49 protein-coding genes (1 of these 49 only partly in view) are annotated in these 57,027 nt (G+C 69.2%); 24 read left to right on the forward strand and 25 right to left on the reverse strand.

Features of this window, described 5'->3' with window-relative positions; all coding sequences use genetic code 11:
• From ASF41_RS09175 to ASF41_RS09190, 4 genes are all read right to left on the reverse strand, one after another.
• Positions 1 to 635 (reverse strand): transporter (locus ASF41_RS09175; RefSeq protein WP_244479604.1); only part of this gene is annotated, 635 nt, incomplete at both ends.
• A 1,126-nt stretch (positions 636 to 1,761) separates the two neighbouring features.
• Positions 1,762 to 3,426: an OFA family MFS transporter gene (locus ASF41_RS09180; protein WP_056492619.1), complete on the reverse strand. Its 1,665-nt coding sequence runs from the start codon at positions 3,424 to 3,426 to the stop codon at positions 1,762 to 1,764.
• 258 nt (positions 3,427 to 3,684) lie between these two features.
• Positions 3,685 to 4,704, reverse strand: coding sequence for an arsenic resistance protein (locus ASF41_RS09185; RefSeq protein ID WP_244479605.1), 1,020 nt, complete (start codon positions 4,702 to 4,704; stop codon positions 3,685 to 3,687).
• Positions 4,704 to 5,339, reverse strand: coding sequence for a DUF938 domain-containing protein (locus tag ASF41_RS09190; protein WP_056274568.1), 636 nt, complete (start codon positions 5,337 to 5,339; stop codon positions 4,704 to 4,706). The genes ASF41_RS09185 and ASF41_RS09190 overlap by 1 nt, the downstream gene beginning before the upstream one ends.
• Positions 5,340 to 5,555: 216 nt before the next feature.
• Here ASF41_RS09190 and ASF41_RS09195 point away from each other — a divergent pair, with 216 nt between their 5' ends.
• Both ASF41_RS09195 and fghA read left to right on the forward strand, forming a co-directional pair.
• Positions 5,556 to 6,692 carry an S-(hydroxymethyl)glutathione dehydrogenase/class III alcohol dehydrogenase gene (locus ASF41_RS09195; RefSeq protein WP_056213821.1) on the forward strand — a complete coding sequence of 379 codons (1,137 nt, stop codon included), beginning with the start codon at positions 5,556 to 5,558 and terminating at the stop codon, positions 6,690 to 6,692.
• A 244-nt stretch (positions 6,693 to 6,936) separates the two neighbouring features.
• Positions 6,937 to 7,770 (forward strand): S-formylglutathione hydrolase, encoded by an 834-nt coding sequence (gene fghA, locus ASF41_RS09200; RefSeq protein ID WP_056213824.1) that lies wholly within the window; start codon positions 6,937 to 6,939, stop codon positions 7,768 to 7,770.
• Between the two features lie 6 nt (positions 7,771 to 7,776).
• Here the strand turns inward: fghA and uraD are convergent, their stop codons facing one another.
• Genes uraD through ASF41_RS09220 form a run of 4 tightly spaced genes read right to left on the reverse strand, consistent with a single transcriptional unit; the run spans position 7,777 to position 10,583 of the window.
• Positions 7,777 to 8,307, reverse strand: coding sequence for a 2-oxo-4-hydroxy-4-carboxy-5-ureidoimidazoline decarboxylase (gene uraD / locus ASF41_RS09205; RefSeq protein ID WP_056213827.1), 531 nt, complete (start codon positions 8,305 to 8,307; stop codon positions 7,777 to 7,779).
• Positions 8,308 to 8,312: 5 nt separating this feature from the next.
• On the reverse strand, positions 8,313 to 8,666 hold the full coding sequence (gene uraH / locus ASF41_RS09210) for a hydroxyisourate hydrolase (protein WP_056492622.1): 354 nt from the start codon (positions 8,664 to 8,666) through the stop codon (positions 8,313 to 8,315).
• Between the two features lie 50 nt (positions 8,667 to 8,716).
• A complete protein-coding gene (uraH, locus tag ASF41_RS09215; RefSeq protein WP_056213834.1) occupies positions 8,717 to 9,208 on the reverse strand; it encodes a hydroxyisourate hydrolase in 492 nt (163 codons plus the stop codon).
• Between the two features lie 34 nt (positions 9,209 to 9,242).
• Positions 9,243 to 10,583 carry an MFS transporter gene (locus ASF41_RS09220; RefSeq protein WP_056492625.1) on the reverse strand — a complete coding sequence of 447 codons (1,341 nt, stop codon included), beginning with the start codon at positions 10,581 to 10,583 and terminating at the stop codon, positions 9,243 to 9,245.
• 256 nt (positions 10,584 to 10,839) lie between these two features.
• Here ASF41_RS09220 and ASF41_RS09225 point away from each other — a divergent pair, with 256 nt between their 5' ends.
• Entirely contained in the window at positions 10,840 to 11,769 is a 930-nt protein-coding gene (locus ASF41_RS09225; protein WP_056492628.1) for an AEC family transporter, read from the forward strand.
• A gap of 5 nt (positions 11,770 to 11,774) precedes the next feature.
• Here the strand turns inward: ASF41_RS09225 and ASF41_RS09230 are convergent, their stop codons facing one another.
• Positions 11,775 to 13,031 (reverse strand): D-amino acid dehydrogenase, encoded by a 1,257-nt coding sequence (locus tag ASF41_RS09230; RefSeq protein WP_056492631.1) that lies wholly within the window; start codon positions 13,029 to 13,031, stop codon positions 11,775 to 11,777.
• Positions 13,032 to 13,239: 208 nt separating this feature from the next.
• On the opposite strand from ASF41_RS09230, the gene ASF41_RS09235 reads away from it, so the two are divergent.
• The 5 genes from ASF41_RS09235 (at position 13,240) to ASF41_RS09255 (ending at position 16,725) form a co-directional block, all read left to right on the forward strand.
• Positions 13,240 to 13,680, forward strand: a complete 441-nt coding sequence (locus ASF41_RS09235) for an Lrp/AsnC family transcriptional regulator (RefSeq protein WP_056351430.1) — start codon at positions 13,240 to 13,242, stop codon at positions 13,678 to 13,680.
• Positions 13,681 to 13,781: 101 nt separating this feature from the next.
• Positions 13,782 to 14,438: a DUF47 domain-containing protein gene (locus tag ASF41_RS09240; protein ID WP_056213851.1), complete on the forward strand. Its 657-nt coding sequence runs from the start codon at positions 13,782 to 13,784 to the stop codon at positions 14,436 to 14,438.
• A gap of 8 nt (positions 14,439 to 14,446) precedes the next feature.
• Positions 14,447 to 15,457, forward strand: coding sequence for an inorganic phosphate transporter (locus tag ASF41_RS09245; RefSeq protein WP_056213855.1), 1,011 nt, complete (start codon positions 14,447 to 14,449; stop codon positions 15,455 to 15,457).
• Positions 15,458 to 15,505: 48 nt separating this feature from the next.
• Positions 15,506 to 16,189, forward strand: coding sequence for an MgtC/SapB family protein (locus tag ASF41_RS09250; RefSeq protein ID WP_056351427.1), 684 nt, complete (start codon positions 15,506 to 15,508; stop codon positions 16,187 to 16,189).
• 275 nt (positions 16,190 to 16,464) lie between these two features.
• Positions 16,465 to 16,725, forward strand: coding sequence for a hypothetical protein (locus ASF41_RS09255; RefSeq protein ID WP_056213862.1), 261 nt, complete (start codon positions 16,465 to 16,467; stop codon positions 16,723 to 16,725).
• A 12-nt stretch (positions 16,726 to 16,737) separates the two neighbouring features.
• On the opposite strand, the gene ASF41_RS09260 is transcribed toward ASF41_RS09255, so the two are convergent.
• Together ASF41_RS09260 and ASF41_RS09265 are read right to left on the reverse strand one after the other, a co-directional pair.
• The gene (locus tag ASF41_RS09260) at positions 16,738 to 17,196 is read right to left on the reverse strand and encodes a hypothetical protein (protein WP_056351423.1); all 459 of its coding nucleotides are present in this window, start codon (positions 17,194 to 17,196) and stop codon (positions 16,738 to 16,740) included.
• Between the two features lie 81 nt (positions 17,197 to 17,277).
• Complete coding sequence (locus ASF41_RS09265; protein ID WP_056351420.1) at positions 17,278 to 17,562, reverse strand: hypothetical protein; 285 nt, start codon at positions 17,560 to 17,562, stop codon at positions 17,278 to 17,280.
• A gap of 271 nt (positions 17,563 to 17,833) precedes the next feature.
• Here ASF41_RS09265 and paoA point away from each other — a divergent pair, with 271 nt between their 5' ends.
• From paoA to paoC, 3 genes are read left to right on the forward strand one after another with little or no spacing between them, the layout of a single operon-like run.
• A complete protein-coding gene (gene paoA, locus ASF41_RS09270) occupies positions 17,834 to 18,433 on the forward strand; it encodes an aldehyde dehydrogenase iron-sulfur subunit PaoA (RefSeq protein WP_056492634.1) in 600 nt (199 codons plus the stop codon).
• Complete coding sequence (locus ASF41_RS09275; protein ID WP_056274547.1) at positions 18,430 to 19,380, forward strand: xanthine dehydrogenase family protein subunit M; 951 nt, start codon at positions 18,430 to 18,432, stop codon at positions 19,378 to 19,380. Before paoA ends, ASF41_RS09275 begins: the two co-directional genes overlap by 4 nt.
• 3 nt (positions 19,381 to 19,383) lie before the next feature.
• Positions 19,384 to 21,603 (forward strand): aldehyde oxidoreductase molybdenum-binding subunit PaoC, encoded by a 2,220-nt coding sequence (gene paoC / locus ASF41_RS09280; RefSeq protein ID WP_056492637.1) that lies wholly within the window; start codon positions 19,384 to 19,386, stop codon positions 21,601 to 21,603.
• 97 nt (positions 21,604 to 21,700) lie between these two features.
• On the opposite strand, the gene ASF41_RS09285 is transcribed toward paoC, so the two are convergent.
• From ASF41_RS09285 to ASF41_RS09325, 9 genes are all read right to left on the reverse strand, one after another.
• Complete coding sequence (locus tag ASF41_RS09285; RefSeq protein ID WP_056492640.1) at positions 21,701 to 23,848, reverse strand: sodium-translocating pyrophosphatase; 2,148 nt, start codon at positions 23,846 to 23,848, stop codon at positions 21,701 to 21,703.
• 338 nt (positions 23,849 to 24,186) lie between these two features.
• On the reverse strand, positions 24,187 to 25,176 hold the full coding sequence (gene thiL, locus ASF41_RS09290; RefSeq protein WP_056492643.1) for a thiamine-phosphate kinase: 990 nt from the start codon (positions 25,174 to 25,176) through the stop codon (positions 24,187 to 24,189).
• 5 nt (positions 25,177 to 25,181) lie between these two features.
• Entirely contained in the window at positions 25,182 to 25,658 is a 477-nt protein-coding gene (gene nusB / locus ASF41_RS09295; RefSeq protein ID WP_056214016.1) for a transcription antitermination factor NusB, read from the reverse strand.
• Positions 25,659 to 25,681: 23 nt separating this feature from the next.
• Positions 25,682 to 26,188, reverse strand: a complete 507-nt coding sequence (gene ribH, locus ASF41_RS09300; RefSeq protein WP_056213889.1) for a 6,7-dimethyl-8-ribityllumazine synthase — start codon at positions 26,186 to 26,188, stop codon at positions 25,682 to 25,684.
• A gap of 208 nt (positions 26,189 to 26,396) precedes the next feature.
• Positions 26,397 to 27,041: a riboflavin synthase gene (locus ASF41_RS09305; RefSeq protein WP_056351400.1), complete on the reverse strand. Its 645-nt coding sequence runs from the start codon at positions 27,039 to 27,041 to the stop codon at positions 26,397 to 26,399.
• A 1-nt stretch (position 27,042) separates the two neighbouring features.
• Positions 27,043 to 28,185, reverse strand: coding sequence for a bifunctional diaminohydroxyphosphoribosylaminopyrimidine deaminase/5-amino-6-(5-phosphoribosylamino)uracil reductase RibD (gene ribD / locus ASF41_RS09310; protein WP_056492645.1), 1,143 nt, complete (start codon positions 28,183 to 28,185; stop codon positions 27,043 to 27,045).
• An 11-nt stretch (positions 28,186 to 28,196) separates the two neighbouring features.
• A complete protein-coding gene (nrdR, locus tag ASF41_RS09315) occupies positions 28,197 to 28,781 on the reverse strand; it encodes a transcriptional regulator NrdR (protein ID WP_244479606.1) in 585 nt (194 codons plus the stop codon).
• Between the two features lie 140 nt (positions 28,782 to 28,921).
• Complete coding sequence (glyA, locus tag ASF41_RS09320) at positions 28,922 to 30,226, reverse strand: serine hydroxymethyltransferase (protein WP_056274539.1); 1,305 nt, start codon at positions 30,224 to 30,226, stop codon at positions 28,922 to 28,924.
• Between the two features lie 273 nt (positions 30,227 to 30,499).
• Entirely contained in the window at positions 30,500 to 31,798 is a 1,299-nt protein-coding gene (locus tag ASF41_RS09325; RefSeq protein ID WP_056351394.1) for a murein L,D-transpeptidase, read from the reverse strand.
• Between the two features lie 332 nt (positions 31,799 to 32,130).
• On the opposite strand from ASF41_RS09325, the gene ASF41_RS09330 reads away from it, so the two are divergent.
• The 4 genes from ASF41_RS09330 (at position 32,131) to ASF41_RS09345 (ending at position 36,913) form a co-directional block, all read left to right on the forward strand.
• Positions 32,131 to 32,454, forward strand: coding sequence for a hypothetical protein (locus ASF41_RS09330; RefSeq protein WP_056492648.1), 324 nt, complete (start codon positions 32,131 to 32,133; stop codon positions 32,452 to 32,454).
• 42 nt (positions 32,455 to 32,496) lie between these two features.
• Positions 32,497 to 33,486 (forward strand): DUF1775 domain-containing protein, encoded by a 990-nt coding sequence (locus tag ASF41_RS09335; RefSeq protein WP_056492651.1) that lies wholly within the window; start codon positions 32,497 to 32,499, stop codon positions 33,484 to 33,486.
• A 220-nt stretch (positions 33,487 to 33,706) separates the two neighbouring features.
• Complete coding sequence (locus tag ASF41_RS09340; RefSeq protein ID WP_082504222.1) at positions 33,707 to 35,869, forward strand: TonB-dependent receptor; 2,163 nt, start codon at positions 33,707 to 33,709, stop codon at positions 35,867 to 35,869.
• 63 nt (positions 35,870 to 35,932) lie between these two features.
• Positions 35,933 to 36,913: an alginate O-acetyltransferase AlgX-related protein gene (locus ASF41_RS09345; RefSeq protein ID WP_082504223.1), complete on the forward strand. Its 981-nt coding sequence runs from the start codon at positions 35,933 to 35,935 to the stop codon at positions 36,911 to 36,913.
• Between the two features lie 72 nt (positions 36,914 to 36,985).
• Here ASF41_RS09345 and ASF41_RS09350 read toward each other — a convergent pair whose 3' ends face one another.
• Both ASF41_RS09350 and ASF41_RS09355 read right to left on the reverse strand, forming a co-directional pair.
• Positions 36,986 to 39,418, reverse strand: a complete 2,433-nt coding sequence (locus ASF41_RS09350; RefSeq protein ID WP_056492654.1) for a penicillin-binding protein 1A — start codon at positions 39,416 to 39,418, stop codon at positions 36,986 to 36,988.
• Positions 39,419 to 39,653: 235 nt separating this feature from the next.
• Positions 39,654 to 40,937: an N-acetylmuramoyl-L-alanine amidase gene (locus ASF41_RS09355; RefSeq protein WP_056492658.1), complete on the reverse strand. Its 1,284-nt coding sequence runs from the start codon at positions 40,935 to 40,937 to the stop codon at positions 39,654 to 39,656.
• A 794-nt stretch (positions 40,938 to 41,731) separates the two neighbouring features.
• Here ASF41_RS09355 and ASF41_RS09365 point away from each other — a divergent pair.
• Entirely contained in the window at positions 41,732 to 44,824 is a 3,093-nt protein-coding gene (locus ASF41_RS09365; protein ID WP_056492661.1) for a ribonuclease E/G, read from the forward strand.
• Positions 44,825 to 44,882: 58 nt separating this feature from the next.
• Here the strand turns inward: ASF41_RS09365 and ASF41_RS09370 are convergent, their stop codons facing one another.
• Positions 44,883 to 46,061: a pyridoxal phosphate-dependent aminotransferase gene (locus ASF41_RS09370; RefSeq protein ID WP_056493022.1), complete on the reverse strand. Its 1,179-nt coding sequence runs from the start codon at positions 46,059 to 46,061 to the stop codon at positions 44,883 to 44,885.
• Between the two features lie 164 nt (positions 46,062 to 46,225).
• Between ASF41_RS09370 and ASF41_RS09375 the strand changes: the two genes are divergently transcribed.
• The 6 genes from ASF41_RS09375 (at position 46,226) to aat (ending at position 50,975) form a co-directional block, all read left to right on the forward strand.
• Positions 46,226 to 47,014 (forward strand): DsbA family protein, encoded by a 789-nt coding sequence (locus ASF41_RS09375; RefSeq protein WP_056274531.1) that lies wholly within the window; start codon positions 46,226 to 46,228, stop codon positions 47,012 to 47,014.
• A gap of 126 nt (positions 47,015 to 47,140) precedes the next feature.
• Positions 47,141 to 47,626: an acetyl-CoA carboxylase biotin carboxyl carrier protein gene (gene accB / locus ASF41_RS09380; RefSeq protein ID WP_056214026.1), complete on the forward strand. Its 486-nt coding sequence runs from the start codon at positions 47,141 to 47,143 to the stop codon at positions 47,624 to 47,626.
• Between the two features lie 14 nt (positions 47,627 to 47,640).
• A complete protein-coding gene (gene accC / locus ASF41_RS09385; protein ID WP_056492664.1) occupies positions 47,641 to 49,005 on the forward strand; it encodes an acetyl-CoA carboxylase biotin carboxylase subunit in 1,365 nt (454 codons plus the stop codon).
• 100 nt (positions 49,006 to 49,105) lie between these two features.
• The gene (locus ASF41_RS09390; protein WP_056492667.1) at positions 49,106 to 49,414 is read left to right on the forward strand and encodes a hypothetical protein; all 309 of its coding nucleotides are present in this window, start codon (positions 49,106 to 49,108) and stop codon (positions 49,412 to 49,414) included.
• 436 nt (positions 49,415 to 49,850) lie between these two features.
• Positions 49,851 to 50,183, forward strand: coding sequence for a hypothetical protein (locus ASF41_RS09395; protein WP_056492671.1), 333 nt, complete (start codon positions 49,851 to 49,853; stop codon positions 50,181 to 50,183).
• 123 nt (positions 50,184 to 50,306) lie between these two features.
• Positions 50,307 to 50,975: a leucyl/phenylalanyl-tRNA--protein transferase gene (gene aat / locus ASF41_RS09400; protein WP_056492674.1), complete on the forward strand. Its 669-nt coding sequence runs from the start codon at positions 50,307 to 50,309 to the stop codon at positions 50,973 to 50,975.
• A gap of 16 nt (positions 50,976 to 50,991) precedes the next feature.
• On the opposite strand, the gene ASF41_RS09405 is transcribed toward aat, so the two are convergent.
• A complete protein-coding gene (locus ASF41_RS09405; RefSeq protein ID WP_244472658.1) occupies positions 50,992 to 51,633 on the reverse strand; it encodes a DUF2155 domain-containing protein in 642 nt (213 codons plus the stop codon).
• A 140-nt stretch (positions 51,634 to 51,773) separates the two neighbouring features.
• A complete protein-coding gene (locus tag ASF41_RS09410; protein WP_056492677.1) occupies positions 51,774 to 52,190 on the reverse strand; it encodes an NADH:ubiquinone oxidoreductase subunit NDUFA12 in 417 nt (138 codons plus the stop codon).
• A gap of 496 nt (positions 52,191 to 52,686) precedes the next feature.
• On the opposite strand from ASF41_RS09410, the gene ASF41_RS09415 reads away from it, so the two are divergent.
• Positions 52,687 to 56,433, forward strand: a complete 3,747-nt coding sequence (locus ASF41_RS09415) for a vitamin B12-dependent ribonucleotide reductase (RefSeq protein ID WP_056492680.1) — start codon at positions 52,687 to 52,689, stop codon at positions 56,431 to 56,433.
• Between the two features lie 75 nt (positions 56,434 to 56,508).
• Positions 56,509 to 57,027, forward strand: partial view of an SDR family NAD(P)-dependent oxidoreductase gene (locus tag ASF41_RS09420; protein ID WP_056492683.1) — the 5' portion only. Its footprint extends 207 nt past the window's final position; 519 of the gene's 726 nt are visible here — the first part of the coding sequence; the start codon lies at positions 56,509 to 56,511; its stop codon lies off the right edge, out of view.

Consider the following 57,027-nt stretch of genomic DNA (forward strand, 5'->3'; position numbering starts at 1 on the left):
CCGTAATTGCGCTCGACCACGTCCTGGGTGACGTAGGCCTGCAGGTTCACCGGGCCGAAATTGTACCCGACGAGGCCGCCCACCGCGATCTGGCCCTGGCGGCGATAGCCGGGGAAGCGGGTCGGCAGGTCGGTGGAGGCGAAGGCCACGGGACCGACCTCCCATTTGCCGAACTTCTTCGTCGCGGTGAGATCGAGGTTGAGATAGTCGGGATAGACCCCGCCCTGCGGCGAGATCGGGTCGAGGAAGATCCCGTAGAGCAGGTTGGCCGTGAGGTTCAGGCCGTCCCCGGTGTAGCTGGCGGCGAAGCGGTGGCTCAGGGAGGCGTTCTGGGTCAGGAAGCGGGTCTCGATCGGCAGGTAGCCGCCGAAGAGGTAGCTGACGCCGAAATTGTTGCCGAGGTTCCAGGCAAGCTGGCCGGCCAGCAGCGGCTGGCCGATGCCGCTCTGGTAGGGCGTRCCGCGGGGGCTCGASGCSACGACGGGCTGGATCGCGATGAGGTTCAGGCGCGCGCCGAACAGGGTCCAGGGCGTCGCCCAGACGAAGGCCGGCAGGTTGACGTTCGATTCCGAGTCGAGCGGGCGCGTGTCGCGCACCCCGAAGCTGGACGTGTTGACGAAGTAGAGACCCACCGGNCAGACGAAGGCCGGCAGGTTGACGTTCGATTCCGAGTCGAGCGGGCGCGTGTCGCGCACCCCGAAGCTGGACGTGTTGACGAAGTAGAGACCCACCGGAAGCTGGGCGCCGGCCGCGGCACCGATGGTTTGGCCCGGCTGGGCCGCGGACCCCGCCATCGCGGGGGCGCCGGCGAGGGCCAGCAGGGCGACGGCAGCCGACAGGCGGCGCGCCAGCGATCGGAGGGCGCGCAGGGTCGTCCGAACGGCGGGTGCCGCGCCCATTGTCCCGGTCGGCGGACCCTCGCACCTGCGGACGGCTCCGGAGTTTTCGTAGGTCTCGTTTTCGGTGCGAAATCTGAATGGCGTTCGGATCACGGCTGACTCCCGATGCTGGTCGCGATGCGGGACGGCACCCGAGAACGGTGCAGCGACAACGCGGCGCGCCCTATCTAGACAACCGAGAGGTGTGTCTTCTACACCGAAAAAGCCTGTGCTTGTATTATCCCGGTGGGTGTGGCTTTAAAACACAGCTTAGAGCCATCCTATGCTGGAAAAGCGGAAATCTGAAAAGGTTACAGGACAAGATTCAATGAGTTAGATTGTCGAATTAGAAATGTATTTGAGAATAAAAATCATGAGTATCTCCGTATTTCGTCAGAAACGGTGATGGGCAGTGGTTTGTCGCAAAACAGAAGGAAAGTTTGCACGAAAATAGTCATTGTCGAGGTCAGAGAACAGCACGACAGGAATTATGGTGCTATTCCTTCGGGCGGCGATCCGGATCAATGCCGTCGCCAGCGCCGCCGGCCTCGTGGAGGGCTTTGCTCCGAGCGCCGCGGCACTGATCTATGTCTGCGCATCGTCGTCTCGCTTCCGACGACGAGACCGGGGAGGCTCCGATGGACGCGGCCTCGTCCGCTGCAGGCCCGATCCGCCGAGGTGTCGTCCGGACCAATCTGCCGCTGGCCGACGAGTCCGCCGCGTCGGAGCCGGCGGAGGGCATCGAGTGGGCGGACGACGCCGACTTCCCCGCCGGCCGGGCTGCGCCTTCGGACAAGGGTCTCACGTCGGGGGGCGGCGGATCACCCGACCGGTCGCCGGGTCGGGACCTTCGGCGTTTCGCCGGGGGTGGCCGGTGCGGCCCTTACCCGAACAGGATCATCGCCTTCGAGACCGTGCTCCAGATCCCCCAGGCGATCGGGACGCCGACGGCGATCCAGGCGAGGATCGCGAGGGGCGTGACGCCGCCCCGGCCGATGCCGCGAGCGCTCGTCCGCCCCGCTGCCGTGGCGTTCCCGCCCTTCGCGCTGGCGGCGAGCGCGGCGTCGCTCATGAACCAGCGCGCCGCCAGCGGCCGGACCAGGAGGTTGGCGACGAAGCCGGCTGCCAGGAAGGCCGCCAGGATGTACATCGTCCGGGTGTAGAGCGCCGCCCCCTGGATGCCGGCATCGACCTGCGCCTGCCGGATCGCCGTCACCACGAAGGGACCGACCACGCCGGCCGTCGACCAGGCGGTGAGGAGCCGCCCGTGGATGGCACCGACGAACTGCGTGCCGAAGATGTCGGCGAGGTAGGCGGGAATCGTGGCGAAGCCGCCGCCGTACATCGACAGGATCACGCAGAAGAACGTCACGAACAGCGCTTTCGAGCCGATCGACGCCGCCCAGGGTGCGCCCGCGTAGAGCAGGCATCCGAGGGCGAAGAAGGTGGCGTAGGTCACCTTGCGGCCGATCTTGTCCGACATGGACGCCCAGAAGAAGCGTCCGAGGATGTTGAACAGCGACAGGAGGCCGACGAAGCCGGCCGCGACCGCCGCGATCTGGGCCTTCTGGCCGGCATCGAGCTGGCCGAAGCCGACACCCGGCTGGCCGATCAGCGCGCCGCCGAAGATCTCCTGCAGCATCGGCGACGCGAGGGCGAGCACGCCGATGCCAGCGGAGACGTTGAGGCAGAGCACCGCCCAGAGCAGCCAGAACTGCGGGGTCTTGTGGGCCCGGTCCAGGTGGACGTGACCCGAGGTGATCATCGCGCTCTTGGCCGTCGGCGCGGTCCAGCCTTCCGGCTGCCAGCCGGCCGGGGGCACGCGGTAGCCGAAGGCGCCGCAGAGCATCGCCGCGCCGTAGAGCCCGCCCATCACCGCCAGCGTCTGCCAGACGCCAGCGGAATCCGGGGTCTTGAAGGTGTTGATGAGCAGGGTGGCCAGCGGCGAGCCGATCATGGCGCCGCCGCCGAAGCCCATGATGGCCATGCCGGTGGCCATGCCCCGGCGGTCGGGGAACCACTTCACCAGGGTCGAGACCGGCGAGATGTAGCCGAGGCCGAGGCCGATGCCGCCGACGAGGCCCATGCCGAGCCAGATCAGCCAGAGCTGATGCACGTAGACGCCGAGGGCGCCGATCAGGAACCCGCCGCCCCAGCACAGGGCCGCTGCGAGGCCGGCCTTGCGGGGGCCGGCCCGCTCCAGCCAGCCGCCGAACACCGCCGCCGACAGCCCGAGCATCACGATGCCGATGGAGAAGACGATGACGAGGTCGCTGACGCGCCAGTCGCAGGTGGTGGTGACCAGGGCGGTGGCGATGCTCATGTCCGGGCAGGCCGCCGGCGCGTGCTGGCCGACGCTCAGCGCCCTCGACAGGGGGAGCCAGAACACCGACAAACCGTAGGACATGCCGATGCAGAGATGGATGGCCAGGGCCGCCGGCGGGACCAGCCATCGGTTGAAGCCGGGCTTGGCGACGATCGCTTCGCGGGACAGCCACCCGGGCGTGCGTGCGTCCGACAAGGACGCGTCTGAAACGCGAACGTCCATTCCAGGCATTGCTCCCGAAGATACACCGCGATGCAGCGGTTTCTTTGGATTAAAGCATGTCGGGAAACGTGGTGCGATGGTGTTCGCGGCAGGCGCCGAACGATTTGCTTACCCTGTCAGGTGTTCGATCCCGATTTCGACGGCCGATCGCAGATCCGGTTTCGATCGCCCCTGGCCGTGACCCTGGGTGAGTCCCGTCCGCGATCCCAGGGCCGTCGCCGCGCGCCGCCCGTTCCGAACAGCGCGGCGAAGGGGTTTTTAGGGCGCGGACGCGGATCGGATCGACGGACGTCCGAGCCGCGGGATCATCCGGACGTAGGCCAGCTCGCTCATGAGTTCGATCAGCGTCTGCGTGACGATGACGGCCGGCAGCAGGGGCACCCCGCCCGGAACCGCGAAGGCCAGGGGCAGGACGACGAGCGAGTTCCGGGTCGCGGCGCTGAAGGCCAGGGTCCGCCCGGTGGGCGCGTCGAGCCGGAAAACGCGCCCGGCTCCCCAGCCGATGAGCGGAGCCGATGCGGCGAAGGCCAGGTAGACCGGGACCGTCCGTGCGGCCGCGTCCCGGCTCGCGCCGAGCTGCGGCAGGACCGCCGCGACCACGACGAAGAGGACGAGGGCCGTCGCGGGGACCGGCAGCACACTAAGCCCGGCCGCGGCCCGTCGCCCGAGGCGGCTCCGTCCGCTCCAGACCTGGACGGCACCGGCCGCGGCCAAGGGCAGCGCGATGAGCCAGACGAAGGCGTGGAGGAAGGGGCCGACCTGCACGAACCGTCCCGCGTCCGCGCCGAGAAAGAGCGTCAGGTAGATCGGCAACAGCGCCATCTGGGCGAGGAGAAGGGCCGGGGTCGAGGCCAGCAGGACCCGGGCATCGGCGCCCCCGAGATGGGCAAAGGTCACCACGTAGTCGATGCACGGCGTGAGCAGCACCATCAGCACGCCGAGACGCAGCATCGGGTCGGCGGGAAGGAAGAGGGTGAGCCCGGCGACCAACAGGGGGATCGCGAGGAAATTGACGACCATCAACGCCGCCAGGAAGCGGCCGCGGGTGAAGGCGTGAGCCAGCGCCCGCAGGGGCACCTGCAGGAAGGTGACGAACAGCATCAGCGCCAGGGCCGGGTTGATCCCTCCTTCCAACGCCGCCGTTCCCGGCACGGTCAGGGCCGTGACGGCCCCTGCGGCGGCGGCCGCAAGGGAGAGTTCGATCTGGCGGCCTTCGAGGGCGTCGCGCAGGGTTTCGATGCGGTCCCGCGGGTGCGGGGCCTGGGACTCTGCGGGCATCAGGCCGAGGCCGCCGACGCAGGGCGACGGAAGACCAGCGCCAGGTTGTTCGCCGGCAGGCCGATGCGGGCTTCGTGCCGCAGGCCGCGCCGCGCGGCCGTGTCCGCGACGGTCTCGAGATCGCGGACGCCCCAGCGCGGATCCCGCGCACGCAGGTCCTGGTCGAAGGCGGCGTTGCTCTCGGCGGTGTGGCGGCCACCCTCGCGAAAGGCGCCGTAGAGGAACAGGACGCCGCCCGGGGCAAGCGTGCGGGCGGCTCCATCCATCAGCCCTTCCGTGGCCGACCACGGCGCGATATGGACCATGTTGATGCACAGGATGGCGTCGGCGCGCGCGATCGGCCAGGCGGCCGCGGCGGCGTCGAGATCGAGGGGAGGCCGCAGGTTGGCGAGACCTGCGGCCTCCGCATGCGCCGCGATGCTGCGGCGATAGGCCGGCTCGGGGTCGCTGGGCTGCCACGAGAGCGCCGGCAGGGCGGCGGCGAAATGGACCGCGTGCTCGCCCGATCCACTGGCGATCTCGAGGATCGTGCCGGTCTCGGGCAGGACGTCCCGCAGGACGGCGAGGATCGCCGCACGATTGCGCGCCGCCGCCGGCGCGATGAGCGCCTCACGCCCCCTATCCCAATCCTTCATCGTCCCTCCGTTCCGGCCGCGTCGCGGCGACCGTCATTCCAAATTCGCAACCCTGGCGCAAACGACGGAGCACGCCTGTTGCATCTCGACGCCGGAGGCATCAAACACCATTCAGATTTTCGGGCCGTTCGCCTTGCCACCTTTCGGGTGCCGCGAGACGAAGCGCCGGCATCCATCGCCGCCGTCCGTGATCATCACAGCTCTAAGGACACTGCTATGAAGACGCGCGCCGCGGTCGCGTGGGAGGCCAAGAAGCCTCTCACGATCGAGACCATCGACATCGAGGGACCCAAGGCCGGCGAGGTTCTCGTCGAGCTGATGGCCACCGGCATCTGCCACACCGACGCCTACACCCTGTCGGGCCTCGATTCCGAGGGCAAGTTCCCGGCGATCCTCGGCCACGAGGGCGCGGGCATCGTCCGCGAGGTCGGCGCCGGCGTCACCGCGCTGAAGCCCGGCGACCACGTTATCCCGCTCTACACCCCGGAATGCCGCAACTGTAAGTCCTGCCTGTCGCAGCGCACCAACCTGTGCACCGCGATCCGCTCCACGCAGGGCCAGGGCGTGATGCCCGACGGCACCAGCCGCTTCTCCTGCGTCTCCACCGGCGGCAGCCCGGGCGGGTCCAACACCCTGTTCCACTACATGGGCTGCTCGACCTTCTCGAACTTCACGGTCCTGCCGGCGATCGCGCTGGCCAAGATCCGCGAAGACGCCCCCTTCGACAAGATCTGCTACATCGGCTGCGGCGTCACCACCGGCATCGGCGCGGTGATCTACACCGCCAAGGTCTGGCCCGGCGCCAACGTCGTGGTGTTCGGCCTCGGCGGCATCGGCCTCAACGTGCTCCAGGCCGCCCGGATGGTCGGGGCCGACAAGATCATCGGCGTCGACATCAATCCGGACAAGCAGGAGATGGCCCGCAAGTTCGGGATGACCCACTTCATCAACCCGAAGGAGGTCGGCAACGATCACGTGGTCCAGGCGATCCTCGACGTGACCGGCGGCGGCGCTGATTTCTCCTTCGACTGCACCGGCAACGTCAACGTGATGCGCCAGGCCCTCGAGTGCTGCCACCGCGGCTGGGGCGAGTCGATCGTCATCGGCGTGGCCGAGGCCGGCAAGGAGATCGCGACCCGTCCATTCCAGCTCGTCACCGGCCGCGTCTGGAAGGGCTCGGCCTTCGGCGGCGCCCGCGGCCGCACCGACGTGCCGAAGATCGTCGACTGGTACATGGAGGGCAAGATCAACATCGACGACCTGATCACCCACACCATGCCGCTCGAGGACATCAACCACGGCTTCGACCTCATGCACGAGGGCAAGTCGATCCGGTCGGTGGTGGTTTACTGATCCGATCGGGACAGATCGTGTCCGGTCCCTCCCCCCTTCGCGGGGGAGGGTGCCTGCGGAGCAGGCGGGAGAGGGGGCGACCTCTCCGGGACCGGTGCTCCCCTCACCCGACCCGCTGACGCGGGCCGCCCTCTCCCGCAGAGGCAGAGGGACGGGCGCGGACCGACCATTCTATCAGGGGCCCGACATCGCACCCTTTCCCAGCCCCGGAACGGGACTCTGAGCCCTAAGCAGGAGAGTACACATGGAAACCCTCTCGAAGGCCCGCGCCCACGGCGGCACGCAGGGCGTCTACAAGCACGATGCCCGGACCACGGGCTGCCCGATGACCTTCGCGGTGTTCGTGCCGCCGCAGGCCGAGGCCGGCCCGGTGCCGGTGCTGTGGTACCTCTCGGGCCTGACCTGCACGCACGCCAACGTCATGGACAAGGGCGAGTACCGCAAGGCGGCGGCCGAGCACGGCGTCATCATCGTGGCGCCCGACACCAGCCCGCGCGGCCCCGGCATTCCCGACGAAGAGGGCAACTGGCAGTTCGGCTCCGGCGCCGGCTTCTACCTCGACGCCACCCAGGCGCCCTACGCCGCGAACTACCGGATGTGGAGCTACGTGACCGAGGAACTGCCCGCCCTCATCGCTCAGGAGTTCCCGGCCGACATGTCCCGCCAGGGCATCTTCGGCCATTCCATGGGCGGCCACGGTGCACTGACCATCGCCCTCACCTATCCCGACCGCTTCAAGTCCTGCTCGGCCTTCGCGCCGATCGCCCAGCCCTCCACGGCCGGCTGGTCGAAGCCTGCCTTCGAAAAGTATCTCGGCACCGACACCGCCGCGTGGCGCGCCCACGACGCCACGGCGCTGATCGAGGACGGCAAGCGCTTCCCGGAGTTCCTGGTCGACCAGGGCACCGCCGACAGCTTCCTCGACGACGGCCTGCGTCCCTGGCTCCTGGAAGAGGCCTGCAAGACCGCCGGCATTCCCCTGACCCTCAACATGCGCGAGGGGTACGACCACTCGTACTACTTCATCTCCACCTTCATGGCCGACCACATCGCCTGGGCCGCCGCCCGCCTGAAGTGAACTGCCTCACCCGGATGCGGCGACGAGGCGGTCGAGCCGCATCCGGGTGATCAGTGCGATCTCGTCGAGGGCGGCCTGCTCTTCCTCCGCGGGGGTGCGCTGCAGGCGCTCCGCGAAGATCGCCAGGATCTCGGCCCGCGCCCGGCCGCGGACCGCGATGATGAAGGGAAAGCCGAAGCGGCGGCGATAGGCGGCGTTCAGGCGGTCGAAGGCTTCCGCGTCGGCGGCGGGCATGTGGTCGAGCCCGGCGCTGCCCTGCTCGCTCGCCGAATCCGCCGTCATGCTGCGGGCCCGCGCCTCGGGCCCGGCGAGCTCCGGATGGCCGTTCAGGAAGGCGATGCGGGTTTCGGTCGGTGCGGCGCGCACGGCCCGCATCATGGCCGCGTGCAGGTCGTCGAGGCTGGCGAAGGGCCCGTGCGCGTGGGCGCGCTCCGCGACCCAGGCCGCATGCTCGAACACCCCTCCGAACCGGACGACGAAGCCGGCCCCATCGAGCCGGTTGATGGCGGCGAGATCGGGCTTTCCGGAATCGACCATCGCCGTCAGCTGCCCCGGTAGGTGGCGCAGGTGCCCGGCGCGCACAGCATCGGCACGTGGTAGCGCTGCCCGGCATCGAAGACCGCGAAGCGCACCACCGGATTGTCGACGAAGATGTCGGCCTCGGTCACGCCGGGCTTGGTCTTCAGGTAGGCGTCGATGTGGAATTCCAGCTGGTACTGACCGACCTTGGCCTCGGCGGCTGGCAGGATCGGTGCGTCGGTGCGCCCGTCGGCATTGGTGACGACGCTCTTCACGAGGCGCCATGCGTCGCCCTCCCTCACGGAGAAGTCGATGCGCACCCCCGGCGCCGGGCGGCCGCGATCCGCGTCGAGGACGTGTGTGGTGATGCCGGCCATGTCGATCGGGCTCCGGAAGGAAATCTCGCTGAAGGGGTGCCGCGGGCGCGTCAGCTGCCGCGATAGTAGGAGTAGCCCCAGGGGGTGAACAGCACCGGCAGGTGGTAGCGCTGCCCCGCATCGCGGATCACGAAGCGCACCGGAACGAGGCTGAGGAAATTCGGCTGCGGCAGCGCTACGCCGGCCTTGGCGAAATACGCCTCGAAATGCATCAGCAACTCGTACTGGCCGACCTTCAGGGCTTCGTCGACCAGGAGCGGTTCGGCCGGACGGCCATTGGCGGCGGTGGTCACGGTCTTGAGCGTCCGATAGGCGTCGCCCTCCCTGATCGCCAGGTCGCAGACCATGCCGGCGCCGGGCGTGCCGTGGAAGTTGTCGATGGCGTGCAGGGTCAGGCGCGGGCCGAGGCCGGCCTGGGAGTTCGGCGCCGTCGCCAGGGCCCTCGGCGGGGCGGGCGCGGCCTGCGCCAGAGCGCCGGTGGCGGCGACGGCGCCGAGACCAGCGCCGACGAGGCTTCGGCGCGTGAGGGCCGGTCGATCCATGGCGTGTCCTTCTCGACGGGTGCGGGGTTCGGGTTCAGGCAGGTTCGTGGGCGGCGCGTGCCGCGGCCCGCCGGACCAGGGCTCCGGGTTCCGGCGGGACGAAGGCGAGGATGAGGAGGAGCGTCGCGACCTCGAAGCCCGCGACGATCCAGAGGCCGGTGGCGGCAGAGCCGGTCTGCTCGCGCAGGGCGCCCATCACCGCCGGCGCGCCGAACCCGGCGAGGTTCGCCACCGCGTTGATCAGCGCGATGCCGGCCGCCGCGGCCGAACCGGCGAGGAACCGGCCTGGGATCTGCCAGAAGACCGGAATGGCGCTCATGGTGCCGACGATCGCCACCGTGAGGGCGAGGATCGACAGCGCCGGGCTGATCGGGACGAGCCACCCGAGGAGGGCGATCGCCACGGCGCCGATCAGCGCCGGGAGGCCGCAATGGAGGCGCGCCTCGCCGGAGCGGTCGGAGTGGCGGCCATTGAGGATCATCCCGGCTGCGCCGCAGAGATAGGCGCCGGACATGATCCAGCCGATGGTGAACGGGTCGGTGTAGCCCGCCTCGCGGACCACGCTCGGCCCGAAGAAGGTCAGGGCCGAGTTGGCGGTGATGATGCAGAAGAAGATCGCGATGCATTGCCAGACCCGGACATCCCGCAACGAGGCCAGGATGCGATGCTCCCGCGGGCCGAGGGCCGCCGCGTCGCGGGCGAGGTCGGCCGCGACCAGGGCGCGCTGCTCCGGGGTCAGCCAGCCGGCCTTCTCCGGCCGGTCGGTCAAATAGAACAGCGTGACGAGGCCGGCCAGGATCGACGGGATGCCTTCGAGGAGGAAGACCCACTGCCAGCCTGACCAGCCGTTCACGCCGTCGAGTCCGGTCATGATCGTGCCGGCCAGCGGTCCGCCGATCACCCCCGCGATGGCGGAGGCCGACATGAACAGCCCGAAGACCTTTGCGCGCCGCTCGGTGGGGTACCAGTAGGTCAGGAACAGGATCACGCCCGGATAGAAGCCCGCTTCGAACACCCCCAGGAGGAAACGCAGGACGTAGAACAGGCCGGGGGTGGTGACGAACATCATCGCCACGCAGCAGAGACCCCACAGCAGGGTGATGCGCGCGATGGTCTTGCGGGCGCCGATATGCTCGAGGAGGAGGTTGCTCGGGACCTCGCAGAGGAAGTAGCCGATAAAAAAGATCCCGGCGCCGATGCCGTAGACGGTCTCGCTGAACTTCAGGTCGGCGAGCATCTGCAGTTTGGCAAAGCCGATGTTCACCCGGTCGATCCAGGAGAGGACCCAGAGGAACATCAGGAACGGCAGCAGCCGCCAGGTGATCCGGCGATAGGTCTCGTCGAGTCCGGCCGGCGAGGGCTGTTCGAGCGCCATCAGACAATCCGCAGTCCCGGCGATTCGAGCCGGGACGATGCATCAAAATGATGCAAATCGAGGGCCATGGCGACGGGTGTGGCAGGCCCGTTCCCCGCGATGCCTGGGGATGGCCATGCCCCGCGCCCCTAGGAACGCACCCGCCCCGGTACTCTTCCGCAACCCACCTCACGTACAGCTGGCCGTCGTCTCCCCCCGAGTTGCGATCCATGCGCTTATCTATCACCGCCGGTTCCAGCGTCCTCCGGCCCGCCGCGTGAGCGCGACGGTCATCCTCGCCCTGGTGCCGATCGCGCTGCTGATCGGCCTCGGCGTGCTGCTGCGCCGCAACGGCCTCGTGGCCGAGTCGTTCTGGGCCCAGGCCGAGCGCCTCGGCTACTACGTGCTGCTGCCGGCGCTGTTCATCCACGGACTGGCCACCGCGCGCCTGGACGGCGTGCCCGTCCTCGCCCTGGCGGGCGTCCTCGTGGCCTCGACCCTCGCGGTGGCGCTCATGCTGCTCGCGATCCGGCCGCGGCTCGACCTCGACGGAGCGGCCTTCACCTCGGTGTTTCAGGGCGGAGTGCGCTTCAACAATTATGTCGGGGTCTCGGCGGCGGCGGGGTTGTTCGGCCTGCAGGGAATCGCCCTGGCGGCGGTCGCCAACGCGGCCATCGTGCCCACGGTGAACATCCTGTGCGTCCTGGTCTTCGCGCGCTTCGGCTCGGGCGGGCGGCTGGCGCCGCGGGCGATCCTCCGCCAGCTCCTTCTCAATCCCCTGGTGATCGCCTGCGGCATCGGGATCGCCCTGCAGGCGACGGGCTTCGGGCTGCCGCCGGGACTGGAGCCCACCCTGAAGGCCCTGGGGCAGGCCTCCCTCCCGCTCGGTCTCCTCTGCGTCGGCGCCGCCCTCGATCCCCGTAGCGTCCGGACCTGGCTGCGTCCGGTCGTCATCGCGTCGGTCGCCAAATTCGTGCTGATGCCGACGGTGACGATCCTGGCCTGCCTCGCCGCCGGCCTGCACGGGCCGGCCGCCGCCACCGCCCTGCTGTTCCAGTCGCTGCCGACGGCGTCCTCGTCCTACATCATGGCCCGGCAGCTCGGGGGCGACGCGCCGCTGATGGCCGGCATCCTCGCCCTGCAGACGGTGCTCGCCGGGCTCGCCATCCCCCTGGTGATGCTCATCCTGGAGGGGTTCACCGCCTGACGGCGTCAGGCGGCATAGCGGGCGAGCGCCAGGTCGGCATGGTCGATGTCGGGCGCGCGGCCGGACATCAGGTCGGCCAGCATCCGCCCGGAGCCGCAGGCCATCGTCCAGCCCAGGGTGCCGTGGCCGGTGTTGGTGTAGAGGTTGGCATAGCGCGTGGCACCGACGATCGGCGTGCCGTCCGGCGTCATCGGGCGCAGGCCGGTCCAGAACGTGGCGGCCGCGAGGTCGCCCCCGTTGGGGAACAGGTCCCGGACGCAGCGCTCCAGGGTCGCCCGGCGCGGGGCCCGGAGGACATCGCTGAAGCCCGCGAGTTCGGCCGTGCCGCCCACGCGGATCCGGTCCCCGAGGCGCGTGAGCGCGACCTTGAAGGTCTCGTCCATGACGGTGGAGACCGGCGCCTGGTCGGGGTCGGTGACCGGCAGGGTGAGCGAGTATCCCTTGACGGGATAGATCGGCAGCCGAAGCCCGAGGGGACGGAGGAGGCCCGGGGTGAAGGAGCCCATCGCGGCGACGTAGGCATCGGCCCGCAGGGTCTCGGAGCCGCAGACCACGCCCGTCACCGCGTCGCCCGCGGTCTCGAGGCCGTCGATGCGCGTCCCGTAGCGGAAACGGACGCCCATCCGCGCGCACAGCTCCGCCAGGCGCTGCGTGAACAGGTGGGCATCGCCCGTCTCGTCGCCGCTCAGGTGAAGGCCCCCGACGATCTTGTCGCGGACGCCGGCCAGCGCGGGCTCGGCCGCGATGCATCCGGCCGGGTCCAGCACCGTGTAGGCGACCCCATAGGTATCGAGGACGCGGGTGTCGTCGCCGACATGGTCGAGCTGCTTTCGCGTGCGGAAGAGCTGGAGGGTGCCGCGGGTCCGGTGGTCGTAGGTGATACCGGTCTCGGTGCGCAGGTCGCGCAGGACGTCCCGGCTGTACTCGGCGAGACGAACCATGCGGCCCTTGTTGCGGATATACGCGTCCTCGGTGCAGTTCGCGAGCATGCGCGCGAGCCAGCCATAGAAGCGCGGCTCGACGGTCGGCCACAGCACCAGGGGCCGGTGGCGCATCATCAGCCACTTCATCGCCTTGATGGGAATGCCCGGGGCCGCCCAGGGGGCCGAGTAGCCCGGCGAGACCTGGCCCGCATTGGCGAAGCTCGTCTCCAGGCCGGCGGCGGGCTGGCGGTCGATCACCGTGACGGCATGACCGGCCTTGGCGAGGTAATAGGCCGTGGTGACGCCGACCACGCCGCTTCCGAGAACCAGGACCCGCATCGCACGTCTCCCCTGAGGCCCGGAATCCCAAGCACAGGCGGGGCCATGCCGCTCCCGGCCCCGAGCGCTCCGGTCTCGTCGGACTAGAGACACTCGATCCTGCGAGCGGTGCAGCGAAGATGGTGCAGGTTCCGCCTCTTAAAGGGTGTCCGACGCACGATCCTGCGATACGATGCACGATCGTTGCACATGCTGGCCGAGGACAGTGATGCCGCCCGACGAGATCGATCGCGCGATCATCCGGGTCCTCCGCGAGGATGCGCGGATCCCGAACGCCGCCCTGGCGCAGCGCGTCGGCCTCTCGGCCTCCGCCTGCCTGCGGCGCTTGCGGATGCTGGAGCGCAACGGCACGATCCGCGGCTACACCGTGCTCCTCGACGGGCCCGGCTCCGCCGGCTTGGTGGTGATGACCCGGATCGCCCTGGAGCGGCAGACCGAGGATTGCCTCAACCGGTTCGAGGCGGCCGTGCGGCGCTGCCCCGACATCCAGGATTGCTACCTGATGACGGGCGATTCCGATTATCTCCTGAAGATCCGCGTCGCCGACATGGCGGAGTACGAGCGGCTGCACCGGTCGGTACTCTCGAAGCTGCCCGGAGTCGCCCGTATCCAGTCGAGCTTCACCATCCGCAGCGTCATCGGCCGATGATTGCCTGGGCGGCGCACCAGGGCAAAGCTCGCGAAGGCCCTGGTCTCCTGCGCGCAAAAACCCTAGTTGGCTAATCAAGCGGGGTGGGTCCGGAGTCGGGGATGCTGGGTTGGTTCAAGGCGTTGATGCCGCGCGAGGATCGGTTCTTCGACCTCTTCGAGCGGCACTCGCGCACCCTGGTGGCCGGCGCCGAAGCGCTGCAGGGCGTGCTTCAGGGCGGGGACGCCGTTCCGCGCTACTGCCAGCAGGTGGTGGAGCGCGAGCATGAGGCGGACGCGATCACCGCCGAAGTCCTCCTCGCCGTGCGCCGGAGCTTCATCACGCCCTTCGACCGAGGCGACATCAAGGACCTGATCCAGTCGATGGACGACGCCATCGACCAGATGAACAAGACGGTGAAGACGATCGCCCTCTACGAGGTTCGCCGCTTCGAACCGCTGATGCAGGAAATGGGCGGCACCGTGATCGAGGCGGCGCGGCTCACCGCCGAGACGATCCCCCTCCTCACGGCCGTCGGAACCCATGCGGGGCGCATCAACACCCTGACCGAGCAGATCACCCGGGTCGAGGGACGCTCGGACGAGCTGCAGGAGCGCGGCCTCAAGGCGCTCTACGAGGCCCACCGCAAGGATGGCGGCGACGGCGACACGATGGCCTACCTCATCGGCGCGGAGATCTACGGCCACCTCGAGGACGTGGTCGACCGCTTCGAGGACGTCGCCAACGAGATCAGCGGCATCGTGATCGAGAACGTGTAGGCGACCCGATGACCGAGGCCACCGCGCTCGCCCTGCCCGCCCTCGCCGGCCTGATCGCCGTCGCGCTGTTCTTCGACTTCCTCAACGGCCTGCACGATGCGGCCAACTCCATCGCCACCATCGTGTCGACGCGGGTGCTGCGGCCCCAATACGCGGTGCTCTGGGCGGCGTTCTTCAACTTCATTGCCTTTCTGTTCTTCGGCCTGCACGTGGCCCAGACCCTCGGGACCGGAATCGTCGATGCGGGGATCATCGATCCCCGGGTGATCTTCAGCGCGCTGATGGGCGCCATCACCTGGAACATCGTCACCTGGGTCTTCGGCATCCCGTCGAGCAGCTCGCACGCCCTCGTGGGCGGCCTCATCGGAGCGGGCGTCGCCAAGGCCGGGTTCAGCGCGGTGGTCTGGAGCGGGCTGACGAAGACTGCCGCCGCCATCGTCCTCTCGCCGCTCCTGGGCTTTCTGCTCGCGCTCCTCCTGGTGCTGATGGTCTCCTGGCTCTGCGTGCGGGCGACGCCGTTCGCGGTCGACCGGCGCTTCCGCGCCCTGCAGTTCGTCTCGGCCTCGCTCTACTCCCTGGGCCACGGCGGCAACGACGCGCAGAAGACCATGGGGATCATCGCGGTGCTGCTCTACTCGCAGGGTCACCTGGGCGCCTCCTTTCACGTTCCCCTCTGGGTGGTGATCTCCTGCCAGTCCGCCATGGCGCTGGGCACGCTGCTCGGCGGCTGGCGCATCGTGCACACGATGGGCTCCAGGATCACGCGTCTGAACCCGATGCAGGGGTTCTGCGCCGAGACGGGCGGCGCGATCACCCTGTTCGCCGCGACCTGGCTCGGCGTACCGGTCTCGACCACCCACACCATCACGGGCGCGATCATCGGCGTCGGGGCTGCACGGCGGACCTCGGCGGTTCGCTGGGGCGTCGCCGGCAACATCGTGGTCGCCTGGGTGCTGACCCTGCCGGCCGCCGCCCTGATCGCCGCGGCCTGCTACGCCGTGACGGCTTTCATCGGCTGAGGTCCGCTCCGGTCGGCGCGCGACATCGGACTGGGAGGAGACCCGGGAATGCTAGGCAACGTCGAGATCGTCTGGCGCCTGCTCCTGGCCGCGGTCCTGAGCGGGCTGATCGGCATCGAGCGCGAGCGCCTGCTCTGGGCCGCGGGCCTGCGAACGCACATGCTGGTCGGCGTCGGCGCCTGCCTGATCATGATCGTCTCGGCCTTCGGCTTTGCCGATGTGCTGGGGACCCGGAACGTCGCCCTCGATCCCTCCCGCATGGCCGCCCAGGTCGTCTCCGGCATCGGGTTTCTCGGGGCGGGAACGATTCTCCTGCGGGGCGAGGTGGTGAAGGGGCTCACCACCGCGGCGAGCCTCTGGGCCGTCGCGGCCGTCGGCCTCGCGGTCGGCGGCGGCCTCTATGTGGCGGGCATCGCCACCACGGCGATCCTGCTGGGGATCCTCGCCGGGATGAAACCCTTGCAGGAGCGCTACCACGACCGGATGCACATCCGGCCCCTCCGCGTAATGGCCAAGCCCGGCTGCATCAGCCTGGAGGTGGTGCAGGCCGTGTCCGGTGTGCGCCCCTCCCGTGTCCGGCAATTCGTGACTCGGCGCGGGTCCGCGCCTGAATTCGACGAGACGCTGATCACCTTCGTGCGGCTGTCGCGCCGCTCCGTGGAAGACATCGCACAGAAACTTCGGAGGCATCCCGGGGTGATCACGGTCGATGATCTTCCCGAATCTGGCTGAGCATGCATGATGAACGGCGAAATTCGCGGCACGACCGCGCTGGGATGTCGGGGTGGGACAGGATTGCGCGCCGAAGCTCGTAAAACGCGTTCTTCGCGATCGGATCCCGTGCCGCCAGGCGGGCGTTTGGAAACACGCACGCGCGTCGCCCTCTCCCCGGTCCGGGACGTCGTCGGGACCATGAAACGACGGAGGGAGGACGAGATCGCGATCTTCGCAAGCGAGAGGGCCTGCGCCGTTCCGGCCGTCGGTCTCCAACGGATGCCGGTCCGTCCTTGAGCCGTCGTCGTCCGTCCTCCGAGGCTGCTCCCGCCGACAAGGGCAAGCGGGCCAAGAGCCAGGTCTTTCTCGTCGCGGTGAAGCAGCGCCGAGAGGCGTTGCGCGTCTACGCGGTGCTGACATCCGCCCAGGACGAGGCTCTGGCCATCGTGGCGGCCGCGAGCGCGGAGGGCGCGGCGGTGGAGGCGGCGGGGCGCCTCTCGAAGAAACTGGCGCGGCCCCTCAAGCTGAAGCCCGAGGTCCCGCACCCCATCTGACCGAAGGCGTCCCTAGCGGGGCCGGCAGATCGTGCGATCCGTGTAGAGCACCACGTCGCCCTGTTTCGGATTGTTCACGGTGAACGGCGCGAGGCTGTCCCGGGGAAGAAACCCGCGTCCGAGTTCGCGGTCGAAGAAGTCGTGGCCGATCTCCATGTAGCAGCGATCGAGGACGGCGGTGTATCGCAGCGACGCCTGCACCGCGGCACCTCCGGTCCCGTCATTGCCGCGGCTCCCGTACGCATCGCAGTACCCGGACAGCTCGAGGCTGCCGGGGCCCGAGAGCCGGATCGCGCGCGCGGTGCCGGGTCTCACCAGGAAGGACGGGCCGCCCTCCTGCGCGCCCACCAGCGTCAAGGGCGAGCGATTATAGACGTGCCGGATGCAGTCGGCGCCGGCAGCACCCGCGCTCGCGACCAGCGCCAGGACGGGCAGAGCCACCCGGCCGAACCAGCGAAATCCCTTTTGCATCGCGCACCTTTTGCCAAGACGACCGGCTTCGACGACCGGATTCGAGGACTGACGACCGGATCGGAAGATCTGTTGAAACAGCTAGGGCATCGGGACGCCCGCGGCGAGGCCGTCGCGCGCCATCGGCACCGGCGACCGCGTGCGGATGCCGGCGAGGGTTTCCAGGGTGTTCAAGCGGCCGATGCGATCCTCGAGTTTTTCGGTGCCGCTGACCGGGACGATGGGAGCGCGGACCTGTGCGGTGACTTGCGCGGTGCGCGTGGGCTTCTCCTTCGTGCCGGGTGGAGCGTTGGTCCTGGGTTCGACGGTGCGGCCTTCGACCAGGGTGTCGGGCGATGCGACCCCGTGAGGTGCTCGGCCGCACACGAAGGCGCGAGGTTTCGCAGTCTGGAGAAATTCCAGGGACCGACGCGCCGAGTTCTGCGTTCTCGCTGGACACACTTCGCAGAAGGTAGGCGCACGTCTGGACGGAGCCCGCGCGGTTGCGTGTCACGCCCGGGACCAAGATCGCCCGATCGGGCGGTCTCCCGGCCCGCGACGTTACCGGGCGCCCGTCCGCTGGCAGCCTCCTCCCGCCACAGGTTCAGAGAACGCCATGCCAAGTTTCGGAGAGAACGAATTGAGTCGACGTGACGTCATGGCCGGCGCGACGGCCTGTGCGGCCCTGGCCGCGGTCCCCGCGCGGGCCGAGGGTCGGCCTGACTCCGCTGGTCCGGATCAGCCGGTGCTGGCAAAGGTGTCGCTGACGGTGAACGGCCAGCGCCGCGAACTCGATCTCGACACCCGCACCAGCCTGCTCGACGCCGCGCGCGAGCACCTGCACCTGACCGGCTCGAAGAAGGGCTGCGACCACGGCCAGTGCGGCGCCTGTACGATGATCGTCGACGGCCGGCGCATCAATTCCTGCCTGACCCTGGCGGTGATGCACCAGGGGTCGGAGATCACCACCATCGAGGGGCTCGGCCAGCCCGACGCCCTGCACCCGATGCAGGCCGCCTTCATCAAGCATGACGGCTACCAGTGCGGCTACTGCACGCCGGGCCAGATCTGCTCCGGCGTCGCGGTGCTCGCCGAGATCAAGGCCGGCATCCCCAGCCACGTCACGGCGGATCTGAATGCGCCGATGCAGGTCACGGACGCCGAGATCCGCGAGCGCATGAGCGGCAATATCTGCCGCTGCGGCGCCTATTCCAACATCGTCGAGGCGATGACCGAGGTCGCCGGGAGGCCCGCATGAAGTCTTTCACCTACGAGCGCCCGAATTCGCCCGCGGAAGCCGCCGCCGCCGTGTCCCGCAATCCGAACGCCAAGTTCATTGCCGGTGGCACGAACCTCCTCGATCTGATGAAGCTGCAGATCGAGACCCCGACCCACCTCGTGGACGTCAACGGCCTCGGGCTCGACAAGATCGAGGCGACGCCGGAGGGCGGTCTGCGCGTCGGAGCTCTCGTGCGCAACACCGACCTCGCGGCCGATGCCCGCGTGCGCAAGGATTACGCCGTGCTCTCGCGGGCCCTGCTCGCCGGTGCCTCCGGACAGCTGCGCAACAAGGCGACCACCGCCGGCAATCTCCTGCAGCGCACCCGCTGTCCGTACTTCTACGATACCGCGCAGGCCTGCAATAAGCGTCAGCCAGGCTCCGGCTGCTCGGCCCTCGACGGCGTCTCGCGCCAGCTCGCCGTGATCGGTGCCAGCGAGGCCTGCATCGCCACGCATCCGGGCGACATGGCGGTCGCCATGCGGGTGCTCGACGCCGCGGTCGAGACCGTCGACGCCAAGGGGACCAAGCGGAAGATCCCGATGGCCGAATTCCACCGCCTGCCGGGTGACCGGCCGGAGGTCGACACCACGCTCGCGCCCGGCGAGCTCATCACGGCGGTGACGCTGCCGAAGCCGCTGGGTGGCGCGCACATCTACCGCAAGGTCCGGGATCGCGCGTCCTACGCCTACGCCCTGGTCTCGGTGGCGGCGGTGGTTCAGCCGGACGGCAGCGGCCGGGCGGCCTTCGGCGGCGTGGCGCACAAGCCCTGGCGGGTGGAAGCGGCGGAGGGCGAGATGGCCCGGGGCGCCAAGGCGGTGACCGCGCAGGCCTTCGCCGGCGCCAAGCCGACCCACGACAATGCCTACAAGCTGACGCTGGCCGAGCGCACGCTCAGCGCGGCGCTGAACGAAGCGAGGGCCTGAGCCATGAAGTTCGACACCCCCGCGGGCCAGAACCCGATCGACCAGCTCAAAGTCGTCGGCAAGGCCACCGACCGCATCGACGGCAAGTTCAAGACCACCGGGACGGCGCCCTATGCCTATGAGCGCCACGACGTGGTGGCGAATCAGGCCTACGGCTACGTGCTCGGCGCCGGCATCGCCAAGGGCCGCATCCGCGCCATCGACACGGCGGCCGCCAAGGCGTCGCCCGGCGTCGTCGCCATCGTCACCACCCTGGACATGCCGGCTCTCGGCCTCGGCCGGATGAACGCCGCCAACCTCTTCGGCGGTCCTCAGGTCCAGCACTACCACCAGGCCATCGCGGTCGTGGTGGCCGAGACCTTCGAGCAGGCCCGAGCCGCGGCGTTCCTCGTCAAGGTCGACTATGCCCGCGAGGCCGGCCAGTTCGACCTCGCGGCCGTGGCCTCGTCCGCCAAGCCGGTTCCCGGCGACAGCGGCGAGGGCAGCGGCGGCGGCGGCGAGGATCGAACCGGCGACTTCGAGGGCGCCTTCGCCTCGGCGCCCGTCCAGTTCGACGAGACCTACACGACCCCCGACGAGAGCCACGCGATGATGGAGCCGCACGCGACCATCGCCGCCTGGGAGGGCGACAAGCTCACCCTCTGGACCTCCAACCAGATGATCGCCTGGACCAAGGGCAGCATCGCCAAGATCCTCGACATCCCGGAGGCGTCGATCCGCGTCGACTCGCCCTATATCGGCGGCGGCTTCGGGGGAAAGCTGTTCGTGCGCTCCGACGCCGTGGTGGCGGCGCTGGCCGCCAAGGCCGCCGGCCGACCGGTCAAGGTCGCGCTGACCCGGCCGCTGGTCGCCAACAACACGACCCACCGGCCGGCCACGATCCAGCGCATCCGCATCGGTGCGACACCGGACGGGACGATCACCGCCATTGCGCACGAGAGCACCTCCGGCAACCTGCCCAAGGGCAAGCCCGAAACCGCCGTGGACCAGACCAAGCTGCTCTATGCCGGGGCCAATCGCCTGACGGCCATGAAGCTTGCCCATCTCGACCTGCCCGAAGGCAATTCGATGCGGGCGCCGGGCGAGGCGCCGGGCCTGATGGCCCTCGAGATCGCCATGGACGAGATGGCCGAGAAACTGGGCATGGACCCGGTCGCCTTCCGCGTCCGCAACGACACCCAGGTCGATCCGGGCCATCCGGAGCGCCCGTTCTCCCACCGCAACCTCGTGGGCTGCCTGAAGCTCGGCGCGGAGACGTTCAACTGGTCGGCCCGCAACCCGAAGCCCGGCCAGGTTCGCGACGGGCGCTGGCTCGTCGGTATCGGCATGGCGGCGGGCTTCCGCAACAACCTCCTGATGAAGTCGGGCGCCCGCGTCCGCCTCGGGCGCGACGGCATCGTCACGGTCGAGACCGACATGACCGATATCGGGACCGGCTCCTACACCATCATCGCGCAGACCGCCGCCGAGATGATGGGCGTGGGCCTCGACAAGGTGGTGGTGCGCCTCGGCGATTCGTCCTACCCGGTCTCAGCCGGCTCGGGTGGCCAGTTCGGTGCGAACAACTCGACCGCCGGTGTCTACGCGGCCTGCGTCCAGCTCCGCGAGGCGGTGGCGCAGCGGCTCGGCTTCAACTCGGCCGATGCGGTGTTCGCAGACGGGCAGGTCCGCTCCGGCAACCGCACCGAGACCCTGGCCAAGGCGTCTAGCGAGGGTGAACTGGTGGCGGAGGATTCGATCGAGTACGGCGACCTCGCCAAGAAGCAGCAGCAATCGACCTTCGCGGGCCACTTCGTCGAGGTCGGCGTCGACGTCGACACCGCGGAGATCCGGGTGCGGCGCATGCTGGCGGTCTGTGCCGCCGGGCGCATCCTCAACCCGAAATCGGCCCGCAGCCAGGTCATCGGCGGCATGACGATGGGCGTCGGCGGGGCGCTGATGGAGGAACTCGCGGTCGACACCAAGCGCGGCTTCTTCGTGAACCACGATCTCGCCGGCTACGAGGTGCCGGTGCACGCGGACATTCCGCACCAGGAGGTGATCTTCCTCGACGAGGTCGATCCGCAATCTTCGCCGATGAAGGCGAAGGGTGTGGGCGAACTCGGCATCTGCGGTGTGGGCGCGGCGGTGGCCAACGCGGTCTACAACGCCACCGGCGTGCGGGTGCGGAGCTACCCGATCACCCTCGACAAGCTCCTCGGGCAGATGCCGGACGCTGCTTGAGACCGATTGCGCGAAGGCCGCGGCAGGGATCCTGTCGCGGCCCGCAGGACGTCGCGCGACCCCCGATGGCCTTCAGGCCGCCGGGGGTCGTTCGCATTCAGCTGTGTGCCAGCACCGCCAGCAGCAGCAGGGCGATGATGTTCGTGATCTTGATCGCCGGATTCACGGCAGGGCCGGCTGTGTCCTTGTAGGGATCGCCGACGGTGTCGCCGGTCACGGCCGCCTTGTGGGCCTCCGAGCCCTTGCCGCCGTGGTGCCCGTCCTCGATGTACTTCTTGGCGTTATCCCAGGCACCGCCGCCCGAGGTCATCGAGATCGCGACGTAAAGCCCCGTGATGATCACGCCGAGGAGCATCGCTCCCACCGTGGCGAAGGCCTGGCTCTTTCCGCCGATCGGCTGGATCACGAAGAACAGCACGATCGGCGACAGCACCGGCAGCAGCGAGGGAACGATCATCTCCTTGATCGCCGCCCGGGTGAGCATGTCGACGGCGCGGCCGTAATCCGGCCGGTCGGTCCCCTGCATGATGCCGGGCTTCTCACGGAACTGCCGACGCACCTCCTCCACCACGGCGCCGGCCGCGCGGCCCACCGCGGTCATCGCCATGCCGCCGAACAGGAACGGGATCAGGCCGCCCAGCAGCAGACCGACGACCACGTAGGGGTTGGAGAGCGAGAAATCGACGGTCACGCCCTGGAAGAAGCGGTACTGGGTCGGGCTCGCATGGGCGATGAAGTAGTTCAGGTCGGAGGTGTAGGCGGCGAACAGCACCAGGGCGCCGAGGCCGGCCGAGCCGATGGCGTAGCCCTTGGTCACCGCCTTGGTGGTGTTGCCGACCGCGTCGAGGGCATCGGTGGACTTGCGCACGTCCGGCGGCAGGCCGGCCATCTCGGCGATGCCGCCGGCATTGTCGGTGACCGGCCCGAAGGCATCGAGGGCCACGATGAAGCCGGCGAGCGCCAGCATGGCGGTGACCGCGATGGCGATGCCGAACAGCCCGGCCAGCGAGTAGGTGCTGATGATGCCCGCGACGATGACGAGCGCGGGCAGAGCGGTGGATTCGAGCGAGATCGCCAGGCCCTGGATCACGTTGGTGCCGTGGCCCGTCACGGACGCGTCCGCGATGGACTTCACCGGCCGGAAGTTGGTGCCGGTGTAGTACTCGGTGATGACGACGATCAGCGCCGTGATGATGAGGCCGATCACCGCGCAGCCGAGAAGGCCCCCGGAGGTGAAGGTCACGCCCGCGTTGGTGGTGAAGGCCGTGCCGAAGCCGCCGAACAGGGCGTAGTTCACGCCCGCGATGGCGACGATCGAGAGGGCTCCGGCGGTGATCAGGCCCTTGTAAAGCGCGCCCATGATCGACTGGTTGGCCCCGAGCCGCACCGCGTAGGTGCCGGCGATCGAGGTCAGGATGCAGGCCGAGCCGATGGCCAGGGGATAGAGCAGCATCGCCTCGAGGACGTTGCGCCCCCCGACCTCGGTCTGGCCGGAGAAGAAGATCGCCGCGAGCACCATGGTGGCGACCACGGTCACCGCGTAGGTCTCGAACAGGTCGGCCGCCATGCCGGCGCAGTCGCCGACGTTGTCGCCGACATTGTCCGCGATGGTGGCAGGGTTGCGCGGATCGTCCTCCGGAATCCCGGCCTCGACCTTGCCGACGAGGTCGCCGCCGACATCCGCGCCCTTGGTGAAGATGCCGCCGCCGAGACGGGCGAAGATCGAGATCAGCGAGGCGCCGAAGCCCAGGGCCACCAGGGCGTCGATGACGTCGCGGCTGGCCGGCGACAGGCCGGCGATGCGGGTGAGGTAGCCGTAGTAGAGCGCCACGCCGAGGAGCGCGAGGCCGGCCACGAACATGCCGGTGACGGCCCCCGATTTGAAGGCGACGTCGAGGCCGCCGCCGAGCGACGTGGAGGCCGCCTGCGCGGTGCGGACGTTGGCGCGCACCGAGACGTTCATGCCGATGAAGCCGGCCGCCCCCGACAGCACGGCGCCGATCAGGAAGCCGATACCCACCTTCAACCCGAGGAAATATGTGAGGGCGACGAACAGCACGAGCCCGACGATCGCGATCGTGGCGTATTGGCGCCGGAGATAGGCCTGCGCCCCCTCGGCGATCGCCCCCGCGATCTCCTGCATGCGCTGGGTGCCGGCGTCGCGCTTCATCACGTCGTTGATCGTGAGGATGCCATAGGCGACGGCGCACAGCCCGCCCAGGATGATAAGCAACAAAGCTGTCATTCGACCGTCCTTGATTGGCGATGCCCGTGCGGGTCTGTCGTGGCGTTGCTGGACTTCGTGGCCGTGATTTCCGGGTGTGCGCAGCGTTTCTGGCGTGCGAAGGTCATCGTTCGCGCGAGCGTCTCTGCCGCGCGCCGCGTTTCTGTTGTTGTGCATCTCCTCCGAAGGAATGCCTGCTCTGAGTGCCAAACTTCACCGGCGCTGGCAAATGCTGCCGAGCTTTTTCAGCCGCGAATATTTTTGCATCGCAAAACAGGTCGGGCTCGGTGGAAGTGTTCGCGCGGGCGCGAGCCTGATCTCAGCGTTCGGGGACGGCGCCGCGCGAAGCGGCCGGCGTCTCAGAAGTGGCTGAAGGACCCTGTCCCCAGCACCCGCGACGTGCCGTCGGCCTCCCGGAAGGAGGGCGACGCGGAACCGGCCGCGACCGTGCCGATGCAGGTCAGGGGCGTGCCGGTGGCGCTTGCCGCCGCCAGGCAGGCGTTCAGGTTCGCGGGGGCCACGGCGCAGAGGATCTCGTAATCGTCGCCGCCCGTCGCGATCGGGGTCAGGAGGGCCGGCTCCTGGGCCAAGGCTCTCGCGGCGGCGGGCGAGAGCGGGAGCCGGGCGAGATCGATCTCCGCGGAGCGCCCCTCCCCTTTCAGCATCTTGGCCAGATCCCCGGCGAGGCCGTCCGAGACGTCCATCGCGGCCCGGGCGTAGCGGCGCAGGACCGGAGCGAGGCCGATGCGCGGGCGGGGATGCCAGTAGCGATCGATGAGGGCGTCGCGATCCGCCGCGTCCAGCGCGCCCGCCCAGCCCGGCCCGTTGGGGCGGCGCAGGAGCAAGCCCAGGGCCGCATCCCCGATCGTGCCGCTGACGCAGATCCGGTCGCCGACCTGCGCGGTCCCACGCCGGACGATTCCCCCCGCCGGGACTTCGCCGATCGCGGTGACGCCGATCAGCGCCGGGCCGGCGGCCCGCACGGTATCGCCGCCGAGGAGGTCGAGGCCGAACTCCGAGAGACCATCGGCGAGGCCGGCCGCGAAGCCAGCGAGCCAGTCCTCGGTCCAGTCATCGGGCAGCGCGAGCGTCAGCAGGATTCCGCGCGGGCGGGCGCCCTTGGCGGCGAGGTCCGAGACGTTCACGCCGAGGGCCTTGCGGGCGATCGAACCCGGTGGATCGTCGGGAAAATAATGCACCCCGGCCACGATGGCGTCGGCCGTGAGAACGAGGTCGCAGCCGGGACTGGGCGACAGGGTGGCGGCGTCGTCGCGCAGGCCATCCGCTCCGGGTCCCGCCAGGGGCGCGAAGTAGCGCGCGATCAGCCCGTCCTCGTCGGGCCGGGCCACCGGGGTCAGGCCCGGCCGGAGGCCGGCAGGCCGGCGAATTCGTTGCCGCGCACGTCCCGGGCCACCTTGTCGAGGACGCCGTTGACCATGCCGGGCTCGTCGCCGCCGAAGAAGCTATGGGCGACATCGACGTATTCGGAGATGACGACCCGCGCCGGTACGTCGCGGCGGGACATGAGCTCGTAGGCGCCCGCCCGCAGGATGGCGCGCAGCACCGCCTCGATGCGCTTGAGGGGCCAGCCCGAGGCCAGTGCCCCGTCGAGGATCGGATCGATGGCCCGCTGCTCTTCGACGACGCCGCGCAGGAGGTCGCGGAAGAAGGCGATCTCCGCGGCCGGATGCTCGATGCCGTCGACCTCGCGCCCGATCCAGAAGGTCTCGAACTCGGTGAGCGCCTCGATCACGCCCTTGCCCGAGATTTCCATGTCGTAGAGCGCCTGCACGACGGACAGGCGTGCGCCGCTGCGTTCGGCGGTCTTCATCCCGGAGTCGTTGGCCATGATCCTCAATCCTCTCCGACCGACGCCGCCGATGCGTCGCGCTTCAGCGACAGCACCGCGAGCGCGGCCTCGGCGGCACCGCCGCCCTTGTTCAGTTCGGCGACCCGGGCACGGGCCTGGGCCTGGGCTTCCGTCTCCACCGTGAGGATGCCGTTACCCAGCGGCAGGCGCAGGGTGACGGACAGGTCCATCAGGGCCCGCGCGCTCTCGCCCGCGACGATGTCGTAATGCCCGGTCTCGCCGCGGATGACGCAACCGAGCGCCACCACGGCATCGTAGGGCTGGCCGGCACGGGCCGCGGCCTCGACCAGGATCGCGATGGCGGCCGGGATCTCCAGGGCGCCGGGCACGGTCACCACCGTGGCCACCGCTTCGGCCGCGGCAAGGGCGCCTTCCGCGCCGGCCAGGAGCTCGTCGGCGAGATCCTCGTAGTAGCGGGCTTCGACCACGAGGACGCGCGCGCCCTTGACGTTGGCGGGAGCGGTGCGGGAAGCGTAGGCGAGCGATACCATCGAGAGGCTTTCATGGGACACGGTCGGCGGACGGCACAGCAGCCGGGACCGGGCGCGCTTGCCGCGACCCTCGGGGATCCGTCGGTGCGCAAGACTCGACCGGCCGGACCTGTCCTGCGCCCGCAGGCGCGAGCGATAGACCCTAGGCGCCGTGGCGACAAGCGCGAGCCCCGCCAATCCGGGACGGCGGGTGCTGGTCCGCGCGCGCTCAGGCCCCTGCGGCGGCGCGGCTCTCGGACAGGCGGGCGGCGTAGCGGGCGATGAGGTCGACCTCGAGGTTGAGCCGATCCCCGGCCCGCCGCTCGCCCCAGGTGGTCACCGCCAGGGTGTGCGGGATGAGCAGCACCGAGAACAGGTCGCCGTCCACCGTGTTCACGGTCAGCGAAGTGCCGTCGAGGCAGACCGAGCCCTTCTCGGCGATGAAGCGTGCGAGCTGGGCCGGGGCGCGCAGGGTGAAGCGGTCCGAGGGGGCCCATTGCGGATCCCCCGCGCCGCCCGTGACGGGGTCTCGGGCCACGAGTTCGGCCAGGCCGTCCACGTGGCCGGTGACGAGATGGCCGCCGAGCTCGTCGCCGATCTTCAGGGAGCGCTCGAGATTCAGGCGCCGGCCCTCGCGCCACGTGCTCACATGGGTGCGGGCCAGCGTCTCGGCCGCGGCATCGACGGCGAAGATGCAGCCGTCCTCCGCCGGCTCGATCGCGACCGCCGTGAGGCAAGGGCCCGAGCAGGCGATGGAGGCACCCAGCGCGATGGTGGCGGGATCGTAGTGCGAGCGGATGCGAATGCGGCGCAGGCGGTCGTCGCCGGCGACCGACACGACCTCTCCGACATCCGTGACGAGACCGGTGAACATCTCAGGCGCTCCGCTCGTAGGTGACGGCCCGGTCGGGACCGAGAATCCGGGTTTCGACGACCCGGAGGTGGTGTTCGTCGAGCCGCTTCCGAAGCACAGGGCCGATGGCCGGCAGGCCACCGGTGTCGCCGAGTCGTCCTGGGCCGGTGATGAGCGTGAAGACGTCGACGAGGTCGGCGCCCGCCAGGGCATCGGCGAGGTGCGGGCCGCCTTCGCAGCAGAGGCGCGTCACGCCCCGCTCGGCCAGGGCCCGCAAGGCGGCGTGCAGGTCGACCCGTCCCGCGCCGTCGGCATCGACGCCGATCACCTCCACACCGAAGGAGGCCAGCATGCGCTTGGCGTGCACCGGAGCCCGGCGGGTGCTGAGGATCAGGGTCGGAACGTCGCGGGCGCTGCGCACCAGGGTGGTGGAGGGCAGCAGGCGAAGGTTCGAATCGAGCACGACGCGCAGGGGCGAACGGTCGGACAGCCCCGGCATCCGGACCGTGAGGGACGGATCGTCGGCGCGCGCGGTGCCGATGCCGACGAGGATCGCATCCGCGTGCGCTCGCCAGAGATGGACCGCTCCGTCGGCGATGGGGCCGGTGATCCGCAGGCGCTCGGCGGGTGCACCGGCGAAACCATCCTGGGTCTGGGCGAGCTTGAGGTGCAGGCTCGGCCGCCCCCGCGTCACACGGGTGACGTGGCCGCGATGATCGCGGGCGGCCTCCTCCGCCAGGAGGCCCGTGGTCACCGCGATCCCGGCGGCGGCGAGGAGATTATGGCCGCGCCCGGCGACCCGCGGATCGGGGTCCTCCAGGGCCGTGACGACGCGGGCGATGCCGGCTGCGACGATGGCGTCGGTGCAGGGTGGGGTCCGTCCGTGATGGGAGCACGGCTCCAGGCTGACGTAGAGCGTGGCGCCGCGGGCCGCCTCCCCCGCCATGGCGAGAGCGATCGGCTCCGCGTGCGGGCGGCCGCCGGGGGCGGTCACGCCCTGGCCGACGATCCGCTCCGCACCGGGCGGACCCGCCACCACCACCGCGCCGACGGAGGGGTTCGGCCAGGTGCATCCGAGGTTGCGATGCCCGAGGGCGAGGGCGAGACGCATGTAGCGGCGGTCGGTCTCGCCCGGGCCCGCGGTCTCTGTTCCAGCGGTCTCCATTCCGGCGCTCCTCACGCCCGGGACTTCGGCTGGCGCTTCGGCCGGAGGGGCGTGACCGTCGCGGAGAGATCCGGAAGCCGGTCCCCGGTCGCGGTTCCGCCCACCCCGCGCGGCTCCTCCGAGCCCGTATCGGCCGGGAGGGCAGCCGGATCGGAGAGGGTCCCGAGCAACGCCTTGAAGTCGCTGGCCTCGCGGAAATTCTTGTAGACCGAGGCGAAGCGCACGTAGGCGACGTCGTCGAGCCCCTTCAGGCCCTCCATCACGAGTTCGCCGATGGCCTCGCTGCCGATCTCGGCCTCGCCGCTGCTCTCGAGCTGACGCGTGATGCCGCTGACGAGGCGTTCGATGCGCTCGGGGTCCACCGGGCGCTTGCGCAGGGCGACCCCGATCGAGCGCTGGAGCTTGTCGCGGTCGAAGGGCACGCGCTTGCCCGAGCGCTTGAGCACGGTGAGTTCGCGCAACTGCACCCGTTCGAAGGTGGTGAAGCGACCGCCGCAATCCGGGCAGACCCGGCGCCGGCGGATCGCCGCCGCGTCGTCGCTCGGGCGCGAATCCTTCACCTGGGTGTCGGGACCGCCGCAATAGGGACACCGCATCGGACGGACACCTGGGAGGGAGGAGCGCTGAGGGGAAGGCGCGCCGGAAACGACAACGGCCGCGGACCCGAGGGTCCGCGGCCGTTGCATGGCATGGTGAGGGGCGCCGGTTCAAGCGCCCGCTGGCGGGGCGTTGCGCCTCAGCCGTAGATCGGGAAGCGGTCGGTGAGGGCGTGCACCCGCTGCTTTACGCTCGCCTCGACCGCGGCATCGCCCTCGTCACCCTTGGCCACCAAGCCATCGAGGACTTCGACGATGAGGCCGCCGATCTGCTTGAACTCGGCGACGCCGAAGCCGCGCGAGGTGCCGGCCGGGGTGCCAAGGCGGATGCCCGAGGTGATGGTGGGCTTCTGCGTGTCGAACGGCACGCCGTTCTTGTTGCAGGTGATGTCGGCGCGGCTGAGGGCCGCTTCCGCCGCCTTGCCGGTGAGGCCCTTGCTGGTGAGGTCGACCAGCATGAGGTGGTTGTCGGTGCCGCCCGAGGTGATGTTGTAGCCGCTCGACATCAGGGTGTCGGCCAGCGCCTTGGCGTTCTCGATCACCTGCTTGGCGTAGATCTTGAACTCGGGCTTCAGGGCCTCGCCGAAGGCCACGGCCTTGCCGGCGATGACGTGCATGAGCGGGCCGCCCTGGATGCCGGGGAAGATCGCCGAATTGAACTTCTTGGCCAGCGCCTCGTCGTTCGTCAGGATCATGCCGCCGCGCGGGCCGCGCAGGGTCTTGTGGGTCGTCGTGGTGACGACGTGGGCGTGCGGGAAGGGCGACGGATGCACGCCGGCCGCGATCAGGCCCGCGAAATGCGCCGCGTCCACGAAGAAATAGGCGCCGACGGCATCGGCGATCTCACGGAACTTGGCGAAGTCCCAGTGGCGCGGATAGCCCGAGCCGCCGGCGATGATCACCTTGGGCTTGTGCTCGTGGGCGAGGGCCTCGACCTGCTCCATGTCGATGCGCTGGTCGTCGCGGCGCACGGTGTAGGAGACGGGCTTGAACCACTTGCCCGAGACGTTCGGGGGGGCGCCGTGGGTGAGGTGGCCGCCGGCCGCGAGGTCGAGGCCGAGGAAGGTGTCGCCCGGCTGCATCAGGGCCAGGAACACGCCCTGGTTCGCCTGGCTGCCGGAGTTCGGCTGCACGTTGGCGAAGCCGCAGTTGAACAGACGCTTGGCGCGATCGATGGCCAGGTTCTCGGCGATGTCGACGAACTGGCAGCCGCCATAGTAGCGGCGGCCCGGATAGCCCTCGGCGTACTTGTTCGTCAGCACCGAGCCCTGCGCTTCGAGAACCGCGCGCGAGACGATGTTCTCGGAGGCGATCAGCTCAATCTCGTGCTGCTGGCGGCCGAGTTCCTGGGCCACCGCCTGCGCGATCTCCGGATCCGCGTCCGCGAGGGGAGCAGCGAAGAAGGTGTTGGAGAAGTGCTTGTCGGCAGCAGTACCGGCGCTCATGGAAAGCCTCGATTGTTGAACGGGCGGACGCACCCGTAATCCGCTGGCGTTGGGCGGGCGGGCGTTCGAAGGCTGGATTACTACACGCGACCGGTTCCAAGGCCAAGCACAGGCATTTTTTTGCGTGGGATCAAAAAAATTCAGCTCAGAGCGCGTCGCTCAGAGTCGAGACGGCAACAACCCGTGTCGTGGCGTCGCATCCACCATGCAAAAGGCCCGCGCCTTGGGGCGCGGGCCACGACAATCGTGCGGTTTGATCGCCGGTGAGCGGGCTCAGTTCTCCTCGTCGCCCGGCTCGAAGCTCTGAACCGGCTCGGCGCTGGCGACCGGGGTCGGGGCCGAGAGGGTCGAGGGCACGTTCACGCCGTCACGCTTGTAGATGTCGTCGCGGAACTGGACGAGGCCGTCCGGGGTCGACCAAGCCGTGATGTAGGTCCAGTAGACCGGAACCGGGGTCGACAGCGTGGCGTCGACCCGCTTGCCGCTCTCGATGGCCTGCTCGACCTGCTCGCGGCCCCAGCCGGGCGTGTCCTTGAGAAGCCAGGTGATGTACTCGCGCACGTTCTGCACGCGGACGCAGCCCGAGGAGATGAAGCGGAAATCGTCGCCGTAGACGCCCTTCGAGTTCGTGTCGTGCATGAACACGCCGTAGGGGTTCGGAATGTTGATGCGCACGATGCCCATCGAGTTGAAGTCGGCCCCCGAATCCTGGCGGTAGCGGTAGCGGGTGCCTTCGTCCGAGTTCCAGTTCACCGAAGCCGGGGAGATTTCGTTTTCGCCGGCGAAGATACGGATCTTGTTCTCGGTGAGGTAGGTCGGATCCTTCTGCATCTTGGGGATCAGGTCCTTCTTCACGATGGAAGCCGGGACCGTCCAGAACGGGTTGAAATTGATCTGCGTCGCCTTGGTGTTCATGATCGGCGACTGGCGGTCGATCTTGCCGACGCCGGCGGCGTGAAGGGTCACGACCTGGCCGTTCTCCACCGTCTGCACCAGGGCGGCGGGGATGTTGGTGATGACGAACCGATTGCCGAGGTTGCCGGCATAGGAGCGCAGGCGCACCACGTTGATCTCGAGCTGGTGCAGACGGACATCGGCCGGCACGTTCATGGCCGCCTGGGTGGTCTGGCTCATGGCGCCGGTCTGGCTCAGGCCATGCCGCGCCTGGAAACGCTTCACGCCGGCCGCGACGTAGGAATCGTACACGCCCGAGCCGCCGGAGGCCGGGTCGAGATCGCCCGTGACGATCAGGCGCTGGCGCAGGGCGGCCACGGCCGGCCCCTTGGCGCCGACGCGCAGGCGATCGGCGCCGGAGACCGGCTTCCATCCGCCGCGATTGACGATGTCCCGGTAGCGCTCGATCATCTGCTCCGTGGCCGCCACGGTCTGCGGCGACAGGATCGGCGTCGAGGAGCGCTGCACCTGCATGGCGGCGGGCGAGGCGTAGTCCTGCGCCCATTCGGCCTGGGCGAAGCCGCCGGCCTCACGCGCCGTCGCCGACTGGCCGATGACGGCCGCCGATGCGAGCAGCGCGAAGCCGAGCGCGCGGGTGTGGAAAGCCTGATTCAGCATCGGACGTGAACTCTGATCTGATTTACGAAGCGACATGCGGCGTCGTCGGTCCCGGCAGCGCGCGCCGAGGTCTCGCAACACCCCCTGTCACGACCGTGTCGGGGTACGGTTAAGAACTCATGGGGACCCGGCCACATTGTGGCACGGCGCGGCTTATCCCCGCGATCCCCGGACACGTTCTCTCGACTGCGGCCCGTGTGCCACAGCACGGTGTCTCACCGTGCGATCGGCATGGCGAAACGAGGACCGATGGCGTAAGTCGAAGGACGATGACGCTTCCGGCGAACCAGGCTGGCCACGGAAGGTGGGCCCCGCTGCGTGCGATCACTGCGGTGGTCGCCCTCTACGCGTTCGTTCTCCATGCCGTCCTCAGCGGTCTCGTGCTCCTGCCGGACTCCTCCGCGCACGGCATCCTCTGCCTCGGGCAGATCGACGAGGCCGGCCCCGCTGCACCCGATTCGACCCACGCCCATCATCAGCCCTGTTGCACCGTGGCCGGGCCGATGCTGCACGCGGCGATGCCGGAGGTGTCGGCTCGCACCATCGTCTGGCCGGCGCCCGCGACGAGCCGGGTGACCTGGCGACGCGAGGCGTCCGTTTCCGCTCGTGGACCGCCGGGCACGATCCCCCATCCCAGAGGTCCGCCCGCCGTCTGATCCGATCGCCGATTCCCGATCCCATCAGACACGGACCATCCGATGAACCGCATCCCCCGGGCCGAGCTCTTCGCAGGCCTTCTCCTCTCGCTGTCCGCTACCGCCGCCCTCGCCCACGCCACCCTGGAGCGCAAGGAGGCGAGCCCGAATGCCGCCTACCGCGGCGTCGTGCAGATCACCCATGGCTGCGACGGCCAGCCCACCAACCGCGTCAGCGTCACCATCCCCGAGGGCGTGATCGGTGCCAAACCGATGCCGAAGCCCGGCTGGACCGTGACGACCGAGAAGGGCGCCTATGCCCGCGCCTATCCGTACTATCACGGGGACATTCGCGAGGGGGTGAGGACCATCACCTGGACCGGGGGTAGCCTGCCCGACGATCAGGTCGACGAATTCACCTTCCTGGCGCGGATCAGCGACGCCTTCGCGCCCGGCAGCACGGTCTACTTCCCCGTCGAGCAGGATTGCGCCGCGGGGCAGTACCGCTGGGGCGAGATCCCGGCCGCGGGGCAGGAGGCCCATGCCCTGAAATCCCCCGCCCCCGGCGTCCGCATCGTGGCCGCCGCCTCCGGCCCGGCCCGCGCCGCGGCGTCGAGCGTCAAGGCCGGCGACCTGAGCATCGAGACCCCCTGGATGCGCGCGACGCCCGGTGGCGCCAAGGTGGCGGGCGGCTACGTCCGCGTCACCAACACCGGCAGCCAGGCCGACCGCCTCGTCGGTGCTTCGATCCCCCTGGCGGGACGCACGTCGATCCACTCCATGACCATGGAGGGCGGCGTGATGAAGATGGCCCCGGTCGAGGGTGGCCTGGTGATCAAGCCGGGCGAGACGGTGGAGCTGAAGCCCGGCGGGCTGCACCTCATGTTCGAGGATCTCGCGAGTGGACCCAAGGCCGGCGAGACGGTCGAGGGCACGCTGCGCTTCGAGCGCGCCGGCACCGTGCCCGTCACCTTCAGCGTCGCGCCCATCGGCGCGATGAGGCCGGGTGCGCCAGCCGCCGCCGCGACGGCACCGGGCCACCACGAGCACTGACGCCGCGCGTCCCCGGATCCCGGGGACCGATGGCCGGCCGGATCCTACCGTGACCGGCCGGCTCGACGCCTGGCGGTGTTTGTCTTCCAACTGGCCCGACCCATCGCTCCGCCGCGCGCATCCCCGCGCGGCGTCCGCCACCTCGCCCCTCTCCCACCGGGATCATGCCGGCCCCTTCGCGCCGTCGCGAAGCGCGGGCCCATGGTCCGGAGCCCGTCCCATGTCCGCGCCTCGGAATGTCTCCCCTCCCCGAAATGAGTCCGCCCCGCTCTCCCCCTGCCCCAAGGCCGCTGCCCTCGCCCTCCTGGGCGGCGCCTCGCTCCTGACCCTCGTCATCGCCGCGACGCCGTCCTGCGCCGAGGAAACGGCTGCCGCGACGTTGTCCGAGCTCAGCATCGAGGGCGCCGCGGCCGGCTCCCTAACGGTGCCGAGCGTCGCGGCCCAGCGCGCTGCGGTGAACGCCACCGTCGGTTCCGTCGCCTTCGTCGACGCCAAGGACTTCCAGGACCGCTACGCCAATACCCTGCGCGACACGCTGAAGGACGTGCCCGGTGTCTACGTGCAGGAACGCTACGGCCAGGAACTCCGCCTGTCGGTGCGCGGCTCGGGCATCTCGCGTGGCTTCCACCTGCGCGGGCTCGAACTGCTGCAGGACGGCATTCCGCTGAACCTCGCCGACGGCAGCGGCGACTTCTACCAGGTCGATCCCCTGGGGCTGCGCTCGATCGAGGTCTACAAGGGCGGCAACGCCCTCACCTTCGGAGCGACGACCCTCGGCGGGGCCATCAACGTCGTCACCCCCACCGCCCAGACGGCCTTCGCGCCCAACATCCTGCGCATCGACGGCGGCGCCTTCACCACGATCCGGGAGAACGTTCAGGTCTCGCGCATCTCCGGCCCGGTCGATTTTCTCGTCAACGGCACGATCACCAATTCCGACGGCTACCGGGACCACGAGACCCAGCGGACGCAGAACTTCAACGCCAATCTCGGCTACCAGCTCGCGCCGGGCGTCGAGACGCGCTTCTATGCCGGAGTCTACCTGACCGACCAGAAGCTCCCCGGCACGCTGAGCCTCTTCAATGCCCTGAACAATCCGACGCTCGCCAATCCATCGGCGATCGCCGGCAACCAGTCTCGCAAGGTCGAGACCGAGCGGATCGCCAACCGCACCTCGTTCCTGCTCGATGTCGGCAAGCTCGACATCGACACCTGGGCGATCCACAAGTCGCTCTACCACCCGATTTTCCAGGTCATCGATCAGGACGGCTTGACCTACGGGATCGCCCCGCACTGGGCCGGGACCTTCCAGGTCGCCGGCTATCGCAACGACCTGATCCTCGGCCTGCGCGCCTTCGCGGGCCAGAATTCGGCCCTCCAGTTCGTCAACGTCGCCGGCCAGCGCGGCGCGCAGACGCTGCGCGCGGTGCAGAGCGCCTCGAACTACGAAGCCTATGGCGAGAACCGCTTCTGGTTCCTGCCGGACGTGGCCCTGATGGCCGGCGCCAAGGCGTTTTCCTCCAACCGGACCTACAGCAACAACGGCGGCTTCTCCGGCGCCAACGCGTTCCCCGCCTCGGCCAACGAGACCTATGCGGGTATCAATCCCAAGGTCGGCCTCCTCTGGCAGCCGCTGCCCGACCTGCAGGTCTTCGGCGACATCACCGGGTCGCGTGACGTGCCGGATTTCTCCGACCTCGTGCAGCAGAATACGCTGAACACCACGTTCGTGCCGCTGCGGGCGCAGCGCGCCGTGACCTACGAGGCCGGCACGCGCGGGCGGATCGATCGACTGTCCTGGGACGTCACCCTCTATCACTCGGAGATCCGCGACGAGCTCATCAACTTCTCGATCAACCCGGGCCTCAACATTCCGGCCGCGACCTTCAACGCGCCCCGGACCCGCCACCAGGGCGTCGAGGCCGCAATCGCCCTCGATCTTGCCCGCGACCTGATCGGCACCGGCGACGCGGTCGTGGTTTCGCAGATCTGGACCCACAACGACTTCCACTTCCTCGCCGACCCGGTCTTCGGCGACAACCAGATCGCCGGCATTCCGCGCGATGTGCTGCGCACGGTCCTGACCTATCGCAACCGCGAGGGTTTCCACGTCAGTCCCTCCGTCGACTGGGTGCCCCAGGGTGCCTTCGCCGACCATGCCAACGGCCTGAAGGTGCCGGGCTACGCCCTCCTCAACGTCCAGGCCGGGTACGCCTTCCAGAACGGCGTCTCGGTCTTCGTCGATGCCCGAAACCTGACCGATGCCCGCTACGTGTCGGACATCTCCGTCGTCACCGATGCCCGGACCGTCGCGGGCGGCCCGGTGGCCTTTTACCCGGGCGTCGGCCGCAGCATCTTCGGCGGCATCCGCGCCGGTTTCTGATCGGGCGGGAGCGGGCCGCCGGGTGAGGGTGCGCCTTTCGCGGCCGCCCGCTAGAAGCGCGCCATGAATGAGGGTTTCACCATCGCGCGCGCCCCCGGTGTTCCGGCGCCGGACCATCACCCGGACGTGCATGTCGGCCGGGATGGCTGGCTGTTCCTGATCGGCGGCACCAATTCCGTGCTGAGGCAGTATCGCGATCCGGGGATGCCACGCGCCATCCTCTGGCGCTGGCGCCGCATCCTGGAAGCGCGGGTGCGGCGCTGCGCGGGCCTCGGCATCCGCTACGCCCACGTGGTGGCGCCGGAGAAGCTCACGGTCTATCCGCAGGCGTCCGATGCGCTCGCCTTCGACCCCGAGCGCGCGCCGGTCCTGCGCCTGGAGCGCTGGCTCCGCCTCTCGCCGGCCCGGCGCCACTGGATCGATCTCGTACGGCCGTTTCGCGCGCGTGCCGCCGAGGCGCCGCTCTATTGCCGGACGGACAGCCACTGGACCTTCGCCGGATATCTCCTCGCCTATGGCGAGATCTGCCGCCATCTCGGTCTTGCTCCGCGCCAGGATATCCTCCGGCGCCGCATCGGCTCACCCGCACCCTATGCCGGCGATCTCGGCCTGAAGTTCGATCCGATCCGCAGGGAGACGGTGGAGTCCTGCCTGTTCGAGACCTCGGCGCGGCGCATCCACGCCAACAGGCTCGTCACGGCCTTCGAGGCGGAGGGCCGGGGTCAGGCGGCGCATATCGGCGCCCACGTGGTCTACCGGAACGACTCGCGCGAGGCCGACCCGCGCCGGTTGGTCCTGTTCGCCGATTCCTACGGCCACCACACGTCGACCCCCCATACGGGGAGCCTGACGCCGCTCCTCGCCGACACCTTCCGTGAGGTTCACGTCCTGTGGTCGACGAGCATCGACTGGGGCTACGTCGCCCGGGTGAAGCCGGATTTCGTGGTGTCGGAGATCGCCGAGCGCTTCATGATCGAGCTGCCCCAGACCGGCTTCAACATCGAGAAGCTCGCGGATCTCGCCTTGGCGCGTAGGGCAGGCTGAAACGACGAACGCCCCGGAGATGTCTCCGGGGCGCGATGTCGATCGATGGCGGTCCGCGATGGGTGTGCGGGCCTAGTAGAGCCCGCCGGCCTGGGCGGCGCGATCTGCGTCCGGCGGAACCGCGGCCGGGGCGCTGGAGGATTGTGCCGGCGCGGCAACATAGGCGTCGGGCGGGGCGGTGCCGGGCTTGAAGGCCTCGAGGATGGTACCACCACCCTCGCCCGAGCCGGCGCGCATGCCGGAGGCGGCCGAGACGCGGATCAGCTTGATGCCCGGGGGCACGCGGAACGGCGTCGGCGGCTTGTCCTTGAGCGCCTGCTTCAGGAAATCGAGGGCGATGGGGGCGGCGAGACCGCCGCCGGTGGCCCGGTCGCCCAGGGAGCGCGGCTTGTCGAAGCCGAGATAGACGCCCACCGCGAGGTCCGGCGAGAAGCCGACGAACCAGGCGTCCTTGGCATCGTTGGTCGTCCCGGTCTTGCCGGCCAGGGGCTTGCCGACCTGCTTCAGGATGGTGGCGGTGCCGCGCTGGACGACGCCTTCCATGATCGAGACCATCTGGTAGGCGGTCAGCGGGTCGAGGACCTGCTCGGAATCGTCCACGAGCTTGGGCTCGTCCTGGCCCGACCACTTGTCCGCGTCGCAGCCGAGGCACTTGCGGTTGTCGTGCTTGTAGATGGTCTCGCCGACGCGATCCTGGATGCGGTCGATCAGGGTCGGGCGGATGCGCCGGCCGCCATTGGCCAGCATCGAGTAGGCGGTGACCATGCGCATCACCGTGGTCTCGCCGGCGCCGAGCGACATCGGCAGCACCGGGAGCATGTCGTCGTAGACGCCGAAGCGGCGGGCATATTCCGCGATCAGCGGCATGCCGACGTCCTTGGCGAGCCGCACCGTCATCAGGTTCTTCGAATGCTCGATGCCGTAGCGCAGGGTGTGCGGACCGCCGGACTTGCCGTCGTAGTTCGAGGGCGTCCAGGCCTCCTGGCCGGGGCCCGCCTCGATGGTGATCGGCGAATCCTGCACGATGGAGGACGGCGTGTAGCCGTTGTCCAGGGCCGCCGAGTAGACGATCGGCTTGAAGGAGGAGCCGGGCTGGCGCATCGCCTGTGTGGCCCGGTTGAACTGGCTCTCATCGTAGGAGAAGCCGCCGACCATCGCATGCACGCGACCGGTATAGGGGTCCATCGCCACGATGGCGCCCGAGACCTCGGGCCGCTGGCGCAGGCGGTACTGGTTGCGGCTCGTATCCGTCGCCTCGACGTAGACGACGTCGCCGGCGTTGAGCGCCGCGGCGGGCGAGCGCCCGGTCCAGCGGGTGCCCTCGGCGGTGATGGTGCCGGTCTCGCGCTCCTTTGACACCTGGCCGGAGGCTTCACGGCGCGGCTGCAGGCCGATCTGGGCCGAGCCGCCGGTGGTGTTCAGGACCACGGCGAGGCGCCACGGCGCGACGTCGCCGAGACCGGGCACTTCGGCCACGGCGAGGCCCCAGTCGCGGCCGACGAGGTCGACCTTGGCCTGCGCGCCGCGCCAGCCGTGCGACTGGTCGTAGCGAACAAGACCGTCCACCAGGGCCTTGCGGGCCCAGGACTGCATCTTCGGGTCCAGGGTGGCGCGCACGGAGAGGCCGCCTTCGTAGAGCTTCTTCTCGCCGTAGCGCTCGGCAATCTCGCGCCGGACCTCTTCGGTGAAGTAGTTGGCGTTGGCGGCGTTGGCGAAGGCGACGCGCGGATTGACGCCGAGGGGCATCTTGCGGGCCGCTTCGGCCTCTTCCTTGGTGATGTACCCGTTCTGGGCCATCAGGCCGATGATCTCGTTGCGCCGATCAAGCGCCTTCTGGGTCTGGCGGTAGGGGTGGTAGTTGTTCGGCCCCTTCGGCAGGGCGGCGAGGTAGGCCGCTTCGTTGATCGTGAGTTCGTGAACCGACTTGCCGAAGTAATCGAGTGCCGCTGCGGCGACGCCGTGCAGGTTGCGCCCGGGCACGATCGTGCCGAGGAAGATCTCGTTCAGGTAGAGCTCGAGGATCTTGTCCTTCGAGTAGGCGGCCTCGATCCGGAAGGCGATCAGCGCCTCCTTGGCCTTGCGCTCGAAGGTCTGCTCCGGGGACAGGAGGAAGTTCTTGGCGACCTGCTGGGTGATCGTCGAGGCGCCCTGCTTCTTGCCGCTCTTGAAGTTCGTCAGCGCGGCGCGCACGAGACCCTCGGGGTCGACGCCGCCATGCTTGTAGAAGTTCTTGTCCTCGGCCGAGAGGAAGGCCGCGACGACGATCTTGGGCATCGCCTGGATCGGGAGGTAGAGCCGCCGCTCACTGGCGTACTCGGCCAGCAGCGAGCCGTCCGCCGCATGGACGCGGCTCATCACCGGCGGCTCGTAATTGGCGAGCGCGGCGTGATCCGGCAGGTCCTGGCTGAATTTCCAGTAGAAGAACGCGGCCGCCGCGGCGGCGATCACGAAGACCATCGCGCCGACGCTGAACAGGAAGCCGAAGAAACGAAGGATGAAGCGCATCCGGGTCCCGTCCGTCGATGATCCATCGCCGCCGGCCGGCCGCGAGAGCACCCGCCACGATGGCGCGTACCTCCTCGGACCGTGTCCCATTCCGAAATGCAAGAGTCCCGCCGCGTGAAATGCGGTCGAGCCCACGCTGTCGGCGGCGTTCGCTCAAGCGCGCCGCGATCAATCCGACCGAGACCATCGGCATCGGTGTGACCGGAGCGCTGTGAGCCCCGGTTTCACACGCATTCTATGGTGAAACTGGGGCGATTGCGGCCGAGCGACGGGGCGGCTGCGGACGGGTCAGCGACGTCCGGCTGCCGAAGAACGCATCGATCGCCTTGGCCATGCCGCCGGTCACCTCGGCGCGCCAACCCTCCGACTGCAGCAGGTCGAGGTCGTGCTTGCTGGACAGGTAGCCGAGTTCCACCAGCACCGAGGGGACATCGGGCGAGCGCAGAACCTGGAAGCCGGCCTCGCGGTGCGGCTTGGCGCTCATCTCCATGACCGGCCCGAGATGAATCATCAGCCTCTTGGCGAACCCCGACGAGAAGGTGCGGGTCTCGCGCAGGGTCAGTTCCTGGAGGATGTCGGCGACATGGCCGGGACCCTCGTTCGATTCGGTGCCGGCGGCCGCGTCGGCGCGGTTCTCGCGCTCGGCGAGCTTGGCCGATTCGGCGTCGGTGGCCTTCTCGGAGCCGGTGTAGATGGTGGCGCCGCGCACCTGCGGGGCCGACGAGATCGAATCCGCATGGATCGAGACGAAGAGGTCGGCTTTCGCCTCGCGGGCGAGGCGGACGCGCTCGGAGAGGGGCACGAAGACGTCGCGGTCCCGCGTCATCCGCACCCGGTACCGGCCGCCGGCTTCGAGCTGGGACACCAGGGCCTGGGCGAAGCCGAACACGATGTCCTTCTCGAAGGCGCCGGTGGCCGCGATGGCGCCGGGATCGGTCCCGCCGTGGCCGGCATCGACCATGATCAGAGGGCGGGCGTCCGTCGATTCCGGGATGGTCGCGACCTTGCGCTGGGCCGGTGCCGGATCGCTCGCCACCGAAGCGCGTCGGAAGCCCTCGCGATCGCTGCGCTGGAACTCGATGCTGAGCAGCACGGCGCCGTCGCGCGAGCGCGTCACGGTCTCGATCCGCCCCACCGTCGCCGGTTGGGCGAGGTCGACGACGATGCGCGACCGTCCCGGCGCGAAGAGCCCGTAGCGGAAGGAGGCCACCACCCCGTCGCGCTTCCGGCCCGTCTCCGGCCCGAGCTGGAAGTTCACTTCCGCCAGATCGATCACCGCCCGATCCGGACGCTCCATCACGAAGGCCTTCGCCTCGATGGCCTTCGAAAGGGTCAGGGTCAGCTTCGTGGTACCGTTGCTCGTGGCGAGGTCCGCCGCGATGGCGACGGCCGCCGGCGAGGCGGTCCCATGCGCCTTGTCGGTGTCCTGTGCCCGTGCACCGGTCCCGGCGAACGGGCTCGCTCCGGCGCAGGCCAGGGCGAGGAGGACGGAGCGGAGAAGGCGGGCGCGTCTCGGCATCGTTCCGGCAATCATCCCCGTGAGGACGGGCACGCCCCGGAGGAGCGGGCTCGCGAGCGGGCTATGGCGTAAGCCAGCCACTACGGGATACCGACGGGATGGTTAACCGTTCCTCAAGGGGCGCGTTCCACTTCGGCGCCCCTTGTGTCCCGGAGGCGACAGCCCCCGCCACGACGCGGGCCGCGGCGATCCCCCTACCGAGGTTCGGCACGGCGATGTCAGGTCAGAGCGGCAGATCAAAGATTAAGGACCTTGCCAAAACGTCGCGACGCTCTGTAATGATACGGTCCCCTTCCCGGTGCCGTGCGGTTTGCTCCGCGGCCCGCGGGCGCGGTTCGGCATTGCGTCGAATCGCCTTCGCAGTCGGTTCCCCGCGTCAGACATGGCGGCACAGCAAGGCCGGGTGGGAGTCGGTTCATTCGGTGGCCTTTTCGGCCGCCGCACCGTTCTGCACATGCCGGCCTGTCCTCGGATGGGCCCATACAGTCTTCGCGAGGTCAGGGAGAGAATGAGCGGACACACAGCATCGGTTGCCGTTGCTCGTGTTCAACGCCTGCGCGTTTCGCGTGGCGCCGCCTTCTCGTCGCCCCTGGCCAGGATCAACCCCACGCGCGCCGAGATCCGGCGCCCAGCGGCGGTTGGCGGCAATCCCTTCCCCACAGCTTCCGCGACCCCCTTCCCCGGGTCGTCACGGGCACCGATCCGCCGGGCCGTCGCGCCCGGACCGGTCGGCGCCTCATCGGGACCGCGCGGTTCGAGGAGAACGACGTCGACCGCCATGTCGAAAGTTCGTCATGGCCAACAACAACAAGATGCTCATCGACGCGATGCACCCGGAGGAGACCCGGGTCGTCACGGTTCACGGGTCTAGGGTCGAGGAATTCGACTTCGAGGCCGCCAACAGGCGCCAGCTTCGCGGCAATATCTACCTCGCCAAGGTGACGCGCGTGGAGCCCTCGCTCCAGGCCGCCTTCATCGAGTACGGCGGCAACCGCCACGGCTTCCTCGCTTTCAGCGAGATCCACCCGGACTACTACCAGATCCCCCTCGCGGACCGGCAGGCCCTGCTCGAGGACGAGGCCCGCGAAGCCGAGGAGCACCGGGAGCGCGAGGAGCGCAAGCCCCGCCGCCGCTCGCGCGGTCGTCGCGACGGCACCTCCGCCAAGAAGGCCCGTACGTCCGAGACGGTGACGTCGGAGGACGTCGGCGCACCGATTGCCGGCGAGGCCAACGGCAACCCGATCTCCTTCGACGAGACCTCCTTCGACGAGACCTCCGTCGACGAGACTTCGGCCAGCGATCCGGCGATCGGCGTCGCCGACGCGCTGCTCGAGGGCGGCCTCGGCGACGCGCCGCCGCCGATCCTGCCCGGCAGCGATGAATCCGCCGACCTGCCGCAAGCGGCCCTTGCCAGCGGCGAGAGCTCCGAGGGCGACGAGCCGGCGGCGTCGGACGTCCCGTTCTCCGACGACGCAGGGTCTGCTGGTGCCACCGCCGAGGCGCCGGTCGAGCCGGCGGCCGAGTTGGCGCTCGAAGCCGCACCCATGGGCGAGGCCGACTCAGACATCGCGGCGCCCGCCGCCGGGACCACGTCCGAGGAGGAGCCCGACGAGGACGATGCGGACGAGAGCGACGAGGATTCGGAGGACGACGATTCGGACGACGAGTCCGAGGATGACGACGACGATTCCGATGAGGACGACGACGAGGACGACGAGGAAAGCGAGGGCGAGGACGGCGAGCGCCGGCAGAAGATCGCTCAGGTCGGCGGCGATGCCCTGGCCGAGATCCCCGAGCGCCCGCGCACCTATCGTCGCCACTACAAGATCCAGGAGGTCATCAAGCGCCGCCAGATCATCCTGGTGCAGGTCGTCAAGGAAGAGCGCGGCACCAAGGGCGCGGCGCTGACCACCTACCTGTCCCTAGCCGGGCGCTACTCGGTGCTCATGCCGAATACCGGACGTGGCGGTGGCATCTCCCGCAAGATCACCTCGGCCGCCGACCGCAAGCGCCTCAAGGAAGTCGCCCAGGACCTGGAGGTGCCGGAAGGGATGGGCGTCATCCTGCGCACGGCCGGCGCCTCGCGCACCAAGCCTGAGATCAAGCGCGACTTCGAGTACCTGATGCGCCTGTGGGAGAGCGTCCGCGAGCTGACGCTGTCGTCCTCCGCTCCGGCGCTGGTCTACGAGGAAGGCTCACTCATCAAGCGCGCCATTCGCGACCTCTATAACAAGGACATCGACGACATCCTGGTGGCGGGCGACGAGGCCTATCGGGAGGCGCGCGACTTCATGCGCATGCTGATGCCCGGTCAGTCGAAGGTCGTGCAGCCCTACCGGGACGCGACGCCGATCTTCGCGCGCTACGGGGTCGAGCAGCAGCTCGACGCGATGTTCTCCACCCACGTCACCCTGAAGTCGGGCGGCTACCTCGTCATCAACCCGACGGAAGCCCTCGTCTCCATCGACGTGAACTCGGGTCGCTCCACCCGCGAGCACGACATCGAGGACACCGCCCTGCGCACCAACCTGGAGGCGGCCGAGGAGGTCGCCCGCCAGCTGCGCCTGCGCGATCTTGCCGGCCTCGTCGTGATCGACTTCATCGACATGGAGGAGAAGCGCAACAACCGCGCCGTGGAGAAGAAGCTCAACGAGTGCTTGAAGAACGATCGCGCCCGCATCCAGGTCGGCCGGATTTCGCCCTTCGGCCTCCTGGAGATGAGCCGCCAGCGCATCCGCACCGGGATGCTGGAGAGCTCGTCCCTGCCCTGCACCCATTGCGGCGGCTCGGGCTACGTCCGGGCGACCTCGTCGGTGGCGCTGCAGATCCTGCGGGCAATCGAGGAATCGCTCCTCAAGAGCACGACGCACAACCTCGTCCTGCGCACCCGCACCGAGGTGGCGCTCTACATCCTGAACCAGAAGCGGGCGCACCTGCGCGAGCTGGAGGTCCGTTTCGGCGTCTCCCTCACCATCGCGGCCGATGAGCGCCTCGCCGCCACCTCCGCCTTCCAGCTCGAACGTGGCGAGCCGGCGGTCCGTGCCGAGGGGCCGGTGACCGGTGTGCGTGCCGTGGCGATCAGCTCCGCCCTCGAGCCCGAGGAGGATTTCGATCCGGAGATCGAGGAGGAGGTCTCCGACGCCGAGACCGAGGAGACCGAGGCCGGCGCCCCGGCCGAAGAGACCCGTGAGAAGGCCGCCGACGGTGGCGAGGGCCGCGGTGGACGTCGCCGCCGTCGCCGTCGGCGGGGCGGTCGCACCGAAGCGGGCGAGCAGATCGGTGGCGAGTCGGCCTCCGAGGGCGACGAGGATGGCGAGGGCGAGGAGTCCGAGGACATCGCCGCGCAGGCCGAGGCCGACGAGACGGTCGCGTCGGCCGAGACGCCTGCGTCCGGCGAGGATGATGGCAGCGGCCGCCGTCGCCGCCGGGGTCGCCGCGGCGGCCGCGGGCGCGACCGTGACGGTCGCGGGCGCGATGGCGAAACCGTCGGCCAGGAAGCCGGGCGCGACGAGTCCGAAACTCAGGACTCCGCTCACCGGACCGGTGACGAGCAGGCCTTCGGCGATCGGCCGGTCGCTTCGGTGGAGGGCGATGAAGGTGCAACCGACGCGCCGTCCGCTTTCCTGGGCGGCGAGGAGCCGGTGAGCGCCGCGGCGGTGTCCGAGGCGGTGGCACCCGTGGCCTCCGAGACGGCCGCGCCGGTCGCCCTGGAAGCGCCAGTGGCGGTCGAGCCGGAGGCCGAAGCGGCCCAGACGACGGAGCCGGTGCTTGCGTCCAAGCCGGCGCCCGAGCCGGTGGCGGTGGTGCTCACGCCCCCGTCCGATCCGGATCGTCCGAAGCGGGCCGGCTGGTGGTCCCGGACCAAGGCGGCCCTGACCGGCGAGTGATCGTCCGTCATTAGCCAGAACGAGCGGGGTGGGCGTCGAGCCCGCCCCGTTTTGCGTTTCAGCGAAGCCAAGCCTTGAGGCGCCGCACCGCATCGACGCAATCGGCGTGCGAGCCCGCGAACGAGAAGCGGACGTGGTGGCCGCCATCCTGGCCGTCGAAATCGAGTCCCGGAGTCGCGGCGACCCCTGCCTCGTCGAGCATTCGCTGGCAGAATGCCACCGAATCGTCGGTGAGGTTCGAGACGTCGGCGTAGAGGTAGAAGGCCCCGTCGGCCGGGTGCGTCCGTCCCAGGCCAAGGCCCGGGAAGGCGTCGAGGAGAAGGGCGCGGTTGACGGCGTAGACCGCGCGCACCGCCTCGACCTCGCCCACGGCGTCGAAGGCCGCCAGCGCCGCGACCTGCGAGAGATAGGGCGCCGAGATGTAGAGGTTCTGCGCCAGCCGCTCGACGGGCCGGGCGAGCCAGTCCGGCACCACCATCCAGCCGATGCGCCAGCCCGTCATGCACCAGGTCTTCGAGAACGAGTTGATGACGATCGCTTCGTCGTCGTAGCGCAGGGCCGTCTCGGTCGGCACGCCGTAGGCGAGCCCGTGATAGATCTCGTCGGAGATGAAGCGCAGCCCCAGCGCCCGGGCCGTGGCACAGAGGTCGGCGAGGCGCGCCGGCTCGATCACGGTGCCGGAGGGGTTGGCCGGGCTCATCACGAGGATGCCGGACAGGGTCTCTCGTTCGTGTAGCGCCTTGAGGGCGGCGCCGGTGGGGGCGAAACGGTCCGCTTCCTGCAGCACCAGGGGGGCCGGGACGAGGTCGAGGGCGTTGAGGAGGCTGCGATAGGCCGGGTAGCCCGGTTGCGGAACCGCGATGCGGGCGCCGGCATCGAACAGGCCGAGGAAGGCGAGCACGAAACCGGCCGAAGAGCCGGTCGTCACGACGATCCGGCTCGGTGGGACCGCGACCCCGTAGGTTTCGGCGTAGTGGCGTGCGATGCGCTCGCGCAGGGCCGGGAGGCCGAGCGCCTGGGTGTAGGGCAGTGCGCCGGTCGCGAGAGCCGCCTGTGCAGCCGCGATCACCGCGCGCGGGGCCGGTGCCGAGGGCTGCCCAACCTCCATGTGCACGACGGCCTCCCCGCGCGCCTCGCGGGCGGCGGCGGCCGACATCACGTCCATGGCGAGGAACGGGGCGACGCGGGCCGCGCGTTCGGAGGGCAGGTTCGAAGAGAGGATCAGGGGCTGGCTCATCGGCTCCGTCATAGCGGCTGCGCCGCGCGAGGGCCAAACCTGGCATTCGGTGATTGACCGCCCGCCGCGAAAACGCCTAACCCGGCCGCTAACCGCATGTCGCATCGACGACACGACCCCCGATGGCCGGCCTACGTCTGACCGGTCCCGCCCCGCGAGGACGTATGCCCCTCTTCCGCTCCCTGCTCTCCGCCACGATCCTGGCCGGCACCCTCGGCGCCGCGGTGGCTCAGACCACCCCGAGCCAGCCCGCCCCGGCCGCCGCCTTCACGGATGCGCAGCGCCAGGCGATCGAGGGGATCATCAAGGATTACCTCGTCAAGAATCCCGAGGTGTTGCAGGAGGCGATCGCCGAGGGCGAGCGCCGGCAGCAGGAGACCCAGAAGCTGGCCCAGTCGGCGGCCCTGAAGGAATCCCGCGAGGCTCTGGTCAACTCGCCCCACGGCGTCGTGGCGGGCAATCCCACGGGTGACGTCACGCTGGTCGAGTTTTTCGACTACAATTGCGGGTATTGCCGCAAGGCGCTCTCGGACATCCAGGCCCTGATCAAGGGGGACCCGAAGCTGCGCGTCGTCCTGAAGGACTTCCCCGTGCTCGGCGCCGAATCCCTGGAGGCCAGCAAGATCGCGCTCGCGGCCAAGCAGCAGCTCAAGGGCGACAAGATCTTCGAATTCCATACCAAGCTCCTGGAATCGAAGGGCCGGGTGAACGGCGAGCGCGCCGTGGCCGTGGCGAAGGAGATGGGCCTCGACGTCACCCGCCTGATGAAGGACGCGCAGGGCCCCGAGGTGAAGGCCGCCCTGTCCGAGAATGTCGGCCTCGGCGACAAGCTCGGCCTGTCGGGCACGCCCGCCTTCGTCATCGGCGACGAGATCATTCCCGGCGCGGTCGGCCTCGAGCCGATCCGCAAGACCATCAGCGATGTGCGCCAGTGCGGCCACGCCAGCTGCTGAGCCCTCGACGTCCAGACCCGAGTCGTCACTGCCGGGCATGTTCCGCCCGGCCATGGCATCCGCCAGCGACCCTAGCCGCACCCTCCGCCTGACCTGAAGACGACCGAGCCGATGCCCAAGGAGCCGATGTCCAAGAACGACCCCTTCGATCCGGAGCTCGTCCGCGAGCTCGCCAAGCTCATCAACGAGACCGATCTCAGCGAGATCGAGGTCGAGAAGGGGGATCTGCGCATCCGCGTCGCCCGCCGCATCGAGGCGGTTCAGGTGCAGGTCGCGGCTCCCGCGCCGGCCCCGGTGCCCGCGATGGCCGCCGTCGCCGCGCCGCTTCCGGTCCCCGGTCCCGGGGGCGGCCTCGACCGCAAGGCCGGTGCCGGCCATCCCGGCTCGGTCCCCTCCCCCATGGTGGGTACCGCCTATCGCCGGCCCTCGCCCGAGGCGAAGCTGTTCGTCGATGTCGGCTCGAAGGTCGAGGCGGGCGACAAGCTCCTGCTCATCGAGGCGATGAAGACCTTCAACGAGATCGTTGCGCCCCGCGCCGGCACCGTCACCGCCGTCTTCGTCGAGGACGGCCAGCCCGTCGAGTTCGGCGAACCCCTCCTCGTCATCGAGTGAGCAGGGCCGCACCCATGTTCGATAAGATCCTGATTGCCAACCGGGGCGAGATCGCCCTGCGCATCCTGCGTGCGGCCAAGGAACTCGGGATCGCCACCGTGGCGGTCCACTCCACCGCCGACGCGGATGCGATGCATGTGCGCCTCGCCGACGAGAGCGTCTGCATCGGGCCGCCAGCGGCCCGCGACAGCTATCTAAACATTCCCTCGATCATCGCGGCTTGCGAGATCACCGGGGCCGACGCCGTCCACCCGGGCTACGGCTTCCTCTCCGAGAATGCGCGCTTCGCCGAGGTGCTGGCCCACCACAACATTGGCTTCATCGGCCCCAAGGCGGAGCACATCCGCATCATGGGCGACAAGATCGAGGCCAAGCGGACCGCCAAGCGCCTGGGAATCCCTTGCGTGCCCGGCTCCGAGGGCAGCGTGGAGGATCCCGAGGAAGCCAAGCGGATCGCCGCCGAGATCGGCTATCCGGTCCTGGTCAAGGCGGCTTCCGGCGGCGGTGGCCGCGGTATGAAGGTCGCGAGGTCCGAGGCCGACTTGGAGCAGGCTCTCGGCATGGCCCGCACCGAGGCCAAGGCGGCCTTCGGCGACGATGCCGTCTACCTGGAGAAGTACCTGGAGAAGCCGCGACACATCGAGGTTCAGGTGCTTGGCGACGGGCGCGGCAACGCGGTTCACCTCGCCGAGCGTGACTGCTCCCTGCAGCGCCGGCACCAGAAGGTCTGGGAGGAAGGCGGCTCGCCGGCTCTCAACGCCGACATGCGCGCCGAGATCGGCGGCATCTGCGCCCGCGCGATGCAGGACCTGCAATATCTCGGCGCCGGGACGGTGGAGTTCCTCTACGAGGATGGAAAGTTCTACTTCATCGAGATGAACACCCGCATTCAGGTCGAGCATCCCGTCACCGAGATGATCACCGGCATCGACTTGGTGAACGAGCAGATCCGCGTCGCCGCCGGTCTGCCTCTCTCGATGACGCAGGACGAGATCAAGGTCGAGGGGCACGCCATCGAGTGCCGCATCAATGCCGAGCATCCGGCGACCTTCCGTCCCTCGCCGGGGCTCATCACCTATTTCCATCCGCCCGGCGGGCTCGGCGTGCGCGTGGATTCGGCCGTGTTCCAGGGCTATCGCATTCCGCCGAACTACGACTCGCTGATCGGCAAGCTGATCGTGCACGGACGCACGCGCAACGAGTGCCTCATGCGCCTGCGCCGCGCCCTCGACGAGTTCGTGGTCGACGGTGTCGACACCACCCTGCCGCTGTTCCGGACCCTGGTGCGCAATGCGGATGTCCAGAACGGAGAGTACGACATCCATTGGCTCGAGGGGTTCCTGGCCGATGGCGGCCTCGACGAACCGTCGGCGCCGTAAGCCGGGGGGAACAGCGCCGGCGCAGATTCGTTCTCCAGCATCTGCCTAGGCTCGATCGCGGGACTTGCCGCCGGGCCGCCCTTCAAGGAATACCCACCGCGTGCGCCTGACCATCCCGCTTCTCGCCGGCCTCCTTCTCGCCGGTCCCGCCCTCGCCCAATCGCCCTCCGGCAATGTCGGCCAGCCCGAGCGGGCGTTACCGCAGGCTGGTGGAACCACCCGCGGACCGATCGACAACCCCTCGACCCGCGACATGGCGCCGGTCCCGGGCGCAGCGACGGCCCCGGCCGGCGAACGCGGCATGAGCGCCGGCGCGGGCGCGGTCGATTCGGCCAAGGGCGGCAATGCCAACGACACCAACCGCGGCGTGCCGAACACAGGTACGACGTCCGGCGGCCCCGCTCGCTGATCAGACAACCCGTTGCGGCGGGTCTGCCCTGATTGTTCGATCCCGAGCCGGCCCCGAAACGGGCCGGCTTTTTCGTGCCGGTCCAGTTCCCTGGCGAGTCATCGACCATCCATGTGCGTTCACGCACAACCAAATTGCGCGTGAACGAGATTCAAGCTGATCCGGATCATCTCTTTTAGGCTGAGCTCCGTTCGCGGATGGGCCCAATCTGAGCCGTTGCGACGACGTTCGCTCGTTCCTTGGGAATGATCTCAACACTTTCCAGGCCCGTCGCCTGCGACCGATTGCCAGCGAAGGAAGTGCCGGAACGCTTTGATCCGTCACGACTTCCTCCACCAGATCAGTCAGGCGGAGCCGGAGCGGGCCTTTCGAGCCCCGAAGCGACCTGCTCCGCCGGAGACCGAATTCTTAACGACCGACTTCCCGAAAGATTCCGATGCGCACCTTCAGCCTGACCTTCGTCGCCGCCTCCCTGATCGCCTCTGCCGCCCTGGCGCAGTCTCCGTCCGGCAATGTCGGCCAGCCCGAGCGGGCCGTTCCGCAGGCCGGCAACACCACCCGTGTCCCGATCGACAATCCGTCGGCCTACGGCGCCTACCGCAACGCCGATGGCCGCGTCGACATGGACGTGACCGGTTCGGTGGTCGAGGCGCCCTACACCACCAACCGCGAGGCGATCTTCGAGGATTCCGCGAAGGGCGGGAACGCCGAGCAGCCGAATCGGATCGTGCCGAATCTCGGCACCACCTCGGGCGGCCCGAACTTCTGAGCATCCCCGCCGTCTGGCATGCGAGGGCGGAACCGGGAGGTTCCGCCCTTTTTCGTGAATCGGGCACCCCGTGCGGCGAGCCTCCCTCTGGCCTTCCACGTGGCACCGCTTCAAACTCCGCTCATGTATGATGGCGACCGCGTCGAGATCACGCCCGAGATCCTGTTGAAGGCGTATGCGGCCGGCATCTTTCCCATGGCGGAGGATGCCGTCGATCCGGCCATCTACTGGGTTGAACCACGGGCGCGCGGCGTCCTGCCCCTCGACGCCTTCCATGTCGCCAAGCGTCTCGCGCGAACCGTGCGGTCGGACGTGTTCGAGGTCCGAACCGATCAGGATTTCGATGCGGTCATCGCCGGCTGCGCCGCGCCGCGAGGTGACGCCCAGCGAACCTGGATCAATGGCCGGATCCGCGAGCTCTACGGTGCCCTTTTCGAGGCCGGGCATGCCCACACGGTGGAGGTGTTCCTCAACGGCCAGCGGGTCGGCGGCCTCTACGGCGTCTCCCTCGGAGCCGCCTTCTTCGGGGAGAGCATGTTCCACACCGTCCGCGACGCCTCGAAGGTCGCCCTGGTGCATCTCGTGGCCCGTCTGCGCGCGGGCGGCTACCGCCTCGCCGACACGCAGTTCGTGACGGACCACTTGATGCAGTTCGGCGCGGAGGAACTCCCGCGCCACATCTACAAGCGGCGCTTGGCCGAGGCGATCGACCAGCGGGCAGACTGGACCGTCTGGCCCGGGGACGGATCGGTGCGCGGGCAACAGGTTTTGGACGCGTTAGCCCTCGGCTGACGCGCGTCGGTGCATCCTACCGGAACAGGGCGTCGAACAGCGACTGCGGCTGCTGCGGCGGCGGCGCCGGGGCCGGCCCCTCGTTCGACGGGAAGAACTTGCGCGAGGGCTTCTGCCTGGGCTGGACCGGCACCCCGCGCGGCGCTTCCACATCCACCTGGCCGTTCGGATTCACCTGCTGGGCGGTCCGGGTAGCGTCCTGGCCGCTCTTCGGACGCCGGGTCTTCTCCGGCTTCGAGGCCATGGCGGGCACATCTTCCTGCTCGCGCGCCTCGGCGATCACGTCGGAGCCGCCCTTACAATCGACGAGCCAGACATCGTAGATCGGATGCTCGATGGCGTGCAGGCCGGGGCTCGAAGCGAACATCCAGCCGGTGAAGATGCGGCGATACTTGTTGTCGAGGGTAACCTCGTCGACCTCAAGGAAGCCCGTGGTCTTCGGGCTCTCGGTCGGCGGGCGGCTGTAGCAGACCCGCGGCGTCAGCTGCAGGGCGCCGAACTGCACGGTCTCGTCCACCGCCACTTCGAAGGAAACGATGCGCCCGGTGATCTTGTCGAGGCCCGAGAACACCGCGGTGGGGTTCTTGATCTTGTCGGCGGCGGCCGGGAGGCCGGAGAGGCCGATCGCGACCGACGCGAGGAGGAGGCGCTTGACCACGGAGCGAGACGATCCTGCTGTGCTGCGGCTCACGGACGACCCTCCTCGCTGGCGCCCCGGGCGGGCGCGACGATGCGAGGTCTTCTTAAGCGCGCGAAGATTGGTGGAAAAAGGGCCGGCCCCTGACCAGGGGCCTGCCCTCAGCTGCCCGGGCTCCAGGGCACGTAGTCGCCGGTGGCGGCCGGGCGCTGGCCGACATTCAACTGCGAGCCGCGCGGGCGGTAGGCGCCGCTGGTGCCGGTCAGGTTCTCCACGTAGGGCTTCTGCCAGGCCCGCGGCGTGTAATCCTGTTCGCTCGGGGGTACGTCGCCGTTGTGACAGAGCCAGGCGCGCCAGCCCGGGGGCACCTTCGAGGCGTCGGCATATCCGTTATAGACCACCCAGCGCCGCTCGGTGCCGACGGAACGGTCGATCAGCGGCCCCTGCGCCCGGTAGTAGACGTTGCCGAGATCGTCCGCGCCGACGCGCTGCCCGCTGCGCGCCGTGTAGAGCGCGAGCGACATCGTCTGCCCGTTCCACCAGGTGAAGATCCGCAGGAGCGTGTCCTTGAGAGCCATCGCGTTCGCCTGAATGGGGCACCTGCGCCCCGCCATCGTGTTCCGGAACGGACTATGGTGAGGCGCATGCGTGAAGTCCAGCCGCGCGGCGGCGCCCGCGAGGCGAAGGGCCTGAGACCGATGCGGCGGAAATCTCACACCCGGCGCCGTTAACCCTGCGGGCACCACCGGCGAGGGTGGCACCACCTGTGGGTGGAAAATTTTTCGCTCCCGAATCCATCAAGCGAAAAGGGCACTTACGGAACGGGTCGCGATATCCACAGGATTAAGATGTGACCCACTACATGTAGCCCGGAACAGGCAGCCGGCACACTAGTTATTGACGCGAGGCCCCGGGCTGGCATACCTTCGGATCGTCGCCGAGGCTGTCGAGTCACCGGCGGACCACCGAATTTTCGAGACCCATTCCGGCGCTTCGCGGCGTTCGCGGACGCTTGGCTTCATCATTCTTCGACACGGCGCCGCACTTCTTCAGGCGGCTCGGGAGACAGGTTCCATGCGGTTCGAACGGCGCCATACCACGGCCGGACAATCCCCTTACGCGACGATTCCTTTTCGCAAGACCCTGAGCGAGATCCGCAACCCGGACGGTTCCACGGTCTTCCGCCTCGACGGGATCGAGGTGCCGGAGAGCTGGTCCCAGGTGGCCAGCGACGTCCTCGCGCAGAAGTACTTCCGCAAGGCCGGCGTACCGGCGGCCCTGAAGAAGGTCGAGGAGAACGACGTGCCGTCGTTCCTGTGGCGTTCGGAGCCGGATCTCGTCGCGCTGGCCGAGCTGCCCGAGGCCGAGCGCTACGTTTCCGAGATCTCGTCGACGCAGGTCTTCGACCGTCTCGCCGGCTGCTGGACCTACTGGGGCTGGAAGGGCGGTTACTTCACGTCCGAGGCGGACGCCTCGGCCTTCCTCGACGAGCTGCGCTTCATGCTCGCCCGCCAGATGGTGGCGCCGAACTCGCCGCAATGGTTCAATACCGGCCTCCATTGGGCCTACGGGATCGATGGCCCGGCGCAGGGGCACTACTACGTCGATTACCGCACCGGTGAACTGACGAAGTCCGCCTCGTCCTACGAGCACCCGCAGCCGCATGCCTGCTTCATCCAGGGCGTGCAGGACGACCTCGTCAACGAGGGCGGCATCATGGACCTCTGGGTCCGCGAGGCGCGCCTGTTCAAGTACGGCTCGGGCACCGGCTCGAACTTCTCGCTGCTGCGCGGCGAGAACGAGAAGCTCGGCGGCGGCGGCAAGTCCTCCGGCCTGATGTCCTTCCTCAAGATCGGCGACCGGGCCGCGGGCGCGATCAAGTCGGGTGGCACCACCCGGCGCGCGGCCAAGATGGTCATCGTCGACATCGACCATCCGGATATCGAGCAGTACATCGACTGGAAGGTGAAGGAGGAGCAGAAGGTCGCTGCCCTCGTCACAGGCTCCAAGATCGTCTCCAAGCACCTGAGCGCGGTGATGAAAGCCTGCACCCAGTGCGAGGCCGAGGGCGATGCCTGCTTCGACCCCGAGCGCAATCCCGTCCTGAAGAAGGCCGTCAAGGCCGCCCGCAAGGACGCGGTACCGGATTCCTACACGAAGCGCGTGATCCAGTTCGCCCGCCAGGGCTTCACCAAGATCGACTTCCCCGTCTACGACACCGACTGGGATTCGGAAGCCTACCTCACCGTCGCCGGCCAGAACTCCAACAACTCGGTCTCCCTCACCGACGACTTCCTGCGCGCGGTCGAGTCCGATGCCGACTGGAACCTCACCGCCCGCACCACCGGCAAGACCACGAAGACCGTGAAGGCCCGCGACCTTTGGGAAAAGATCGGTGAGGCCGCCTGGGCCTCGGCCGATCCGGGCCTGCACTTCAACACGACGATGAACGACTGGCACACCTGCCCGGCGGGCGGCCGGATCCGGGCGTCGAATCCGTGCTCCGAATACATGTTCCTCGACGACACCGCCTGCAACTTGGCCTCGGCCAACCTGCTGACGATGTACGACCGCGCCGCGAACCACTTCGACGTCGCGACCTTCGAGCATCTCAACCGCCTCTGGACGGTCGTGCTCGAGATCTCGGTGATGATGGCGCAGTTCCCCTCGAAGGAGATCGCAGAGCTCTCGTACCGCTACCGCACCCTCGGTCTGGGCTACGCCAATATCGGCGGCCTGCTGATGAGCATGGGCCTGCCCTACGACTCCGAGAAGGGTCGTGCGCTGGCCGGCGCCCTCACGGCGATCATGACCGGCGTGGCCTACGCCACCTCCGCCGAGATGGCCGGCGAACTCGGGGCCTTCCCGGCCTACGAGGAGAACGCGGATGCCATGCTCAAGGTGATCCGCAACCACCGTCGCGCCGCCCACGGCGAGGCGGAGGGCTACGAGTTCCTTTCGATCGCCCCGGTGCCCCTCGATCTGGCCAACGTGCCCCAGGCCGACATCGCCGAGCGGGCGAAGCACGCCTGGGACCGCGCCCTGGCGCTGGGCGAGGAGCACGGCTACCGCAACGCCCAGGCGACCGTCATCGCGCCCACCGGCACGATCGGCCTCGTGATGGATTGCGACACCACCGGCATCGAGCCGGACTTCGCCCTGGTGAAGTTCAAGAAGCTCGCTGGCGGCGGCTACTTCAAGATCATCAACCGCGCGGTGCCGGATGCCCTGCGCACCCTCGGCTACCGGGAATCCGAGATCGCCGAGATCGAGGCCTACGCGGTCGGCCACGGCTCGATGGGCCAGGCGCCGGCGATCAACCCCGGGTCGCTCCGCGCAAAGGGCTTCACCGACGACAAGCTCGCGGCGGTGGAGGCGGGCCTGAAGTCGGCCTTCGACATCAAGTTCGTGTTCAACCGCTGGACCCTGGGCGACGACTTCCTGAAGGACGTGCTCAAGGTTCCGGCCGAGAAGCTTGCCGATCCGACCTTCGAGATCCTGCCCTTCCTGGGCTATTCGAAAAAGGACATCGAAGCGGCCAACACCCACATCTGCGGTGCGATGACCCTGGAGGGTGCCCCCTTCCTCAAGCCGGAACACTACGCGGTGTTCGATTGCGCCAACCCGTGCGGCCGCATCGGCAAGCGCTACCTCTCGGTGGAGAGCCACATCCGCATGATGGCGGCGGCGCAGCCCTTCATCTCGGGCGCCATCTCCAAGACCATCAACATGCCCAACGACGCGACGGTCGAGGATTGCAAGAACGCCTACAAGCTGTCCTGGACCCTGGCCCTCAAGGCCAACGCGCTCTACCGCGACGGCTCGAAGCTCTCGCAGCCCCTGAACTCGGCCCTGATCGCCGACGAGGACGACGACGCCGAGGACTTGGTCGAGGCGCTGATCGCGGCCCCGGCCGCCGCCAAGGCCGCGCAGGTCGCGGAGAAGATCGTCGAGCGGGTGATCGAGCGCGTCGAGCGCATCCGCTCCCGCGAGAAGATGCCCCATCGTCGAAAGGGCTACACCCAGAAGGCGGTCGTTGGCGGGCACAAGGTCTACCTGCGGACCGGCGAGTACGATGACGGTCGCCTCGGCGAGATCTTCATCGACATGCACAAGGAAGGCGCCACCTTCCGCAGCCTGATGAACAACTTCGCCATCGCGATCTCGCTTGGGCTCCAGTACGGCGTGCCGCTGGAGGAATACGTCGAGGCCTTCACTTTCACCCGCTTCGAACCCGCGGGCTTCGTGCAAGGCAACGACGCGATCAAGAACGCGACTTCGCTCCTCGACTACGTCTTCCGCGAACTCGCCGTGTCCTACCTCGGCCGCGCGGATCTGGCCCACGTCAACCCGTCCGAGATCGGAGGCACGGTGATCGGCGGCGGCGAGACCGACACCACCCGCGAGCCCGGCCGGACGGAAGCCACCGCCTCCAGCGTCGTCTCCCGCGGCCTCCTGCGTGGCTCGGCCGACCGGCTCACCCTGATTCAGGGCGGACCCGCCGGCGGCACCGTCGGTGTCGGCGCGGCGACCTCCGGCCAGACCACCCCCGCCGGCGGCGTGGTCCATGCGCTGCGCGGTGCCACGGCTTTGAAGGCCGAGCCGGTCCAGGCCGGCCAGGCCGAGGCCCTGGTCAACGCCTTGCCCTTCGCCAAGCCCGACCCGATCAAGCCCGAGCGCACGGTCTCCGATCGCCGCGCCGAGGCGAAGATGAAGGGCTACGTCGGCGAAGCCTGCCCGGAATGCGCGAACTTCACGCTCGTCCGGAACGGCACCTGCCTGAAGTGCGACACCTGCGGCTCGACGACCGGCTGCTCGTAAGTCTCGGGAACCTTCGGAACGGCCGCGCGGTCCCCATCGCGCGGCCGTTTCGCGTGACGGGAACGGAACCCATCCATGTCTGCCTCGCCGCCCAACGCCGTGGTGATCGGCGCCTCCGGCGGGATCGGCCGGGCCCTCGTCGCCGGCCTCGTGGGCCGGGGGACCTACGGATCGGTCTTCGCCCTCTCGCGGTCGGGGACCGTCGAGGCTGGGCCCGCGGCGGTGGGACCGATCGACCTGACCGATGAGGCGTCCGTCCGTATCGCGGCGGAGCGCGTCGCGCGCCACGGTCCGGTGGGCCTCGTCCTCGTGGCCACGGGCCTCCTGCACGGCCCGGGCGTCGCGCCCGAGAAGGCGATCCGGACCCTGGATCCGGCGGCCATGGCCGCGGTCTTCGCGGTGAACGCGATCGGTCCGGCCCTGGCGGCCAAGCACTTCCTGCCCCTGATGCCGCGCGCCGGGCGCAGCGTCTTCGCCGCGCTGTCGGCGCGGGTCGGCTCGATCTCCGACAATCGTCTCGGTGGCTGGTACGCCTACCGCGCGTCGAAGGCGGCCCTGAATCAGATCCTGCGCACCCTTGCGATCGAGGCACGA

It is taken from the genome of Methylobacterium sp. Leaf111 (assembly GCF_001423285.1).
In the GTDB taxonomy this organism is placed as follows: Bacteria; Pseudomonadota; Alphaproteobacteria; order Rhizobiales; family Beijerinckiaceae; genus Methylobacterium.

Bases quoted from the DNA above. Each gene is read 5' to 3' on its own strand.
- ASF41_RS09245 (WP_056213855.1), top strand. From the start codon at position 14,447: ATGACCGAGGCCACCGCGCTCGCCCTGCCCGCCCTCGCCGGCCTGATC.
- ASF41_RS09370 (WP_056493022.1), bottom strand. From the start codon at position 46,061: ATGAGCCAGCCCCTGATCCTCTCTTCGAACCTGCCCTCCGAACGCGCG.
- glyA (WP_056274539.1), bottom strand. From the start codon at position 30,226: ATGAGCGCCGGTACTGCTGCCGACAAGCACTTCTCCAACACCTTCTTC.
- ASF41_RS09415 (WP_056492680.1), top strand. From the start codon at position 52,687: ATGCGGTTCGAACGGCGCCATACCACGGCCGGACAATCCCCTTACGCG.
- ASF41_RS09335 (WP_056492651.1), top strand. From the start codon at position 32,497: ATGAACCGCATCCCCCGGGCCGAGCTCTTCGCAGGCCTTCTCCTCTCG.
- ASF41_RS09325 (WP_056351394.1), bottom strand. From the start codon at position 31,798: ATGCTGAATCAGGCTTTCCACACCCGCGCGCTCGGCTTCGCGCTGCTC.
- paoA (WP_056492634.1), top strand. From the start codon at position 17,834: ATGGCCGGCGCGACGGCCTGTGCGGCCCTGGCCGCGGTCCCCGCGCGG.
- ASF41_RS09350 (WP_056492654.1), bottom strand. From the start codon at position 39,418: ATGCGCTTCATCCTTCGTTTCTTCGGCTTCCTGTTCAGCGTCGGCGCG.
- accC (WP_056492664.1), top strand. From the start codon at position 47,641: ATGTTCGATAAGATCCTGATTGCCAACCGGGGCGAGATCGCCCTGCGC.
- uraH (WP_056492622.1), bottom strand. From the start codon at position 8,666: ATGGCCGGCATCACCACACACGTCCTCGACGCGGATCGCGGCCGCCCG.
- accB (WP_056214026.1), top strand. From the start codon at position 47,141: ATGTCCAAGAACGACCCCTTCGATCCGGAGCTCGTCCGCGAGCTCGCC.
- ASF41_RS09260 (WP_056351423.1), bottom strand. From the start codon at position 17,196: ATGCAAAAGGGATTTCGCTGGTTCGGCCGGGTGGCTCTGCCCGTCCTG.
- uraH (WP_056213834.1), bottom strand. From the start codon at position 9,208: ATGGATCGACCGGCCCTCACGCGCCGAAGCCTCGTCGGCGCTGGTCTC.
- ASF41_RS09410 (WP_056492677.1), bottom strand. From the start codon at position 52,190: ATGGCTCTCAAGGACACGCTCCTGCGGATCTTCACCTGGTGGAACGGG.
- ASF41_RS09220 (WP_056492625.1), bottom strand. From the start codon at position 10,583: ATGGCGCTCGAACAGCCCTCGCCGGCCGGACTCGACGAGACCTATCGC.
- nusB (WP_056214016.1), bottom strand. From the start codon at position 25,658: ATGAAGACCGCCGAACGCAGCGGCGCACGCCTGTCCGTCGTGCAGGCG.
- ASF41_RS09180 (WP_056492619.1), bottom strand. From the start codon at position 3,426: ATGGACGTTCGCGTTTCAGACGCGTCCTTGTCGGACGCACGCACGCCC.
- ASF41_RS09285 (WP_056492640.1), bottom strand. From the start codon at position 23,848: ATGACAGCTTTGTTGCTTATCATCCTGGGCGGGCTGTGCGCCGTCGCC.
- ASF41_RS09190 (WP_056274568.1), bottom strand. From the start codon at position 5,339: ATGAAGGATTGGGATAGGGGGCGTGAGGCGCTCATCGCGCCGGCGGCG.
- ASF41_RS09375 (WP_056274531.1), top strand. From the start codon at position 46,226: ATGCCCCTCTTCCGCTCCCTGCTCTCCGCCACGATCCTGGCCGGCACC.
- ASF41_RS09230 (WP_056492631.1), bottom strand. From the start codon at position 13,031: ATGCGGGTCCTGGTTCTCGGAAGCGGCGTGGTCGGCGTCACCACGGCC.
- fghA (WP_056213824.1), top strand. From the start codon at position 6,937: ATGGAAACCCTCTCGAAGGCCCGCGCCCACGGCGGCACGCAGGGCGTC.
- ASF41_RS09365 (WP_056492661.1), top strand. From the start codon at position 41,732: ATGGCCAACAACAACAAGATGCTCATCGACGCGATGCACCCGGAGGAG.
- ASF41_RS09355 (WP_056492658.1), bottom strand. From the start codon at position 40,937: ATGCCGAGACGCGCCCGCCTTCTCCGCTCCGTCCTCCTCGCCCTGGCC.
- ASF41_RS09235 (WP_056351430.1), top strand. From the start codon at position 13,240: ATGCCGCCCGACGAGATCGATCGCGCGATCATCCGGGTCCTCCGCGAG.
- ASF41_RS09395 (WP_056492671.1), top strand. From the start codon at position 49,851: ATGCGCACCTTCAGCCTGACCTTCGTCGCCGCCTCCCTGATCGCCTCT.
- uraD (WP_056213827.1), bottom strand. From the start codon at position 8,307: ATGGTCGATTCCGGAAAGCCCGATCTCGCCGCCATCAACCGGCTCGAT.
- ASF41_RS09275 (WP_056274547.1), top strand. From the start codon at position 18,430: ATGAAGTCTTTCACCTACGAGCGCCCGAATTCGCCCGCGGAAGCCGCC.
- ASF41_RS09240 (WP_056213851.1), top strand. From the start codon at position 13,782: ATGCTGGGTTGGTTCAAGGCGTTGATGCCGCGCGAGGATCGGTTCTTC.
- ASF41_RS09195 (WP_056213821.1), top strand. From the start codon at position 5,556: ATGAAGACGCGCGCCGCGGTCGCGTGGGAGGCCAAGAAGCCTCTCACG.
- aat (WP_056492674.1), top strand. From the start codon at position 50,307: ATGTATGATGGCGACCGCGTCGAGATCACGCCCGAGATCCTGTTGAAG.
- ASF41_RS09345 (WP_082504223.1), top strand. From the start codon at position 35,933: ATGAATGAGGGTTTCACCATCGCGCGCGCCCCCGGTGTTCCGGCGCCG.
- ribD (WP_056492645.1), bottom strand. From the start codon at position 28,185: ATGGAGACCGCTGGAACAGAGACCGCGGGCCCGGGCGAGACCGACCGC.
- ASF41_RS09250 (WP_056351427.1), top strand. From the start codon at position 15,506: ATGCTAGGCAACGTCGAGATCGTCTGGCGCCTGCTCCTGGCCGCGGTC.
- paoC (WP_056492637.1), top strand. From the start codon at position 19,384: ATGAAGTTCGACACCCCCGCGGGCCAGAACCCGATCGACCAGCTCAAA.
- ASF41_RS09340 (WP_082504222.1), top strand. From the start codon at position 33,707: ATGTCCGCGCCTCGGAATGTCTCCCCTCCCCGAAATGAGTCCGCCCCG.
- ASF41_RS09185 (WP_244479605.1), bottom strand. From the start codon at position 4,704: ATGCCCGCAGAGTCCCAGGCCCCGCACCCGCGGGACCGCATCGAAACC.
- ribH (WP_056213889.1), bottom strand. From the start codon at position 26,188: ATGGTATCGCTCGCCTACGCTTCCCGCACCGCTCCCGCCAACGTCAAG.
- ASF41_RS09305 (WP_056351400.1), bottom strand. From the start codon at position 27,041: ATGTTCACCGGTCTCGTCACGGATGTCGGAGAGGTCGTGTCGGTCGCC.
- nrdR (WP_244479606.1), bottom strand. From the start codon at position 28,781: ATGCGGTGTCCCTATTGCGGCGGTCCCGACACCCAGGTGAAGGATTCG.